Here is a 57,671-nt window from a genome sequence, read left to right as displayed (position 1 = left end):
GTCGCCCTTGGTGAACGTCCGCCCGAACTCCTGCTTCGCCGTGGCCGGTCCGGGCACGCCGCTCGTGGCACGGCTGATGACCTTCTTGCGGGCCGGGTCGAGGCCGTCCTCGGAGCCGTACGTCACCACCACGTACCCGGCGTTCGCCCGGCCGGAGACGGTGCCGCCGGGCGCGCCGACGACCAGGTCCGCGAACCCGTCGCCGTCGAAGTCGTCCGTCGCCCGCACCGCGGAGTCCGCGCGGGCACTGCCCTGCCCCAGCGTCAGGGCCGCAAGGCCGCTGCCCACCAACAGCGACGCGGCGATCAGGGGCATGGTGCGAAGGACTCTGCGGTGTGCGGGCGACATACGACTTCCTCTGTTCCTCGGACGTTCACGACCGATCAGTTGACCGGTGGCGAGCGCCCAAGGTTGTACGCGGCCCGGCGGCTGTTCGCGGGGTTACTGCGGCACGTTCAGGACGAAGTCGAAGTCCGCCTCCTTCGTGTTGCCGACGGTGCGTACGTTCATGAGGAGGCGCGGGTCGAAGATCGTGTCCGTGTTGTTGCGGGGCTCGCCGGGGAAGTACAGCTGTGTCGTGAGGATCGGACGCCCGGGGGCCTGCACCTTGACGTGCAGGTGCCGGGTGCGGCCGGGGTAGAGGCCGGGCACGATCGTGGTGAGCTTGAACGCGCCGTTGGCGTCGGTGAACTGGTGCCCGCGGAAGCGGTACCCGACGTTGTCGTACGTCCCGTACGTGTCCGCCTGCCAGAAGTCCAGCAGGGCCTGGGAGATCGGCTTGCAGGCGCGCCCGAAGACGTAGCCGGTGACCGTGAGCCGCACGCCGGGGGTGCCGGCCTGGATGAGCGAGGTGCGCTGCGGGGAGTTGCGCTTGAAGTACGGCCCCTCCATCTGCGGAATGGTCGGGTCGTCGCCGTCGTCGCAGGTGGGGGTGAGCTCCGGTGCCTCGCCCCGCTCGCCGGCGGTCCTGGCCAGTGCGGGTACGCCCATGAGGGACACCGGTACGGCCATGCCCAGCGCGGCCGCGGCCCGCAGGACGGTCTTGCGGCTGGGGCCCTTGTTGCCGTTCACGCCGTCGGCGGCGGGGGTGCCGCCCGTGCCCCGGGCGTCGTCCGCGCCTGGTATGCCGTCTCCGGGGCTGCCGGTCTCGTGGTCCATCGCTCCTCCTGAGCCTGTGGGGGTCGGTGGTTCCGGATCGGCTATGAAGTTATGCGGGGGAGGCAGGTCCGGCGATGGACTCGAGCCGGTGGTCGTGGTGAATATCTCCACCGCCGCGCCGGAAGTCCCCGGGGCTCGCGCCGGTCTCGCGGCGGAAGAAGCGGCAGAAGTACGCAGGGTCCTTGAAGCCGACCCGTCCGGCGACCTGGCGTACCGTCAACTCCGTGCGCAGCAGCAGCCGTTTGGCCTCGTGGACCCGGGTCTGCCGGATCAGCTCGCCGGGTGTCCTGCCGGTCTCCGCCTTCACCACCTCGCTGAGGTAGCTCACCGAGACGCCCAGGTGGTCCGCGCAGGACCGCACCGACTGCAGGGCCCCCTCCGGGGTGCCCATGAGCGTCACGAAGTCCGCGGCCACCGAGCCGGGACGTGAGTGGGGCGGGCCATCGGGCAGGGGCGGTGGGGTGGGTGCCTCGACCGGCGACCGGGGCGCGGGGAGCCGTGCCGCCCGCACCACCAGGACGTGCAGCAGCGCCCGCAGGACGCTGTGGAACCCGGTGGCCCCCGAGCGGTACTCGCCATCGAGCTCGGCGACCAGGCGTGCGGTCTCCTCCGCCGCCTCCCCGGACAGGTCGAGCCAGGAGCGGCGGGAGAGGGTGCGCAGGACGTGCCGGTCGGCCGGGTGGTCCACGAGGAAGTCGTCGGTGAAGAGGATGACCCGGCCCTCCAGGCCGGTCACGTCCTCCCAGTGATGGACCTGGCCGGGGGCGATGAAGCACAGGTTCGGCGGCCGCAGCGGGAACCGGCCCAGGTCGACGACGTGCAGGCCGGTGCCGCCGGTGACGTGGACGATCTCGTGGAAGGTGTGCCGGTGCGGGAACGGGGCGCGCGACATGGGGCCGATGCTGTCGAACGTGCCGATGGCGAAGGGCAGCGCGTTGGGCATCGGCACCTGCAGCCGGTGCATGGGCATGCCGTCCTCGCCCGGCTCTCCGTTGTTCCCCTCGCCGGGTAAGACCGTTGTGCCGCGCATGTGCACGCTCCTCGGGGCGTCGGTATCGACTCGATTGGTCCGTACCAATTGCCGGTCCGTCTTCACGATGGCACGAGCGGGCGTCCGTCGGCAGGAGTGCGAACAGGCCGACCGTCGCCTCGGGGTGGCGCGTCTCACCCTTGTCCCAAGGGGACAAGTGTCCCCTTGGGACACTTCGAGGCGTACAGTCGAAGCATGAGCAGCACACAGGGCCGCCGGACCCGCAAGGTCCAGGAGAGCCGGGCCGCCATGGCGAACGCCGCCGTGGACCTGGCCCTGACCCACGGCCTCGACCAGGTCACCGTCGAGACGATCAGCGACCGCGCCGACGTCTCCCGCCGCACCTTCTCCCGGTACTTCACGGGAAAGGAGGACGCCGTGGTCGACGCGCTCCGCGTCGACTACGCGCGCATCAACGCGGCGCTCGCCGCCCGCCCCGCGGGGGAGAACCCCCTCACGGCCTACCACCGGGCACTCCGGAACTGGCTGGACGACGAACCGACCGCCTGGCACCGCCTGCCCCGCTCCGCCGACCTGCTCCGGCTGCTCCACGAGGAGCCGTCGCTGCTGCCCGCCTACCTGCGGGTGCAGGACGAGGCGAAGGCCGCGTCGGTCTCGATCGTCGCCGAGCGGCTGGGACTCGACGCCGAGCGCGACCTGCGCCCGGCGCTGGCCGTCTCGCTGGCGGTCGGCGCGTTCGGCACCGCCGTGCGGTTCTGGATCGCCCCCGGCGAGAACGGCACCCTTCCGCACCTCATCGACGCGGCGTTCGCGGCCCTGGCCGACGAACCCGCACCCACCACCACGACCACCACGTGAAACCAGGCACCACCATGAGCACGAGCACCACCACGCACAGCACGACGCCCGGCACCGCCACCGCCCCGGATTTCGCCGGGAAGACCGCCCTCGTCACCGGCGCCGCGTCCGGCATCGGCCTGGCGGTCGCCCGCCGCCTCGCCGCGGCCGGAGCGGCCGTCGTCGTCGCCGACTTCAACGAACAGGGCGCCCACGACGTCGCCCGTTCGCTCACCGGGGGAGGCGCACGGGCCGCCGCCGTGCGCGTCGACGTCACCGACCCCGAATCGGTGCGCCACGCCGTCGACTTCACCGTCGAGACCTTCGGCGGCCTGCACCTCGCCGTCAACAACGCCGGGATCGCCGGCGCCACAGCCCCCACCGGCGAATACGGCGTCGAGGACTGGCAGCGCGTCATCGACACCAACCTCAACGGCGTCTTCTACTCCCTCCGGTACGAGCTGCCGCACCTCGTCGCCGCGGGCGGCGGCGCCGTCGTCAACATGTCGTCGATCCTCGGCACGAACGGCTTCGCGGGTTCCGCCGCGTACTCCGCCGCCAAGCACGCCGTCGTCGGCCTGACCAAGACCGCCGCCGTCGAGTACGCGGCCCGTGGCGTCCGCGTCAACGCCGTCGCACCCGGCTTCATCGACACCCCGCTGCTCCAGGGCGACGAGGACCAGCGCAACCGCCTCGTCGCCCTCCACCCGCAGGGCCGTCTCGGCACCGCCGAGGAGGTCGCCGACCTCACGCTGTTCCTGCTCTCGGACCACGCGTCGTTCATCAACGGCAGCTACCACCTGGTGGACGGCGGCTATGCGGCACGTTGAGACGATGCAGGCCCTCCAGTACCGCGCCGTCGGCGCCGCCCCCGAGGTGGTCACCGTCCCGCGCCCGGAGCCCGGCCCGGGCCAGGTGCTCCTGAAGGTCACCGCCGCCGGCGTCTGCCACTCCGACATCGCCGTGATGAGCCGCCCCGCCGAAGCCCTGGGCTTCCCGCTGCCGCTCACCCTCGGCCATGAGGGCGCGGGGACCGTCGCCGCGCTCGGCGACGGCGTGACCGGGCTCGCGCCCGGGGACTCCGTGGCCGTCTACGGGCCCTGGGGCTGCGGCACCTGTCTCATGTGCGCGCAGGGCAAGGAGAACTACTGCACCCGCGCCGCCGACCTCGGCATCCGCCCGCCGGGGCTCGGGGCGCCCGGCGCCATCGCCGAGTACATGATCGTGGACGACCCGCGCCACCTGGTGCCGCTGGACGGGCTCGACCCCGTGACGGCGGTGCCGCTCACCGACGCCGGCCTCACCCCGTACCACGCGGTCAAGACGTCGCTGCCCAAGCTGACGCCCGGCAGCACCGCCGTCGTCATCGGCACCGGCGGCCTCGGGCACGTCGCCATCCAGCTGCTGCGCGCGCTGACCCCGGCACGGGTGATCGCCCTCGACGTCACCGAGGAGAAGCTGACGCTGGCCCGCGAGGTCGGCGCCCACGAAACGGTCCTGTCCGACGCGGCGGCAGCGGGCCGGGTCCGCGAACTCACCGGCGGCCTGGGTGCCCAGGCGGTGTTCGACTTCGTCGGGGCGCCGCCCACCGCGGCGACGGCCGCCGCGTGCGCCGCCGTGGAGGCGGACGTCACCCTCGTCGGCATCGGCGGCGGCACCGCGTCCGTCGGCTTCGGCGCGACCCCCTTCGACGCCGCCTTCCGCGCCCCCTACTGGGGCAGCAGGCCGGAGCTGATCGAGGTCCTGGACCTGGCGAGGTCCGGCGTGCTCGACGTCCACGTGGAGACGTACGCGCTGGAGGACGCCCCGAAGGCGTACGAACTCCTCCACGCGGGCCGGGTGCACGGCCGGGCGGTCATCCTGCCGGGCGGCTAGAGGCCGCCCGCCGGGGCGGAGACGTCGGGGTTCTTGGTCCGGTCCAGTGCCGACCAGGCCGGACGAGCACGGGCCTCTTACCGGAAACACGCACCCGCCCTGGCACCATGACCGCCCATGAACAGTCACCACAGCCCCACCGCACAGGCCTCGCGGCTCGTCGCCGAGCGCTTTCCCGACGCGCTCGGCGCCGTCCTCGGCGGCTCGGCCGCCCAGGGGCGTGCCGCCGCGACGAGCGACCTCGATGTGGCCGTGCTCCTGCCGGACTCCGACGTCAGCCGCCGCGAAGTGATACGCCACGAAGGGCGTCCCGCCGAGTTGTTCCTCACCACGCTCGCGGATGTGCCGGAGTTCTTCGCGTGGGACCGCAACCGCCGCCGCGGCACGGTCCTGTTCGTCTACGCCGAGGGCCTGCCGCTGCTCGACCCGGACGGCCATCTCGCCCGCACGCGCGGCCGGGCCCGCGCCGTCCTCGCCGACGGGCCGCCGCCCCTCACACCCGGGGAACGGGAACGCGACCGCTACGCCCTCACCTGCTTCATGGACGACCTCGCCGACACCGCCCCGGACCAGCGGTACGAACAGCTCGCCGTCGCCGACCTCGCGCTCGGCAAGGCGGCGCACCTCCTGACCGCCCACCACAACGCCTGGACAGGCGTCGGCAAGTGGCTGCCCCGCAGGCTCCTCGGTGCCGACCCCGCGCGCGGAAAGGCTCTGCTCGACGGGCATCGGTGCGTGGCCGAGCGGGCCGACCCGGTGCCGCTCACCGCCGCCGTCGAAGACGTGCTCCACCTGTACGGCGGGCCCCTGCGGGAGGGATACGCGCAGCGGTGGCGGTCCTGAGGTCTACGCGGGGCGCAGCCACAGCGTGGCCAGTGGGGGGAGGGTCACGTGCAGGCGGGCGGGGAAGGTGCCCGTGGGCTCCGGCCGCGCGCGCAGCGGGGCCGTGTTGCGCACGTCGCCGCCGCCGTAGCACGCCGCGTCCGTGTTCAGCGTCTCCCGCCACGTGACCGGGGACTCCGGGACGCCCAGTGCGTAGTCGCGGCGGATGACCGGGGAGAAGTTGCTGACGGCGAGGAGCGGTGTTCCGTCGGCGGCGTGGCGGAGGAACGCGACCACGTTGTCCTGGGCGGCGTCCGCGTCGATCCAGGCGAACCCGGCGGGTTCCGTGTCCTGCTCCCACAGGGCTGGAGCGTCCCGGTACTGGTGGTTGAGGTCCCGCACCAGGCGCCGCGCCCCGTTGTGGTCCGGTTCCGCGGGGTACGCCGGGTCGAGCAGGCCCCAGTCGGGGCCGTGGTCCGGCGACCACTCCGCACCCTGCGCGAACTCCTGTCCCATGAAGAGCAGTTGCTTGCCGGGGTGGGCCCACATGTAGGCCAGGTAGGCGCGGTGGTTCGCGCGCTGCTGCCACCAGTCGCCGGGCATCTTCGACACCAGAGCCTGCTTGCCGTGGACGACCTCGTCGTGCGAGATCGGCAGGAGGTAGTTCTCGCTGTACGCGTACACCATCGAGAAGGTCAGCTCGTTGTGGTGGTACTGCCGGTGCACCGGCTCGTGCCGGATGTACTCCAGCGAGTCGTGCATCCAGCCCATGTTCCACTTCAGGCCGAAGCCGAGGCCGCCGAGCTCCCCGTAGCCCTTGTCGTGGGTGGCCCGCGTGACGCCGTCCCAGGCCGTGGACTCCTCGGCGATGGTGACGACGCCGGGGCAGCGGCGGTACACCGTCGCGTTCATCTCCTGGAGGAACGACACCGCGTCCAGGTTCTCCCTGCCGCCGTGCTCGTTGGGTCCCCACTGGCCGTCCTCGCGCGAGTAGTCGAGGTAGAGCATGGAGGCCACGGCGTCGACGCGCAGGCCGTCGATGTGGAACTCCTCGCACCAGTACACGGCGTTGGCGACGAGGAAGTTGCGGACCTCCGTGCGGCCGTAGTCGAAGGTGAGCGTGCCCCAGTCGGGGTGTTCGGCGCGCCGGTGGTCACCCGGCTCGTACAGCGGCCTGCCGTCGAACTCCGCGAGCGCCCAGTCGTCCTTCGGGAAGTGCGCGGGAACCCAGTCCACGATCACGCCGATGCCCGCCCGGTGCAGCGCGTCGACGAGGAACTTGAAGTCGTCGGGCGTGCCGAGGCGGGAGGTCGGCGCGTAGAGCCCGGTGACCTGGTATCCCCACGATCCGCCGAACGGGTGCTCGGCCACCGGCATGAACTCCACGTGCGTGAAGCCCGCGTCGGAGACGTACGCCGCGAGCTCGTCGGCGAGTTGGCGGTACGTCAGGCCCGGCCGCCAGGACGGGAGGTGGACCTCGTACACCGAGAAGGGCGACCGGTGGACGGGGCGGTCCGCACGGTGTTCCATCCACTCCGCGTCCGCCCACTCGTGCGTCGACCGCGTGACGACGGACGCCGTCGCCGGCGGCACCTCAGCCCGGCGTGCCATCGGGTCCGCGCGGACGGTGTGTGTGCCGTCGGGGCGGGTGATGTCGAACTTGTACAGGTCGCCCTCGCCGATGCCGGGCAGGAACAGCTCCCACACCCCGGACGAGCCGAGGGAGCGCATGGCGTGGGCGGTGCCGTCCCAGTGGCAGAACTCCCCGCACACCCGCACGCCCAGCGCGTTCGGCGCCCACACCGTGAAGCGGGTGCCCGTGACGCCCTCGTGCGTCATGGGGTGCGCACCCAGCGCCTTCCACAGCTCCTCGTGCCTGCCCTCGCGGATCAGGTGCAGGTCGAGTTCGCCGAGCGCGGGCAGGAAACGGTACGGGTCCTGGAGTTCGGTCTCCACGCCGTCGTACGTCACCCTCAGCTCGTACGCGGGGATCGAGCCGAGCGGCAGCAGACCGGAGAACAGCCCGTCGCCCACGTCATGGAGCGGAACCTCCTGCCCCTCGACGACGACCCGCACCGCCTCGGCGTACGGGCGCAGCACTGTGAAGGCCACACCGCCCGCGACCGCGTGGGCGCCGAGCACGGCGTGCGGGTCGTGGTGCGTGCCCGCGAGGAGACGGCCGCGGCTCTCGTCGTCGAGCGGCGCGTACGCGGCACGGAGGGCGGGCGCGGGGTCGGCGGTGGACGTGTCGATGATGGCCACGGGTGTCAGGTCTCCTCAGGGCGGGGCAGGGGCGGCGGGCGGGTGCGGTGGGTCAGCGGCCCTCCGCGAGACGGGCGATCGCCGCCATGGGCACGGGCAGCCAGTCCGGACGGTGCCTGGCCTCGTACAGCGCCTCGTACACGGCCCGGTCCGTCTCGTAGGCGCGCAGGAGTCCGGCCTCCGTCCGCGGGTCCCAGGACGCCTCCGCGGCGTACCCCGCGCAGTACGCCTCCCGGCACCGGCGGGCCCACCGGGGCTGCCAGGGGCGCCTGGCGTGGGCGGCGTAGTCGAAGGAGCGGAGCATGCCCGCCACGTCGCGCACGGTCGCCTGGGCGCGCCGCCGTTCGGCGATCGGGCGGGCCGGCTCGCCCTCGAAGTCGATGACGAACCACCGCTGCCCGGCCCGCAGGACCTGGCCGAGGTGCAGATCGCCGTGGATCCGCTGGGGCGGGCGCACCGGGCCGTGCGCGGCGACCGCGTCGTAGGCGGCCCGCAGCCGGGACACGTACGGAACGAGCGCGGGCACCTGCCGGGCGGTCGTGTCCAGGCGCGACATCATCCCCTCGGCGAGGTGTCGGCCGCCGTGCCGGTCAGGGATGTCCGGAACGAAGACCCGCGCCAGGGCCAGGTGCACCTCGGCGGTGGCGCGCCCCAGTTCGTACGACTCGTCGGTGAAGTCCCGGCCCGCGGCGAGGGACTTGAGGGCCAGCGTCCAGCCGTCGGTCGCGCCGCGCAGGAACGGCTGGAGCACGCCGAGCGTCGTCTTGCGCGGCTCGCTCGTCCAGAACCAGGCCACGGGGGACGGCACTCGGGCGCAGCCCTGACCGGCGAGCGCCCACGGCACTTCGAGGTCGGGGTTGACGCCGTACTGGATGCGGCGGAACAGCTTGAGGATGAAGGAATCGCCGTACACCAGTGAGGTGTTGGACTGCTCGCCGTCCAAAACGCGGGCGGTGAGGTTGGGGGGCACCACGGTCTGCACGTCGCGTTCGAAGCGCAGCGGACCCGCCGTGCCCGGGGTGCGCAGGCGCTCCAGGAGCAGCGTGGCGGAGCGGGGGTCGTGGAGGGCGTCGTACACGGTGAGGCCCGCGAGGGGGCCCTCGGTGGGGCGGCCGACCACGGCGTGGTGGAGGCGCGGCGGCAGGTCCCGGCGGACACCGAGGAGCAGCTGGTAGCAGTCGTCGCGGGACCCGGCGTGCCGGGAGCGGATCAGCAGGTGCAGGCAGCCCGGGTGCAGCTCGGTCATCGACACCACGGCGAGTTCCGTGACGGGCAGCCCCTTGCCGGCGAACCACCGCTGCTCGGGCAGCCACTTCTGCAGCACTCCGGCCAGCGACGCCAGCAGCAGCGGCGGGCTGAGGCTTTCGCGCGACTGCGTTGCGGTCTTGAGCATGCGACACGTCCCTTCAGAGGCGCACGGCGGGTTCCGCCGGACGGCGCGGGTGGAGGTCGTTGCACAGCCGGAACCAGTAGAAGCCGTGGCCCGCGAGTGTCAGGAGGTACGGGAGCTCGCCGATGGCGGGGAAGCGCACGCCGCCGATGAGCTCGACGGGGTGGCGTCCGTCGTAGGTCCGCAGGTCGAGTTCGGTGGGCTGGGCGAAGCGCGAGAAGTTGTGCACGCACAGCACCAGGTCGTCCTTGTACTCCCGCAGGAAGGCGAGCACCGCCGGGTTGGAGGAGGGCAGTTCGGTGTACGAGCCGATGCCCATGGCGGGGTTCTGCTTGCGGATCTCGATCATGCGGCGTGTCCAGTGGAGCAGGGAGGACGGTGAGGACATGGACGCTTCGACGTTGGTGACCTGGTAGCCGTAGACGGGGTCCATGATCGTGGGCAGGTAGAGCCGCCCGGGATCGGAGGACGAGAAGCCCGCGTTGCGGTCGGGGGTCCACTGCATGGGGGTGCGGACGGCGTCGCGGTCGCCGAGCCAGATGTTGTCGCCCATGCCGATCTCGTCGCCGTAGTAGAGGATCGGCGAGCCGGGCAGGGACAGCAGCAGGGCGGTGAAGAGTTCGATCTGGTTGCGGTCGTTGTCCAGGAGCGGTGCGAGGCGTCGGCGGATGCCGATGTTGGCGCGCATGCGCGGGTCCTTGGCGTACTCCGCGTACATGTAGTCGCGCTCTTCGTCGGTGACCATTTCCAGGGTCAGCTCGTCGTGGTTGCGCAGGAAGATGCCCCACTGGCAGCCGGAGGGAATGGCCGGGGTCTTGGCGAGGATTTCCGAGACGGGGTAGCGCGATTCACGGCGTACGGCCATGAAGATGCGGGGCATGACGGGGAAGTGGAACGCCATGTGGCATTCGTCCCCGCCTTTTTCGAAGTCACCGAAATAGTCGACGACGTCCTCGGGCCACTGATTGGCCTCGGCAAGGAGAACGGTGTCCGGGTAATGGGCATCGATGACCGCTCGTACATGCTTCAGCATTCCGTGGGAGCGGGGGAGGTTCTCGCAGTTGGTGCCTTCTTCGGCGAAGAGGTAGGGGACGGCGTCGAGGCGGAAGCCGTCGATGCCGAGGTCGAGCCAGAAGCGCAGGGCGGAGATGATCTCTTCCTGGACCGCGGGGTTCTCGTAGTTGAGGTCGGGTTGGTGGGAGAAGAAGCGGTGCCAGAAGTACTGCTTGCGGACGGGGTCGAAGGTCCAGTTGGAGGCTTCGGTGTCGACGAAGATGATGCGGGCGTCCTGGTACTGCTTGTCGTCGTCGGCCCAGACGTAGTAGTCGCCGTAGGGGCCTTCGGGGTCGGTGCGCGAGGCCTGGAACCACGGGTGCTGGTCGCTGGTGTGGTTCATGACGAAGTCGATGATGACGCGCATGCCGCGCTGGTGGGCGGAGTCGACGAATTCCACGAAGTCGGCGAGGTCGCCGAATTCGGGGAGGACGGCGGTGTAGTCGGAGACGTCGTAGCCGCCGTCGCGCAGGGGGGATTTGAAGAAGGGTGGCAGCCAGAGGCAGTCGACGCCGAGCCATTGGAGGTAGTCGAGTTTGGCGGTGATGCCTTTGAGGTCGCCGATGCCGTCGCCGTTGCTGTCCTGGAAGGAGCGGACGAGGACTTCGTAGAAGACGGCGCGTTTGAACCATTCGGGGTCGCGGTCCTTGGCCGGTGTGTCCTCGAAGGTGTCCTGGACGGGCTCGTTGACGATCATGGTGTGGGTGACCCTCCGATCAACGGTGAGGACGGTCGCAGGACCGTGAAGAGGTGCGCGGGCGCGCGGCCGGGTTCCAGGCGCACGTAGTTGGCCCTGCCCCAGTGGTAGGTCTCGCCGGTGAGCTCGTCGCGCACCGGCACCGACTCGTGCCAGTCGAGGCCGAGTTGCGGCATGTCCAGCGAGACCGTGGCCTCCTGGGTGTGGTGAGGGTCGAGGTTGACGACCACCAGGACCGTGTCCTGTCCGGCGCGCTTGCTGTAGACGATGACCGCGTCGTTGTCGGCCTCGTGGAAACGGAGGTTCCTGAGCAGCCGCAGCGCGGGATGCTCGCGCCGGACCCGGTTGAGGGTGGTGATCAGCGGTGCGAGGGAGTAGCCCGCCCGCTCCGCGTCCGCCCAGTCGCGCGGGCGCAGTTGGTACTTCTCCGAGTGCAGGTACTCCTCGCTGCCCGCACGCGCCGGGGTGTTCTCGCACAGCTCGAACCCGGCGTACATGCCCCAGCTCGGCGCGAGCGTCGCGGCGAGCACGGCCCGCACCTCGAAAGCGGCACGGCCGCCGTCCTGGAGATAGCCGGGCAGGATGTCGGGCGTGTTCACGAACAGGTTCGGACGCAGATACGCGGCGGTCTCCGCGGAGAGCTCGGTCAGATACTCGGTGAGCTCCTGCTTGGTGTTCCGCCAGGTGAAGTACGTGTAGGACTGCTGGAACCCGGCCTGGGCCAGGGCCCGCATGACGGGGGGCCGGGTGAAGGCCTCCGCGAGGAAGACGACGTCCGGGTCGCTCGCGTTGATCTCCGCGAGCACCCGCTCCCAGAACGCCACGGGCTTGGTGTGCGGATTGTCGACGCGGAAGACACGTACGCCGTGCCCCATCCAGAACCGCAGCAGCCGCACGGTCTCCGCGACGAGCCCCGGCAGGTCCTGGTCGAAGGCGATCGGGTAGATGTCCTGGTACTTCTTCGGCGGGTTCTCCGCGTACGCGATGGAACCGTCGGGCCGGTGGGTGAACCACTCGGGGTGCTTCTCCACCCACGGGTGGTCGGGGGAGCACTGCAACGCGAAGTCCAGCGCGACTTCGAGACCCAGTTCGGTGGCGCGGCGCACGAACGCGTCGAAGTCGTCGAGCGTTCCCAGGTCCGGGTGAACGGCGTCGTGACCGCCCTCCGGCGACCCGATCGCCCACGGCACACCGACATCGTCGGGACCGGCGGTGAGCGCGTTGTCCGGGCCCTTGCGGAAGGTGGTGCCGATGGGGTGGACCGGCGGCAGGTAGGCCACGTCGAAGCCCATCCCGGCGATGGCGGGCAATCGCTCGGCCGCGGTGCGGAACGTTCCCGGCACGGGCGGCGCGCCCTCTTCGACGACGGCGCCCTCCGAACGCGGGAAGAACTCGTACCAGGACCCGTAGAGAGCACGCTCCCGCTCGACGAGCAGGGGCATGGCCTGCGAACGGGAGACCCGCTCGCGCAACGGGTACCGGGCGAGGACGGCGTCCGCCTCCGGAGCGAGCGCGGCAGCCAGACGCGCGTCCGGTGACCGCTCCTCGTCCTGGAGTGCCGCGAGCACCGACAGGAGTGTCCGCCGCGCCGGGCCCTCAGGGGCGCCGCGCGCCGCCCGCTCGTACAGCAGCGCGCCCTCTTCGAGCATCAGCCCGGTGTCGATGCCGGCGGGCACCTTGATCTGTGCGGCGCGCCGCCACTCCGTCACGGGGTCCGTCCACGACTCCACGTGGAAGGTCCACCGTCCCTCGGCGTCCGGAGTGACCTCCGCGCCCCAGCGGTCGCTGCCGGGGGAGAGTTCGCGCATCGGGGTCCACGGCCCGCGGCGTCCACCGGGGCCGAGGAGCACGACATCGGCGCCGACCGCTCCGTGGCCCTCGGCGAAGACGGTCGCCGTGACCTCGAAGGTCTCACCGGGGACGGCTTTCGCCGGGCGGCGCCCGCCATCCACCGCGGGCTGCACATCGAGGACGGGCACGGGAACGAGCGCGGGCACGGCGGCAGCTGGGGGCGTTTCCGAAGCTGACGTCATCGGTCCCTCCTCCGCCGGGCGTGCGTGCAGGCGGCCCCCGTGGGAGCCGGGTGTCGCTATCGGACCGGGGCGCTCGGGGAGAGCTGAGGCCGACGGGTTGCCGCGTGTGGTGCTCGTGCTGTGCAGGACGGTCGTGCCTCTCGTGGACGCAGGTACTGCTCGGCCGCGTCGGCGGCCTCCCGTGCTTTGCACTCGCCCATCAGGACGCACAGCGTGTACGCGGTGTCCTCGAAGTGCATCCGCACGGATCGGTCGGCGGGGTGCGCGAGCAGCTGCCGCTCCCACGCCCGGTACTGACGCAGATGCCGTGCGACCTCGGATTTGGCGGGCAGCAGCCTCACGCTGGTCACCCCTTCGCTCGTCGATCCTTCTGACTCATCGTGCACGGATGAGCACCCAACGTCCTGTTGGATATTCAACTAAAGGGGTCGGTGCGGGAGCCGGTGGGCCGGGTGCCGGGGCGAACGCGCTCGCCTGCGCCTCGTGTTGCGCAAATGGAGTAGCGCTCGCACCCTGAGACTGACTCAGAAGCGATCAGTGCTCACGCTGCGTGTTCGGGGCTCGGTCGGTCAGGCCGAGGCGGAGCGGACAAGCTTCGCCGAGAGGAGCCAAGAGCAATGAAATCCGCGATCCCCTGCTACTACCACCTCGAAGTCGAGGTAAGCCCGGAGAGGATCGACCAGGTCAGGCGCATTCTGACCGCGCATCTCCGGCATTGGGGGCTGGGGGTTCTCAGCGAACCCGTCTGCCATTGCACCGGGGTTCTGCTCCACGAGATCGAGGAGCACGGAGCCGACAAGAACACCGTCGTGGAGATGTGGTGGAACGGCCAGCACCTCATCACGGCCGTGTCCGACGCCAATCGTGAACTGCCCGAGCGGCACTACGGACCGCAGGGCTGCCTGACGCAGATCGCCGCGCTCAGCGACGGCTGGGGCAGCTTCCCGGCGACCGACGGCAAGATCATCTGGTTCTCCCGCCGGGTCCGCGCTCCCGAACGCGCCCCGCTGGCCCCCGCGGCGCCCGCACCCAGCCTGCGCGAGGCTCTCGAGGTACCGCGCGAGACGCCCCTCGCCGCGCTCGCGGGTCCCGCGGAGGCGGAAGCCGCGGAAGCGGAACCGGCGTACGCCGAACCCGCGGCGGTGTGAAAGTCCGCCCCCGCGGCGGCGCGGCGCACCGGCCGCGGCCACCCCGAGCGGGCGGCCGCGGCCGGCGCACCGTTTACCGGCCCCCCCGAACTCCCCTCCCAGATCCCCTGATCCCCTGATCCCCCAGTACGGAGGCAGTCGCGTGCGCACCTGGACCGGCACCCCCTTCCCCCTCGGCGCCACCTACGACGGTGAAGGGACCAACTTCGCCCTGTTCAGCGAGGTCGCCGAACGCGTCGACCTCATCCTCATCGACGACGACGGCACGCACCGCAGCGTCACCCTCACCGAGGTCGACGGCTTCGTCTGGCACTGCTACCTGCCCGGGGTCGGGCCCGGCCGCCGCTACGGCTACCGGGTGCACGGCCCCTGGAACCCCGCCGAAGGCCACCGCTGCGACCCGGCCAAGCTGCTCCTCGACCCGTACGCCCGCGCCATCGAGGGCCAGATGGACAACGACGCCGCGCTCTTCGAGCGCGCGCCCGACGGGCCCGGACGGGCCGACAGCGCCGGGCACACCCCGCTCTCCGTGGTGACCGACCCGGCCTTCTCCTGGGAGGGCGACAGGCCGCCGCGCCGCCCCTACGCCGAGACGGTGATCTACGAGGCGCACGTCCGCGGACTGACCCGCACCCACCCCGGGGTGCCCGAGGCGTTGCGCGGCACGTACGCGGGCCTGGCGACCGAACCGGTCATCGAGCACCTCACGTCGCTGGGTGTGACCGCGATCGAACTCATGCCGGTCCACCAGTACGTCCAGGACGGCTTCCTGCGCGACCGCGGCCTGTCCAACTACTGGGGCTACACCTCCATCGGCTTCTTCGCCCCGCACAACGCCTACGCGGCGCACGGCTCGCGCGGCGAACAGGTCACCGAGTTCAAGTCCATGGTCAAGGCGCTGCACCAGGCCGGACTCGAAGTGATCCTCGACGTGGTCTACAACCACACCGCCGAGGGCAACGAGAACGGCCCGACCCTCGCCTTCCGCGGCATCGACAACGCGTCGTACTACCGTCTCGCCGAGGACGACCCCGCGCACTACTTCGACACCACCGGCACCGGCAACAGCCTGCTCATGCGCCACCCCAACGTCCTGCAGCTCGTCATGGACTCGCTGCGGTACTGGGTCACCGAGATGCACGTCGACGGGTTCCGCTTCGATCTCGCCGCCACGCTCGCCCGGCAGTTCCACGACGTCGACCGGCTCTCCGCCTTCTTCGACCTGGTCCAGCAGGACCCCGTCGTCAGCCGCGTCAAACTCATCGCCGAGCCCTGGGACGTCGGCGACGGGGGGTACCAGGTCGGCAACTTCCCGCCGCTGTGGTCGGAGTGGAACGGCAAGTACCGGGACTCCGTACGGGACTTCTGGCGCGGCGCCGACCACACCCTCGCCGAGTTCGCCTCCCGGCTGACCGGGTCGTCCGACCTCTACCAGCACGACCGTCGCCGCCCACGGGCCAGCGTCAACTTCGTCACCGCGCACGACGGCTTCACCCTGCGCGACCTGGTCTCGTACAACGACAAGCACAACGAGGCGAACGGCGAGAACAACCAGGACGGCGAGAGCGCCAACCGCTCCTGGAACAGCGGCGTCGAAGGACCCACCGACGACGAGGGGATCCTCGAACTCCGCGCGCGCAGGCAGCGCAACTTCCTCGCCACTCTCATGCTCTCGCAGGGCATTCCGATGCTCGCCCACGGCGACGAACTCGGCCGCACCCAGCAGGGCAACAACAACGCCTACTGCCAGGACAGCGAGCTCTCCTGGATCGACTGGGACCTCACCGACGAGCAGCGTGACCTCATCGCCTTCACCCGCCGCGCCATCGCGCTGCGCCTCGCCCACCCCGTGCTGCGCAGGCGCCGCTTCTTCCGCGGCGACACCGTCACGCACCGGGGCCAGCCGCTCCCCGACCTGGTGTGGCTGCGGCCCGACGCCCTGGAGATGACGGACCAGGACTGGCAGCGCGGCGACGCGCACGCCGTCGCCGTCTTCCTCAACGGCGACGCCATCGCGGAGCCCGACGCCCACGGCAGGCCGGTGGTCGACGACTCCTTCCTGCTCCTGCTCAACAGCTACCGGGAGCCGGTCGTCTTCGACCTGCCGGACGCCGCCTACGGCGAGCGCTGGACGACGCGGATCGACACCACCGACCCCACGGGGGTGGCGGACGAGACGGAACACAAGGCGGACAGCGAGGTCACCCTGGAGCCGCACAGCCTGCTCCTGCTGTCCCGTCCCGCCCGCACACCGGTCAGCGCACGGTCACGGTGAACGCGCCGGAAGCCGTCGAACCCTGGACGACGCGCAGCTCGTTCTTGCCCTTCATGCCGAGCTTGACGCCGAGGGAGTAGCTGCCGCCGCGGGTGACCGGAGCGGAGGCGGGCAGCGCGACCCAGTGGCCGCGCTGCTTCTGCTGCAGAGTCACCTTGCTGCCCGGCTTCAGGCCGGTCGTGGTGCCGGTGACACGGAACAGCTGCCACGCCTTGACGGACTTCACCGAGGGCTTCGCGGTGATGGCCTTGGCGGTGGTGGGCTTGGCCGCGCCGGCCTCCTGTGTGGCGGACACGGGGTGTGCGGCCGGGGTCGCGGCCATGGCGGCGCCGGCCGTGCCGAGGGCGACCGCGCCGATGATGCCTACGGCAGCCATGCGCAGGGAGTTCCGCTTGGTGACGATCATGAGGGTGCCTTCCGTGAGGACATGGGAGGAAAAGGTCTGCTGTCTCCCATTCGGGCTGTTCACGACTGTTGAGACGGACGGCCGACGGCGTACGTTGTGCCCGCTATGTCACCGTCCTGCAACAGCCGCCGCCGTACTGCGGGACCGCATGAGCCGTTGGCGCCGGACGTGGCGGGTATCGGCGGGTGAAAGTGGGCCAATGGTCCACCCTCGCGAGGCTGAGTTGAGCCAGATGGCTTTCAGATGGTCTGATGGTTCTGTCGATGGCGCTGCGGATCTCCGCGGCGCCTTTTTCATGCGAGCAGATCGAGATGTGCACGGAAGGGCGGGGAAGCTTTGCTGAAGAGGGTGTTCGTGGCGCCGGATCCGGGACGGATGCGGCTCCGCTTCGCTTCGCGGGCCGTACTCGGCATCTCCTTGGCGGTCGTCGTGTGCGGTCTGGCCGGGCATTCGCTCGTCGCGGCGATCACCGGGGGACTGGCCGCGCTCCTGGCCCTCTTCACCGTCACGGACACGACCGTGCGCGGGCAGGCGATCACCACGGCGCTGCTGCCCGCCGTCGGGTTCCCCGTCCTCGCGCTCGCGGCGTCACTCCACGACACCCCGGTCGCGCGGGACTGCGCGTTCCTCCTCGTCATGGGGCTCGGCGTGTACGCGCGACGGTGGGGTCCGCGGGGGCACTCCCTCGGCGTGTTCGCCTTCATGACCTTCTTCATCAGCCAGTTCCTCCACACGGAGCCGCACCAGCTCCCCCAGCTCTACGTCGCGGTGCTCCTGTCGCTGGCCGCCTCCTCGACCGTCCGCTTCGGCGCGTGGTGCTACGAGCGCAGGCTGCCGCCCGGCGTCCTGCCGCCCGCGCCGCCCGCCGCCCGGGGGCTGGCCAGGGCCACCACCCGGCAGGCCGTCCAGGCGGCCATCGGCGGGGCCTTCGCGCTCGCCGCGGGCCAGCTGCTCTCCGGTGAGCGCTGGTACTGGGCGGTCGGCGCCACGTGGTGGGTCTTCGTCAACACCACCTCGCGCGGCGAGACGGTCGTGCGGAGCTTCCGGCGCGTGCTCGGCACGCTGATCGGGATGGGCGCGGGCCTCGTCCTCGTCGTACCGCTGGAGGGCGCGCCCGTCCCCAGCGCCCTGCTCGTCGCCGTCGGTGTCTTCGGCATCTTCTACACGGCCGCGGTGTCGTACACGTGGATGATGCTCTCGGTGACCGTGCTCGCCGGATCGCTGTACGGCCTGCTCGGCGTGCTGGACGCGGGCCTGCTCGCGCTGCGGCTCGCCGAGACCGGCATCGGCGCGCTCGGCGCGGTCCTCGCGGTGCTGTTCGTCCTGCCGATCACGACGCACGCGACGACCGAGGCGTGGATCAAGCAGGCGCTGCACTGCGTGCACGACTGCACGAAGGAGGCGGCGGCGCTGCTCGCGGGCACGGAAGGCGCCGACCCCGCCCGCCGCATCGCCGAACTGGAGGCGATCCTCGGCCGGGTGCGCATGTCCCTCGCACCGCTCGTGCACCCGTTCAGCCCGCTGCGGACCCGGAAGGGGCGCGCGCTCCAGGTGGTCGCGCTGCTCGACAACTGTGCGCGTGAGATACGGGGACTCGCCGCCGTCGCCGCGGACCCGGAGGCTTCCCACGACGCCCGCCTGGCCGCCGCGTGCCGCCGCGTCGAGGCGGCCGTCGAGTCCCTGACTGCCCCGCACGGGACCCGGGCGGAGGTCGGCGCCGTCGCCGACCTGCCCCACGCCGTCGTCGAGCCCGCCCTGGCCCACCTGCACAGCCTGGAACGAGCCCTGATCGACCTGGCCCACCCGCTGCAGAGGTCGGGGCGTACGCCCCTGCTGGGCGCCTGAACCAGGGCGCCTGGACCAGGACACCTGAAACCGGGTGCCTGAACCGCCGAGGACGGCCCGGTGTCACGGCCCACGTGCCGCGCAGGCGGCCGGGCGTGTGTCGTCGCTCGGGGGTTGGGCCGGTTCGAAGGCCTGGCGCAGGCGGAGCAGGCCGCGGCGGGCGTGGCTCTTCACCGTGCCCAGGGGCCAACCCGTGACCACGGCGATCTGGGGCTGCGTCAGGTCGTCGTAGAACGCCAGACGCAGGACCTTGCGCTGAGGCGGGGGGAGGCGGGCCAGTTCGTGTGCCACGAGGACCCGGTCCAGCACGCCGTCCAGGGACGACGACTCCTGCGGGCGCACCGCGAGCGCCGCGCCCGCCGCGTCGACCAGCGCGGCCCGGCGGCTGCGCGCGGACAGCGCGTCCGCGACCTTGCGCCGGGTGATGCCGATGAGCCAGCCCGCGAGGGTGCCGCGCCCGGGGGAGTAGCCGGCCCGGCCGCGCCAGGCGGCGATGAACACCTGCTGCGTCACGTCCTCCGCCTCCCGCGCGTCCCCGAGCGAACGCCGGGCGACGCAGTGCACCAGCGCCGACCACCGCTGGTGGACGAGGGCGAGGCACGCCTCGTCCCCCGCCACGAAGCCGGTGACCAGCTCCTCGTCGTCCCCGCCCGCCGCGCGGCCCGGCGAGGGGACGGGGGCGCTCTCGGTGACCGGCTGGCTGGCGTTCATGTGCGGCTGCTCCTTCTGCCGAGCGGCCGCTTCTTCCGTCCCGGGGTGGTCCGTGGCGTGCGGGCGGCCTGGCGCCGATCCTTCGCGCGGGCGGGCGCACGAGCAACGTGCATCGATTCTGCGTCGTATTGCGTCGTACCGTAGGAGGCATGAACGATTCAGCGGCCGCGCTCACCTCGGGAGCCGTCGCCCGGCGCCTCGGCGTCTCACCGACCACCCTGCGCAGCTGGGACCGCCGCTACGGCCTGGGCCCCGCGGCCCGCACGCGGGGACGCCACCGCCGGTGGACGCCCGAGGACATCGCGGTGCTGGAACACATGTGCAGGCTCACGGCCAGTGGGATCCCTCCGGGTGAGGCGGCACGTCTGGCGGCGGACGGCTCCCGCGCGGCCTCCGAGAAGGCGACCGCGGAGGTGACCGGCGAGGCGACCGGGGAACCCGGCGCGCCGCCCGCGCGCCGGCCCCGCCGCGACGCCAGCACCGTCCTGCCCCTCGGCGACGTGCGCCAGGAATGCAGAGGCCTCGCCCGCGCCGCGGTCCGCCTCGACGCGCAGGAGATGCAGAGCAGGCTCGACACGCTGGTCGGCGAGCACGGCCTCGTACCCGTGTGGGACGAGGTCATGGTGCCCACGCTGCGCGCGGTGGGACGCAAGTGGGAGCTGTCCGACGACCGTTACGTGGAGGTCGAGCACCTGCTGTCCTGGCACATCTCGACCACCCTGCGCAGCACCCACCTGCTCCGCCCGCGCACCGCACCGCTCCTCGACACCTCACCGGTCCTGCTCGCCTGCATGCCGGACGAGCAGCACACCCTGCCCCTGGAAGCGCTCAACGCGGCCCTCAACGAGAAGGGTGTCCCCACCCTCATGCTGGGCGCCGCCGTCCCGCTGGAGGCGCTCGTCGCCGCAGTGCGGCGCACCGGGCCCTCCGCCGTCGTGCTGTGGGCGCAGGCCCGCGCCACGGTGGGCGAGGCGGTCGCCCGCCGTGTGGCGGGCATGGAGTGGGGTCCGGCCGGGGCTCGCCGCCGCGCGCTCGTGCTGCCGTCCGGACCGGGCTGGGGGCGGTCCGCGCCCTCCGGGTTCACCCGCTGCGGCAGCCTCCGGGACGCCGTCACCCTCTTGAGTGCGCCTCAGCCCCGTTAGAGAGCCACCGCCACACCGGTCGACCGGCGATTCGCGCGCGGTCGGTGCATCCAAGCGGCGATCCCGTGCGGAATGCTGGGCATGGGCATGGGCATGGGCGGACGACCGGCGAGGGGCCATATGCAGGACGCGGACATCGCCATCGTGGGGGCCGGTGCGGCGGGCCTGTCGCTCGCCCACCGGCTCGCCGTCGACCGCCCCGGCGGCCCCATGCCGTCGGTGGTCCTGATCGACGCCCCCGCAGGCCCCCTGAAGCCCGCCGAGCGCACCTGGTGCTTCTGGGAGGAGCCGCACGGTGAGTTCGACGCCGCCCTCACCGCCGTCTGGGACACCCTGCGCGTCCGCGCCCCGGACGGCACCGCCGTCGCCGCGTCGCCCGCACCGCTGCGCTACAAGATGCTGCGTTCCGGCGCCTTCGAGTCCCTCGTCGGCGACCGCCTCGCCGACGAGTCGAACATGGCGCGCCTGGAAGCGGTGGTCGAGGAGATCCACGACGTCGGCGACGGAGCCGAGGTCCGCACGCGCACACCCGGCGGACGCCCCCTGTCGCTGCGCGCCCGGTGGGTCTTCGACTCGCGCCCGGCACGGGTCCTGCCGCCGGGCCGCACCACCCTGCTGCAGCACTTTCACGGCTGGTTCGTCACGACCGACCGCCCCGCCTTCGATCCGCTGGTCGCAGACCTCATGGACTTCCGCACGCCCCAGCCCCCGCACGGCCTCTCCTTCGCCTACGTCCTGCCCACAAGCCCGCACCAGGCCCTCGTCGAGTACACCGAGTTCTCCCGCCAGGTCCTCGACGACCAGGCGTACGACCGCGCCCTGACGCGGTACCTGACCGACGAACTGGCCCTCGGCGCCCACGACGTCGTCCGCGTGGAGCACGGCGTCATCCCCATGACCGACGCCCGCTTCCCGCGCAGGGCGGGCCGCTCCGTCTTCCGCATCGGCACCGCGGGCGGAGCGACCCGTCCCTCGACCGGGTACACCTTCGCCGCCATCCAGCGACAGACACGCGCCATCGCCGCCGCCTACCACCAGGGGCGCACCCCGCAGCCGCCGCCCGCGCACTCGGCACGGTCCCGGGCGATGGACGCCGTACTGCTGCGCGCCCTGGACACCGGCCGGGTGAGCGGCGCGTCGTTCTTCACCCGCCTCTTCCGCGAGGTCCCCATGGAACGGCTGCTCCGCTTCCTCGACGGCCGCACCAGTGTCCGCGAGGACGTGACCATCGGCCTGCACACCCCCGTGGGCCCCATGCTGCGCACGGCGGCCGAACTGCCCCGCCTGCCCAGGTACCGGGCCCACGCCCCCGCTTCCGCCCCCACCCCCGCGCCCGCCCCGCGGCCCGTACACCCGGCCGAACGGAAAGAGAACTGAGATGACCGTGCTGCGCGACGACACCCTGTCCGCCGCGTTCGACCACGCCGCCCGCACCTACGACCGGCTCGTCGCGGCCAACCCCGGCTACCACGCGCACCTGCGCCGCTCCGCCCGGCGGCTGCGGCTGCCGGACGGCGGCGCGGGCCTGCGCCTGCTCGATCTCGGCTGCGGCACCGGCGCCTCCACCGCCGCGCTGCGCAGCGCCGCCCCGCTCGCCGAGATCGTCGCGGTCGACGCGTCGGCGGGCATGCTGGAGCGCGCGGCGGCCAAACCCTGGCCGCCCTCCGTGACGTTCGTGCACGCCCCGGCCGAGCGGCTCGAACAGGCGGGCGTGCGAGGGCCCTTCGACGCGGTCTTCGCCGCGTACCTCTTCCGCAACCTCGCCGACCCCGACGCCGTGCTCGCCGCGGTCCGCGCCCTGCTCGCCCCGCACGGCCGCCTCGCCGTGCACGAGTACACCCTCAGCGGACGCCTGACGGACCGTCTGGTGTGGACGGCCGTGTGCAAGGCGGTGGTGCAGCCCGCGGGCACCCTGTCCGGCGACGGAGCCCTCTACCGGCACCTGTTCCGGAGCGTCTCCGGCTTCGACACCGCCGACGCGTTCGCCGAACGCACCCGCAAAGCCGGCTTCCGTCACGTGCGCGTCCTGCCGATGCCCGGCTGGCAGACCGGCATCGTGCACACCGTGCTCGCCTCGGCCGACGGCTCGGGCGGAGCGGCCCGATGAACCTGAACGGCACGGAACAGCCGTACGCGACACCCCGCCGCGGCCGCGACCGCCGCGCCCGGGTGTGGCACGCGCCGACCGGCCTCGCGCGCGTACCGGACGGCGAGACACGCACGACGGCCGTCGTGGGCGGCGGCCTCGCCGGTCTCGCCGCCGCCACGGCCCTGGCGGAGCGCGGCGTCCAAGTGACCTTGTACGAACGCGAATACCAGCTCGGCGGCCGCCTGGCGGGCTGGCCCATCGAGCTCGCCGACGGCTCCACCGCGACCATGACCCGCGGCTTCCACGCGTTCTTCCGCCAGTACTACAACCTGCGCGGCCTGTTGCGCCGGACCGACCCGGGGCTGACCACACTGACCGGCCTGCCCGACTATCCGCTGTGGCACAGCGAGGGGTTCCGGGACAGCTTCGCGAAGGTGCCGCGCACCCCGCCGTGGAGCGCCGTCGGCTTCGCCGCGCTCAGCCCCACGTTCGGCGTGCGCGACCTGGCCCGGATGAACCCGCGCGCCGCCCTGCCCCTCATGGACGTCCGCGTCCCGGCGACCTACCGGCGGCTCGACGGCACCAGCGCGCACGAACTCCTCGAACGCATCCGGTTCCCCGAGGCCGCCCACCACCTGGCCTTCGAGGTGTTCTCCCGCAGCTTCTTCGCCGACCCGCGCCTGCTCTCGGCCGCCGAACTCGCCCTCATGTTCCACATCTACTTCCTCGGCTCCAGCGAGGGCCTGCTCTTCGACGTCCCGCAGGAACCCTTCCCCACGGCCCTCTGGGACCCCCTGGCCGCCTACCTCACCGGCCACGGCGTCGACATCCGCACCGGGCAGGCGGTGGAGAGCGTGCAGCCGGTGCCGGGCGGCGGATTCCGTGTCACCACCGAGGACGGCGGCGCACAGCACGACACCGTGGTGCTCGCCCTCGACACGACCGGCCTGCAGCACGTCGTCGCGCGCTCGCCCCGGCTCGCCGACCGCCGGTGGCGCGAGCGGATCATGCGGCTGCGCACCGCGCCGCCCTTCCTCGTCTCCCGCCTCTGGCTCGACCGCCCCGTGGCCGCCGACCGCCCGGGGTTCCTCGGCACCAGCGGATACGGGCCATTGGACAACGTGAGCGTCCTCGAACGCTGGGAGGGCGAGGCGCTCCGCCGGGTCGCGCGCACCGGCGGCTCGGTCGTCGAACTCCACGCGTACGCGGTGGATCCCGGCGCCGACCGGACCGCGGAACAGGAACGTCTGCGGACGCAACTGCAACGTGTCTACCCCGAGACGCGCGACGCCAAGATCGTGGACGAGCGGCACGAATGGCGCGCCGACTGCCCGCTGTTCGCGGTGGGCGGCTACGAGGACCGGCCCACCGTGCACACCGCGGACCCGGCCCTCACCGTCGCGGGCGACCTGGTCCGCACCGACCTGCCGGCCGCCCTGATGGAGCGCGCCGTGACCACGGGGTTCCTCGCCGCGAACGCGCTGCTCGCACGCTGGGGACTGCACGGGCAGACACTGTGGTCGGTCCCCGACCGGGGCAGGGTGCCGGCGCTGCGGGCACTCGACCGGCTGTTCGGGACATGAGCCGGGGCGCCGCGCGGCTCAGCCCGGGAAGCGGCCCGTGCTGCGCAGCGCCCACCGGCGTTCCGCGTACGCCAGGTCGTCGCGCCACAGCCGGGCCGCCGCCGCCCTCATGAGCGGCCGCAGCGCGGGCGCGGCGGCCCTGGCGGCGAGGAAACCCGGGCGCCCGGACGTGGCGATCACCGCCTCGACGACCGCCGTACGAGGATTCCCCGCCCGGTCCGCGCCCAGGGGCGTCGCGTGGGTCTCCACCACCGACCCCTCGCCCTCGCCTCGCGTGATGTGCATGACGACGGTACGGGGCTCCGGTGCGGTGAAGACCGCCCGCACGGGTACGACCGCGCGTCCCGCCACCTTGAACGACACGTCGACGGTGAACGCGTCCAGCCCCGGGTCGTCCCCGCCGCCGTCCGTGACGGGTGCCACCGTCAGATCCACGAAGGAGTACGGGTGGAACCACGCGCCGTGCCACGGGTCGAGCCGGTTGGCCACCACGTCCTCGGGCTCACAGCGCCCGGCCACCGTCAGCACGGCCGCCACGCTCTCCGCCGGGTCGGGACGCTCCGGCAACACCGGCCGCTCCAGGGGCTGTTCGCCGCCGACGTCGTCGAGTCTGACCCAGAGCAGGACACCGTCGTCGTAGGCCGGCCAGGGGCTCCAGCCCGCGAACGGCTGCCCGTCCAGGGACATGCCGTGCCAGTGACAGATCAGTGTCCCGCAGCGCACCGGACTGTCCTTGAGCGGGGCGCCCAGGTGCGGGCAGGCACCCGGTCCGGCCCGCAGCGTTCCCTCCGCGTCGCGCCACAGGACGATCTCCCGCCCCGCCACGGTGCGGCCCAGCGGACGGTCGTCCCTGAGCTGCCGGGTCGCGCCCACCACGTACCAGTTGCCGGACGGGCGGCCCTGGGCGCGCTTCAGCGCGTCGGCGATCACGGCGGGGCGTGCCTCGCGCCAGGTCGGCTGCTGGTCCTCCCACGCGAGGGGTTCGCGGCGCAGCCGCAGGGGGTAGCGGCTCATACCGGTTCCTTCCGGGTGTGCGGCGTGTACGTGCCGTCGTGCGAGGCCGGCTCTTCGGGCGGTGCGGGCGGCGGCAGCGCGGGGGAGTCGGTCAGCCGGTGCCTCAGGCGCGCGGCCGTCAGCCGGGCCAGGCCGTCGCAGGCGACCGCGGCACGGCGGCGGCGCGAGACGGCCGCCCGCCGGTGCAGGACGGCGTAGCCGCCGTCGGCGATCGCGTCCAGGATCGCGCCGTACAGCACGAACGCGGTGCGGATGCAGGGGCGTGCGACGGGGTCGAGCATGGCGAGGCCCGGGGCGGCGGTGGCGTAGACGCCGCGGGTGAACGCGGCGGCCTCCTTCAGCGCCTCGGTGATCCTGGGGTCCCCGCGCCCGGTGGTGCGGCTCCACCGCAGCAGCGCACGGTCGACGCCGTGCGCCGCGAGGAGTTCCTGGGGCAGATAGATCCGGCCGCGGTCCAGGTCCTCGCCGACGTCCCGCAGGAAGTTGGTGAGCTGGAAGGCGACCCCGAGGGCGGCGGCGTGCGGGGCGGCTTCGGCGCGGGGGACTACGGTGCCGAGCACGGGCAGCATCTGCAGGCCGATGACGGCGGCGGAGCCGTGCATGTACCGCTCCAGGTCGCCGTAGGTGGCGTACTCGGTCACCTCCAGGTCCTGACGCATGGACGTCATGAAGTCGCCGAAGTGCAGCGGGTCGATGGCGTACCGGCGGGCGGTGTCGGCCAGCGCCGTCACGACGGGTTCGCCGCTCTCCCCGGTCCGCAGCCCCCGGTCGAGCTGTGCCTGGAGCCGCCGCAGCGCCAGGGAGCGTTCGGCGGGCGCGGTGGTGATCTCCAGGTCGTCGACGATGTCGTCCGCCCACCGCGCGAAGCCGTACAGGGCGTGCACGGCGGGCCGCCGTTCGACCGGCAGCAGCCGGGTGGCCAGGAAGTACGTCTTGCCGTGGCGGGCGTTGAGGCGTCGGCAGTGGGCGTAGGCGGCGCGCAGCACGGGGTCGGTGATGCCCGCCGCGTCCAGCTCGCGGGCGGTCATCGGCTCTTCCCCGTGATGCGCGCGGCGGCCAGCTTGCCGGAGATCAGGACGGTGGGCACGCCCACGCCGGGCGTGGTGCCGCAGCCCGCGAGGACCGCGTTGTCGGTGCCCCGGACGAGGTTGCGGGGCCGGAAGGGGCCGGTCTGCGGGAACGTGTGGGCGGCGGAGAACGGGCCGCCCGCCGCGTGCCCTCGATCGGTCCAGTCCGCGGGGGTCACCATGCACTCCTCTTCGATGGCTGCCCCGATCCCGGCGAGTCCGCGTCGCTCCAGTTCGGTGAGGAGGCTGTCGCGGTAGCGGGGAGCGAGGTCGGTCCAGTCCTGGGCGGTGGGGCCGATGTCGGTGTTGGGGCAGGGGGCGAGCACGTAGTGCAGGTGGCGGCCGTCCGGTGCGAGGGAGGGGTCGGTGGCCGTCGGGCGGGTGATGAGCAGGGACGGGTCGGACATGAGCTTCCCGGTGCGGGTCAGTTCGTCGAAGGTCTGCTTCCAGGCCGACCCGAAGGAGATCGTGTGGTGGGCCAACTGGGGCCAGGTGCGGTCGGTGCCGAGGTGCAGGACCACCGCGGACGGCGAGTGCCGCAGCGGGCTCGGGCGGCGCGGGGCGCGGCCCAGGAGTGCGTACGCGACGGGGAGGTCCGGGGTGAGGACCACCGCGTCGCAGGGGATGCGCCCGTGGTCGGTGACGACGGCCGTGATCCGCGAGCCCGAACGTTCCAGGCGCTGGACCGTGTGCCCGTACCGGACGTCGGCGCCCGCGTGTTCGGCGGCGGCCGCCATGGCGCGCGGCAGGGCGTGCATGCCGCCGCGCGGGAAGTGGACGCCGGCGACGGTGTCCATGTAGGCGATGACCGCGTAGGCGGCGAGGGCGCGGGCCGGCGGCACGCCCGCGTACAGCGCCTGGAAGGAGAAGACCCGCCGCAGCCGCTCGTCGGAGATGAACGTGGCGATGCGCGCGTCGAGCCGCCCGAAGCCGCCGAGGGCGGCGAGCCGGGCCAGGTCGGGGGTGAGGAGTTCCAGCGGCGAGTCGAAGTTGGTGTCGATGAACCTGCGCATCTGGAGTTCGTAGAGCCGGGTGAGCCAGGTGCGCAGCCGCCGGTAGCCGACGGCCTGCCGGGCGCCGGCGAAGCGTTCGATCTCGGCCTCCATGGCGTCGGGGGCGGTGTGCACGTCGAGGGAGCTGCCGTCGGCGAACCGGGCCCGGTAGGCGGGGTGCAGCGCGACGAGGTCGAGGCGGTCGCGCAGGCTCTCACCGACCGCGGCGAAGGCGTCCTCGACGAGTTCGGGCATGGTCAGGACCGTGGGGCCGGTGTCGATCCGGTAGCCGCCGCGGTCCATGAGTCCGGCCCGGCCGCCCGGGTGGTCGTCCCGTTCGACGAGCGTGACCGTGCGGCCGGAACCCAGCAGGTGCAGTGCGGCGGACAGGCCCGCGAGCCCCGCGCCCACGATCACCACATGGTCGGTGCGGCCAGGAAGGGTCCTCATCGGCTCCCGCTCTCGATCAGGGGAAGGTGCGGGTCGGCGGTCGCGCCGGACACGGGCAGCCCCGCCACCCCGCGGAACAGTTCGTGCAGGCGCCGGTCCGCATGGGGGACCAGGGCGCCGGCGGCCAGGTGGCGGTGGGCCTGTCCGACCAGCTTGCGGATCTTGTCCTCGACGATCCCGCGGGCCCCGGTCGTCACGAACGCCTCCCGCACCTCGCGCACGTCGTCCTCGGAAAGATCGGCCCGGCCCACACAGCGGTCGAGCAGGGCCAGCACGTCGTGGTCCGCGGCGGCCTCGGCCCTGGCGGTCGCCACCGCCAGGAGGTAGGTGCCCTTGCCGTCGCGGATGTCGTCCCCCGAGGGTTTGCCGGTCTCCCCGGGATCGCCGAACGCGCCGAAGAGATCGTCCCGCAGCTGGAAGGCGATTCCCGCGCAGCGACCCGCCGAACAGAGCGCCCCGGTCGTCGCGTCGTCGGCGCCGGCGAGCGCGGCGCCGAGGGCCAGCGGGCGTTCCACCGAGTACAGGGCGGTCTTGAGGACGGCTGTCCGTACGGCCCCGGTCATCGACCGGGTCCCGGTGGCCTGCCCCCGGAGGTCCAGGTACTGGCCCGCGACCATCTCCGCCCGCATGGCCCGCCAGAGCCCGCGGACCCGGTGCGCCCGCGCCGGGTCGAGGACGGTCGCGGCGACCACGTCGTCGGCCCAGCTGAGCGCCAGGTCACCGGCGAGGATCGCGGCGGCCGTCCCGAAGTCCTGCTTCTCGGACGCGCCGTACTGGTTCTGGAGGTCGACGTGCACGGCGTCCCTGCCCCGGCGCAGCGGTGAGCCGTCCATGACGTCGTCGTGGACCAGGGCGCACGTCTGGATGAGTTCGAGCCCGGCGGCGAGCCGCAGGGCCGCGTCCACCTGACCGGGCCCGGCACCGCCCGCACAGGCCCGCAGGCCCCACCACAGGAACCGCGAACGGATGCGCTTGCCGCCGCGCAGGGTGAACCGGGCCACGCGGTCCGCGATGTCCCCGGCGAAGGCGGGGTCGATGGACCGGGCCTCCTCCAGCCGTCCATGGAGGATGCCCTCCAGCGTGCGGTGCACCGCGGCGGACACATCGGCGTCGATGTCGCACGCGCTCACACCGTCCAGGGCGTCCTGCCTGGTCCCCTCCGCGGGTCCCGAGAGCATGGCGCGTCCTCCCACCGTGACACTTGATCGATACGGGTCACAGAACGCTTCGGGCGCCGGAGGCCCGCCGGATGCACCCGGCTGCCGTCTACCGACCGTCACCGGGACGGCATGGGCGGCACCCGCGGGCGGGCGATGTTCGAACTTGTACCAACTCGTGCCCATGGCCATGGAATTGGCCATTCGGCCGCCGTTCCGGGGTCGAAATCGCGTCACGCATCGGAACCCCCGCCCGGTGGCCCCGACTCCGGATTGTCACCGCCGGGGCGGTCACGGGTTCCTATCGCCGCTGGTCACAGCGCGTGTCCTGACCGTTACAGAGCCGAGGGTGTTCACGGAATGGTTGATCCGGCCTCCAAGGTCGAGCACAAATTCCACACATCCCCTCTCCATACCCGTCCTCATGCTCTAGATTGTCCGTGCTTCAGCTGTTCGGGCGCGAGGCAGCCATAAATGATCAATAGTCCGGCGTTACGGACAGCGAGCGATCGCGTCCCGGCGCCGCACGTGGGGGTGATCAATTCCGGGGCCCGGTGCGGGCTTCGGGTGCGGGGAGCATCCGGGGTTTCCGACGGGTTTCGGCATCAGTTCGTGAGTCCGGCAGGACGAGTGTGTCCTTTTTGCCGCCGGGGTGGGTTGTTCACAAGGTTCACAAGCGCTGAATTGAGCGGAATGCCGTGCGCGAGGGGCGCGCGCTTTCCGCGGGGAGGAACAGCGCGGCACGGGAGGCGGGGGTCTCCCGGGGGAGGACCAGTGCGGGAGGCGGGGGCCTCCCGGGGGGAGGGGCAGTGCTGGGCGAACACGTCGAACCACTGGGGACCTGGGGGGTTCTGTGCGGCAGGGGGGATTAGTCAGCCCGTTTCCGTCGGCGCGCGGGCGTCTGGCGAACGGGGCGATCAGCGAGCCCGCAACCGAATGGGAGCAGCGGTACCGACGTACCGTGATCACCAGCGATACCGTGGCCACCGCATTCGTGGTGGCGGGGATCGGTATCTTCTTCGGGGCCCGGGACGCGGCCAACTGGCACGAAAAGTGGGGCATTCTCGCATTCGGCACCGAACTCCTGGTGCTGGGCGCATTGGCGGTCAGCCGTGCGTGGTCCCCGTCCGTACTCGGACAGGGCGCCGAGGAATTCCGGCGCCTCGGACGCTCACTGTTCACCGCTGTCGTGGTTCTCGCGCTCGGCGGAATCGCCCTCACCTCGCGCAACATCAAACTCTGGATCTTCGTGGCGATCCCCGCCATCGGGCTCGTCACCATGACCGCGCGGTACCTGCTGCGCCTGCGGCTGCACAGACAGCGGCAGGACGGGCGGTGCCTGCGGCCGGTGCTCGCCGCCGGCAGCCCGGAAACCGTGAGCGACCTGATCACCCGGGCCCGCAAGTTCCCGCACCTCGGCTGGCGTGTGGAGGCGGTGTGCACGGCGGACGGCCTCGGGCCCGACGGTGACCATCTCGACGGAGTGCCGATCGTCGGCGGCCTCGCGGACGTCGCCAACCACGTCCGCCGCGACGGCTACCGGGTCGTCGCGGTCACCCCTGACCCGCACTGGTCACCGGACCGGCTGCAGCGCCTCGCCTGGAACCTGGAGGGCAGCGACGCCGAAATGGTCGTCGCGCCCGTCCTGATGGAGGTGGCGGGACCGCGGCTGCACGTCGACGCGGTGCTCGGGATCCCGCTGCTGCGGGTGAGCATGCCCACCTTCACCGGGGGCCGCCGCGTGGTCAAAGGCATCGTCGACCGCCTCGGCGCGGCGTTCCTGCTGATCCTGTTCGCGCCGCTGATGGTGCTCGTCGGGCTGCTCGTCCTCGCGGACAGCCGGGGCGGGGCGCTCTACCGCCAGCGAAGAGTCGGCAAGGACGGCCGTGAGTTCACCATCTTCAAGTTCCGCACCATGGTCACCGGGGCGCACGACGCACGCGCCCAGCTGGCCGACCGCAACGAAGGCGCGGGGCTGCTCTTCAAGCTCCGCAGGGACCCGCGGGTCACCCGGGTGGGAGCGGTGCTGCGGCGGTACTCGATCGACGAACTCCCGCAGCTGTTCAACGTACTGACCGGATCGATGTCGCTCGTCGGGCCCCGGCCCCCGCTGCCCGAGGAGTCCGCCGCGTACGGCCCGGACATCAGGCGGCGACTGCTGGTCAAGCCGGGCCTGACCGGCCTGTGGCAGATCAGCGGACGCAGCGACCTGCCGTGGGAGGAGGCCGTCCGCCTCGACCTGCGGTACGTGGAGGACTGGTCGCTCGCCCTCGACACAGTGATCTTGTGGAAGACGCTGCGCGCGGTGATCCACGGCCAGGGGGCCTACTGATGCACGGGGACCGGCGTCCGCACAGGACGCGTACAGCAGGCCGGGACAGCCGGCCTGGGGGGAGTGGCCAGTCATGAAGGTCAGCGTTTTCGGGCTCGGCTACGTGGGCTGTGTGTCGGCCGCGTGCCTGGCCGGCAGGGGGCACGAGGTCGTCGGTGTCGACGTGAACCAGGTGAAGGTCGACCTGGTCAACGACGGCAAGGCCCCCGTGGTCGAGGAGCGGATCGGCGAGCTCACCGCCGACGTCGTACGGACCGGGGCGTTGCGCGCCACCACCGACGTCCGCGAAGCGATCATGGACAGCGAGGTGTCGCTGATCTGCGTGGGCACGCCGTCGGAGCCCAACGGCAGCCTGTGCACCACGTACTTGGAGCGCGTCACCGAGGAGATCGGCATCGCGCTCGCCGAGCGGGGCGGACGGCACACCGTCGTCTTCCGCAGCACCATGCTCCCCGGCACCTGCCTCAACCTGCTCGTGCCCATCCTGGAGAAGCACATCGGCGGCACGGCCGGGGTCGACTTCGGCGTCGCGGTCAACCCCGAGTTCCTGCGCGAGGGCACGAGCGTGCGGGACTTCTTCGACCCGCCCAAGACCGTCATCGGCGAACTCGACCCGGCCAGCGGCGACGCGGTCGCCGCGCTGTACGAGGGACTGCCCGGCGAGGTGTTCCGGGTGCCCGTCCCGACGGCGGAGGCGATCAAGTACGCGGACAACGCGTTCCACGGCCTCAAGATCGGCTTCGCCAACGAACTGGGCGCCGTGTGCCAGGCGCTCGGCGTCGACTCGCACCAGGTCATGGACGTGTTCATGGCCGACCGCAAACTGAACATCAGCCCCGCCTACCTGCGGCCCGGCTTCGCCTTCGGCGGCTCCTGCCTCCCCAAGGACCTGCGCAGCCTGGTCCACGCCGCGCAGCGCGCCGACGTCTCGGTGCCCATCCTGTCCCACGTCCTGCCCTCCAACGCCGACCACCTGCAGCGCGCGGTCGAACTGGTCGAGCGCACCGGCAGGCGCCGGGTGGGGATGTTCGGGCTCTCCTTCAAGCCCGGCACCGACGACCTCCGCGAGAGCCCGCTCGTCGAACTCGCGGAGAGACTCTTCGGCAAGGGGTACGACCTGCGGATCTACGACGCCAACGTCAGCCTCTCGCGGCTGATCGGCGCCAACCGCGAATACATCGAGACCCGGTTGCCGCACCTCGCGCAGCTGCTCGCCGACTCCGTCGACGACGTACTGGAGCACGCCGACGTGTGCCTGGTCGGGACCAAGGACCCGGCCGTGCTCGCGGCGCTGCCCCACGGCGAGTCGCCGGTGCTCATCGACCTCATCCACCTTCCCGACGCCGACGCGCGCCGGACCGAACCCGGGTACGTGGGCCTTGCTTGGTAATGCGGTACAAGACGACCGGCCCCGCCGGCGCGCGCTGATCCTGGTGGAGAACCTGTCGGTGCCGTTCGACCGGCGGGTGTGGCAGGAGTGCACGACGCTCCGCGACGCGGGGTGGACGGTGCACGTCATCTGCCCCCAGGGCACCAAACGGGACACCGAACCGGAGGCGGAGATCGACGGGGTGCGGATCCACCGCTACCCGTTGCGCGCCGCCACCTGGGGCCCCGCCGGCTATGTGCGGGAGTACGGATCGGCGCTGTGGCACACCGCACGGCTGATCCGCGAGGTCGGCCCGGTCCACGTGGTCCACGCCTGCAACCCGCCGGACCTGCTGTTCCTGCCGGTCCGGTGGCTGACCCGGCGCGGCGCACAGTTCGTCTTCGACCAGCACGACCTCGTGCCGGAGCTGTACCTCTCCCGGTTCGACCGCGGCGAGGACCTCCTCTACCGGGGCGTGCGCGCGCTGGAACGGATGACCTACCGGGCCGCCGACATCGTCCTCGCCACCAACGAGAGCTACCGGGACGTCGCGGTGAGCCGCGGCGGCAAACGGCCGGAGGACGTCTTCGTGGTGCGCAGCGCGCCCCAGGTGGAGCGGTTCCAACCGGTGGCTGCCGAACCGGAGTTGAAGAACGGCAAGCCCCATCTGCTCTGCTACCTCGGCGTCATGGGACCGCAGGACGGCGTCGACTACGCCCTGCGGGCCCTCGCGCGACTCCGCGACGAACTCGGCAGGACCGACTGGCACGCGGTGTTCGTCGGCGCGGGCGACGCCTTCGACGCGATGGTGGAACTGTCCGGGGAGCTCGGGCTCTCCGACCAGGTGGAGTTCACCGGGCGAATACCCGACGCCGACCTGGTGCGCTACCTGTCCACCGCCGACGTGTGCCTCTCGCCCGACCCGCACAACCCGCTCAACGACGTGTCGACCATGAACAAGGTCCTCGAGTACATGGCGATGGGCAAGCCGATCGTCTCGTTCGACCTGCGCGAGGCCCGCGTCTCCGCCGGTGACGCCGCCGTCTACGCGCCCGCCAACGACGAGGCGCAGTTCGCGAAGCTCGTCACGGAGCTGCTCGACGACCCGGAGAAGCGCGCCCGCATGGGCGCGATCGGCCAGGAGCGGATCACCGGCCCGCTCTCCTGGCAGAACTCCCAGAAGCAACTGCTCGCCGCCTACGACGCCGCCTGCCGCGGACGCACCGCGGCGCCGAGAGCCGCTCCGGGACGCCAGGGGAGGAGGCGGCTCCGTTGAGCGACGAAACGATACGACTGGCCACGGTCGGCCGGATACTCCGCCGCAGGTGGCGGCTGCTCGCGGTCCTCACCCTGGTGGGCGCACTCGTCGGGTACGGCGCCTCGGTGGTGCTCTTCCCGCCCCGGTACACGGCATCGGCGTCCGTACTCCTGCCGGGGCAGTGGGAGGAGCGCGAACTGCTCACCCAGGCACAGGTCGCGACCAGTTCGTCGGTCGTCGACCGCGCGGCCGCCGAGCTCGGATGGAAGGACGTCGACGCCACCGAACTCAAGGACAAGGTCGGCGCCAAGGCCACGGACGGGAACATCATCAAGATCTCGGGAACGGCAGAGAGCCCGGAGCGCGCACAGGAGCTCTCCGACCGGGTGGCACAGGAGTTCGTCAGCTTCTCCGCACGGCTCACGGGCGGCAGCACCGACGACGGAACGGAGACGGGCCCCGAGGCCCTGCGCAAGAAGGTGGAGGCGACCAACCGCCGCATCAGCGAACTCGCCGACTCGGCCGACCCGGGCCGGACCGTCGAAGGCGTACAGGCCCGCACGTCCCTGGAGAAGCTGCGGGCCTCGCTGGAGGAGGCCATGAAGAAGCTGGACCAGGCCGAGACCGTGTCCGGCAAGGCCGGCATGGTCGTCATGGGGAAGTCGCCCAAGCCGACCGGCGAGGCACCTCCGACGCGCACCCAGCTCATGGCCGGCGGGGCGCTCCTCTTCCTGGTGTCCGCCGTCATCGGCCACCTCGCCGCCGCCCGCACGAACCGCAGGCTGCGCACCGAACCCGAGATCGCCGCGGCGCTCCGCTCCGAACTGCTCGGCACCGTCGACGTACCCGACGAAGGACGCGCGCACCGGCCGGACGGCCCGCGAGCGATGGTGCGCCACTTCCTCGGCCTCGACACCCGCTGGGACACACCTGCCCCGCAGCGCTCCGCCGACGAGGCAGGACGGCGCATCCGCTACCGGCGCGTGTGCACCCGCCTCCGCAACAAGATGCCCGCCGCCCGGCGGCTCCTCGTCGTCGTGCCCGAGGGGGACGAGGTCGCCCACCGGGCCGCCGGGCAGCTCGTCGCCGAGTCCGCGAGCGATCCGTCCGTGAACGCCGCGAACAGGGGGTACCCCGCGCTGCGCGTCGTCGAGGTCCCGGTGTCACGGCCCGTCGTGCCGGACAGCGGCGCCGAGTCCGGCGCCCTGGTCGTGCTCAGCGCGGGCAACTGGACCGCCGCCGAGCTCGCCGGCATCGCCGAGGCGTGCGCGGACGGCGGGCACGAAATCGTCGGCGTCGTCGTCGCGGGCGCGGTCCGCGCCCGCGAGGACCGCCCCGCCGACCAGCCCCCGGAGAAGGCCACCCTGGCCCTCGCCGTGCGCGGCAACGCGACGGGAGGCCCGGCGTGACGACGAACGCGACCGCGGACGCCCCGGCGCCCACCCCGCTCTTCGACCTGCACTCCCTGGTGGTGTCGGTACGCAGGCGCCGCCGCCTCTGGTGCTCGCTCGCGCTCCTCGGATTCCTGATCGGCGCGGCCCTCGCGGTCCTCATGCCGCCCCCGCCGAGCGCGGTGACCAAGGTGCTCGTCGCCCACCAGGAGGACCAGCCCAACGACACCGGCACGCTGATCCGCACCGACGTCGAGATCCTGGGGACCACCCGCATCGCGGGCAAGGCCCTCCAGTCCCTCGAGTCCACCGAGAAGCCCGAGGACTTCCTCCAGGACTACCGGGGCACCGGCCTGACCAACAACCTCATGCAGATCGACGTGACGGGCAAGGACGACGCCGACGCGGTCGCGCGAGCGAAAGCGCTGGCGGACGCGTTCGTCGCCGACCACGTACGCCGGATGCAGGCGGCCGCGAAGGCCGAGGCCAAGGCGCTGCGCGACCAGCGCGACCGCATGCGGGACGAACTCAAGGAGGTCAACGAGTCGATCGGCGACAGGTCGCCGGAGACCGACCCGCAGGACTCCGCGAGCATCGAGTCCCTCTTCTCCCGCCGCGCCGAACTCACCTCGCGCATCGCCGACTACGACCAGCGCGCCGAGGAAGCCCAGATGGGCACGCCCAAGATCATCGCCGGTACGCAGATCGTGGACGCCCCACGCGCGGTGGAACAGTCGCTGCCCAAGTCGGCCGCCACGAAGGCCGCGATCGGGCTCGTCCTCGGGCTCGTCCTCGGTCTGGCGCTGGCCGCCGTCACCTCCCTGGTGGCCGACCGGCCCGTGCTGCGCCGGGAGATGGCGGCGCACCTGGGCGCCTCGGTCATCGCCGAGCTGCCCCGGGTTCCGCGCCGCCCGGCAGGGCGCTGGCAGCTCAAGCGCACCCGGGTGGCACGCGAACGGCTCGCCGCCTCCCTCGCCCGCACCGCGCGCGGCTCCAAGGAACCGGTGTCCCTGCTGGAACTGGGGTGCGCGCGCAGCACGAGCGCGCTCGCCCTGGACGTCGCGGGGGTGCTCGCGGCGGAGGGGCCCGTCGTCGTCATCGACGGCCTGCCCGGCTCGGAACTCTCCGACAGCCGCCGCATACCCGGGGACGTCACGATCGTCGGCGGCGAGCGTGCCGCGACCGTGTCGCACCAGGTGCGCCGCATCGGCGTCGGCTCCGTCGCGCCCGGCACGGCGTGGACCGACCTCCAGTACCTGGGCGGCCAGGCCGTGCTCGTCGTACGGGCCGGACACGGCAGCGCCGCCTGGTTGCACACCGTCGCACGCCAACTCGCCGACCAGCGCATCCCGGTGATCGGCGTCGTGCTGATCGACCCCGACCCCCGCGACCGGACCGACGGCACGCTGTGGGACGGACTGCACACCGCGCTGCGAGGCCCTCATGAGCGGCTGCCCCGGCAGAACGGGACTGGGCAGCCGCGGACGGAAAGGCCGTCGGTGCCGGCCGCACGGGTCCCGTACAGCGACCAGGAGGCCAGGTAGAACATGTGCGGCATCGCAGGAACGTACCGTTGGCCCGACGGCAAGGCGGTGACCGACCGGCTCACCGACGTCCTCGCCCACCGCGGCCCCGACGGGTCGGGCAGGTACAGCCACCCGGCCGGTGACGGCGAAGTGCACCTCGGGCACCGTCGCCTGGCCATCATCGATCTCTCCGAGACCGGCGCCCAGCCGATGGTCTCGGACGGCCTCTCCCTCACCTACAACGGCGAGCTGTACAACGCGCCCGAACTCCGTGCCGAACTGACCGGCGCCGGGGTGCGCTTCCGCGGCACCTCCGACACCGAGGTGCTCCTGGAGGCCTGGCGGCGCTGGGGCACGGACTGCCTGCCCCGGCTGCGCGGCATGTTCGCGTTCGCCGTCTTCGACGAGCGCACCGGCGAACTCGTGCTCGCCCGCGACCAGCTCGGCATCAAGCCGCTGTTCCTGCTGCGGCGCGGCGGGGGCATGGTGTTCGCCTCCGAGCTGAAGGCGCTCGCCGCCGTCACCGGCGGATCCCTCGACGTCGACCACGCGGCCCTGGTGGCCTCGCTCCTCTACTACTGGGTCCCCGACTCGCGGTGCGCGTTCCGCGAGGCGGAGAAGCTGCCGCCGGGAAGCTGGCTGCGGATCCGGCCCGACGGCCGGGAGGAGCGCGGCACGTACTGGAACCTGAAGGACGTCGCCGCCGAGGGCCGGGAGCGGGCCCGCAGCGGCGAACGGCCGGACCTGGCCGCCATCGTCGAGGAGTCGACCCGGCAGCACCTGCTCTCCGACGTGCCCGTGGCGACCTTCCTCTCCGGCGGCCTCGACTCCAGCTACCTGACCGCGCTCGCGGCCCGCCACCAGCCGGGGATCTCCGCCTACACCATCGGATTCCGCGCCGCCGACGCCAAGTTCGAGGCGATGCCCGACGACCTGCGCTACGCCCGGCAGGTCGCCCGGCGGTACGGGGTAGACCTGCACGAGATCGAGATCGCCCCGAACGTCCTCGACCTGCTCCCGCAGATGACGTACTCCCTGGACGAGCCGATCGGCGACCCCGCGGCGATCAACACATTCCTGATCTGCTCGGCCGCCCGCGAGGCCGGCGTCAAGGTGATGCTCTCCGGGATGGGCGCCGACGAACTGTTCGCCGGGTACCGCAAGCACCTGGCCAACCTGCTCGCCCTGCGCTACCAGCGCGTCCCCGGGCCGCTGCGGCGAGGGGTGTCCGGTGTGGTGGACCGGCTGCCGGTCGCGACGGCCCGCCGGGGCTACCGCTCGGTGCGGTTCGCCAAGCGGTTCCTCTCCTTCGCGGGACTGCCGGAGGAGACCGCGTTCCGCCGCAGCTACACCATGTACGACCAGGACGAACTGCTCGCCCTCGTCGACCCGGACCTGGCGGGGACCGTCGACGACGTGCTGACGGAGCACGCGGACGTCTACCGGGACAACGAACTCGACGACCACGTCAACCGCATGTGCCTGACCGACGCCCGGATGTTCCTGCCGGGCCTCAACCTCGCCTACACGGACCGCTCCAGCATGGCCGCATCGACCGAGGTGCGCGTGCCGTACGTCGACGTCGACGTGGTCAGGGCGGCGTTCACCGTGCCGGGCGACCGCAAGATCGTGGGGCGGCAGGGCAAGGCCGTCCTCAAGGAGGCCGCCACCTCGATCCTGCCCAAGGAGATCGTGTACCGGCCCAAGGGCCTGTTCAGCGCGCCGCTGCGGGCCTGGATGAGCCGGGACCTGGCGCCGCTGGTGCGCGAGGTCGTCAACGACGGCGTGCTCGTGAACTCCGGGATCCTGCGCCGCGACGCGCTGGCCCGCATGGTCGCCGAGGACGCCGCCGGTCAGCGGGACTTCTCCAAGCATCTGTGGCATGTGCTGACCCTCGAGTACTGGTACCGCGGCGCTGTCTCCGGCTCCGGCCGGAGCCAGGCGGCCTGAAACACGTGAAACAAGAGGAGCTCGGGTGAAACAGGTTGTGCAGAACTACAAGAGCGGCGAACTGGCGCTGCTCGACGTACCGGCACCGGGGTGCAAGCCCGGCGGTGTCCTGGTGCGCAGCGCCTACTCGCTGATCTCCACCGGAACCGAGCTCATGAAGGTGTCCGAGGCCGGCATGTCGATGGTGGGCAAGGCCCGCTCCCGGCCGGACCAGGTGGCCAAGGTCATGCAGAGCGTCGCCACCAACGGGGTGCCCGCGACGTACCGCAAGGTGATGGGCAAGCTCGACTCCTACACGCCGCTCGGCTACTCGCTGTGCGGCGTCGTCGAGCAGGTCGGCGACGGGATCGACGACGTGGCCGTCGGCGACCTCGTGGCCTGCGCGGGCAACGAGCACGCCCTGCACGCCGAAGTGAACTGGGTGCCCGAGAACCTCTACACCCCGGTGCCGGACGGCCTCGCGCCGCGGCACGCGGCCTTCGGCACCGTCGGCTCGATCGCCATGCAGGGCGTCCGCCAGGGCGAACCGCAGCTCGGTGAGGTGGCGCTGGTCATCGGCCTCGGCCTGATCGGGCAGCTCGTCGTGCAACTCCTCGTCGCGTCGGGCGTCCGCGTCGTCGGCGCCGACCCCGACCCGTCGCGCTGCGCGCTCGCCGAGCGGCTCGGCGCCGCGGCCTGCGGCGACCCCGCGTCCGCCGCCGTGGAGGCCGCCGTCGCCGACCTCACCGGCGGCCACGGCGTCGACCAGGTGTACCTGGCCGCGGGCGGCGGCAGCAACCAGCCCGTCGAGCTCGCCGCCCACCTGAGCCGCGACCGGGGCCGGGTCGTCGACATCGGCAAGTGCAGCCTGGACCTGCCCTGGAACGCGTACTACGAGAAAGAACTCGACGTCCGCTTCTCCCGCAGTTACGGCCCCGGTCGCTACGACCCGGCGTACGAACTGGAGGGCCGCGACTACCCGATCGGCTACGTGCGCTGGACCGAGCGCCGCAACCTGGCGTGCTTCCTCGACCTCGCCGCCCGCGGCAGCGTCGACGTGGAGCCCCTGATCTCCCACATCGCCGACTTCGACGACGCCGTGGAGACGTACCGGAGCCTGAAGGACGGCGAACTCAAGGCCGTCGCCGTGCTGTTCCGCTACCCCGAACACACGGCGGAGACCGGCGAGGCGGCGGCTCCGTCGGTGACCGTGCCCGCGGTGAAGCTGAGCGGTTCCGCGGCGGCGGCCCCCGTCCGCGCCCACAAGTCGCCGGTGCGCCTCGCGTTCGTCGGTGCCGGGAACTACGCGACGTCGATGCTGCTGCCCCACCTGACCGGCCGCGACGGCGTCGAGCTGTCGACCGTCGTCACCACGACCGCGCTCTCCGCCGCCAACGCGAAGCGGAAGTTCGGCTTCGCCGAGGCGACCACCGACCTCGACGCCGTGCTCGGCGACAAGTCCATCGACGCGGTCTTCGTCGTCACCCGCCACAGCTCCCACGCCGAGCTGACGAAGCAGGCGCTCCATGCGGGCAAGGCGGTCTTCGTCGAGAAGCCCCTGGCCCTCGGCGAGGACGAACTGGCCGATGTACTGAAGGCTGTGGAGGAGTCCGGCAACGACCGGCTCCAGGTGGGCTTCAACCGCCGGTTCTCGCCGCTGCTGCGCGAGGCCAAGAAGCGGTTCGGCGCCCGCACGGGACCGGCCAGCGTCCGCTACCTCGTCAACGCGGGCAAACTGCAGCACGGCAGCTGGTACCTGCGCCAGGGCAGCGAAGGCACCCGGTTCGCCGGTGAGGGCGGGCACTTCATCGACACGGTGAGCTGGCTGCTCGACGCCGACCCGATCTCGGTGTACGCGCTCGCCACCCCCGGCAACGACGACCTCCAGGTCGTCCTGCGCTACCCCGACGGCTCCATCGCCACCATCAGCTACGTCACCTCAGGTCCCGCCGGCCTCCCCAAGGAGACGCTGGACCTGGTCGCCGACGGCAAGGCGCTGCGGCTCGACGACTTCGTCCGCGCCTCCGTGTACGGGAACAAGCGGTGGGTCAGCTCCCGGCTGCCCAAGGCCAGGGACAAGGGCCAGGAAGCCGAACTGGCCGCGTTCGTCAGGGCCGTGCGCACCGGCGGTCCGATGCCGGTGCCGCTGACGTCCCTGGCGGCCACCACCGCGGCCACCCTCGCCGTGCGGACCGGCCTGGCCGGTGGCGCGCCGGTGACGCTGGCGGGCGCCGAATGAGCATGAGCGCGGGCTGGTACCTGCGGCGGCTCTCCCGGATGGGGCCGCTGGAGATCGGCGGCCGGGCCGGCGACGTCGTGCGCAGGCGGCGCTGGCGGTCCGCGCCGCCCGCCTGCCCGCGCCCGGCCGACGCCCGGTTCACCGCGGTCCTGCCCGCCGGGACGCTCGACGCCGTGCCGCCGCAGGCCGCGAAACGGCTCGTCGCCGAGGCGGACCGGCTGATGGCCGGGCACGCCGAGTTCTTCGGCGTGGTCCGCGACGACCTGGTGGACCCGGACTGGTGGTACGACCCGAAGACCGGGCGGCGCGCCCCGTGGGGCTACGCCTTCGACGTGCCGTACCGCGACGAGGACGCGGTCGGCGACATCAAGCAGATCTGGGAGCCGTCCCGGCACCAGTACCTCACCGTGCTCGCCGCCGCCCACGCGGTCACCGGGGACGAGCGGTACGCCGAGCGGGTCGCCGAGCACCTGCGGTCCTGGTGGGCGGCGAACGCGCCGCTGCGCGGGGTCCACTGGACCAGCGGCATCGAGCTGGGCATCCGCCTCCTGTCGTGGGTGTGGATCCGCAGGCTGCTGGACGGCTGGCAGGGCGCGGCCGACCTGTTCGAGAACAACCCGGTGGCGGTCGACCAGATCTGGCACCACCAGCGCTGGCTCGCCGCCTTCCCCAGCCGCGGCTCCTCGGCGAACAACCACGTCATCGCCGAGGCCGCGGGCCAGCTCGCGGCCTCCTGCGCGTTCGCCTGGTTCCCCACCTCCGCGCGCTGGCGCGACGACGCGCTGCGGTCCCTTGAGCGGAACCTGCGCGGCAACACCTTCCCCTCCGGCCTCAACCGCGAACTGGCGAGCGAATACCACGGACTCGTCCTCGAACTCGGCCTCGCCGCCGTGGCCGAGGCGGACGCCGCGGGTGTCGCCGTCCCCGCGACCGTGCGCCTCGTGCTGCTGCGCATGACCGACGCGCTCGCCGCCGTCGTCGACAACCGGCTGCGGCCGCCCCGCCAGGGGGACGCGGACGACGGGCACGGACTCGTCGTGGACGGCCCCGGCACCGACCGCTGGGCCTCGCTCCTCGCCACCGGCGACGCCGTGTTCGGCCGCCTCGACTGGTGGCCCGAGGTGCCGGAAGGCGGCGTGCGCACCCCGCTCCTCGCCGCGCTCATCCGCCCGTACGCGAAGAACGACAGCCCCCGGCGCGTGACCCGCCCGAGGAGCCGTCCCGCCCACTTCGCCGACGCGGGCATGACCATCCTGCGCGGCCCGGAGAAGATCTGGTGCCGCTGCGACGGCGGCCCGCACGGCTTCCTCTCCATCGCCGCGCACGCCCACGCCGACGCGCTGTCCGTGGAGGTCAGGCACGACGGGGTCGACGTGCTCGCCGACCCGGGGACGTACTGCTACCACGGGCAGCCCCACTGGCGGCAGTACTTCCGCTCCACCCTGGCTCACAACACCCTGCAACTGGACGGCGCCGACCAGTCCGTGTCCGGCGGCCCGTTCCTGTGGACCAGGCACGCCCGCACCCGCGTCCTGGTCGCCGACACCGCGGGGCGGAACGTGGCCCGCTGGTGCGCCGAACACGACGGCTACCAGCCCTCCGTGCACCGCCGCCGCGTCGAAGTGGCGGCGGCCGAGCAGGAGGTGCGGATCACCGACGAGGTGCTCGGCCCGCACCGGACCGTGCGCCTGGCCTTCCACCTCGGACCGGCGATCACCGCGGACCTCGACGGGCACCGGGCCACGCTCACCTGGACCCGGGACGGCGAGGCGCGTTCCGCGGTGCTCGAACTGCCCGAGGAGCTGCGCTGGCGGGCACACCGCGGCGAGAGCGACCCTCCGCTCGGCTGGTACTCCGCCGGGTTCGGGCGCAAGGAGCCCGCCACCACGCTGGTCGGCACCGGCGGGTCCGCCGACGGCGTGCGAAGTTTCGCCTCCGTACTCAGGTTCCAGGGCTAGGGGGCCTCATGGGGATCAAGTGGCGGCACGGGGCGCTGCCGGCGGCAACGCTGGCACTCGCCCTGCTCGCGGTGACCGGCTGTGACAGCTCGTCGGACGAGCCGGGCACGCCGGGCACGTCGGACGCGCGGTCGAAGCCGACCGCCGCGCCGGCCGCCCCCGTGGCACGGGTGTGCGCCAAGCCCGCCGCCGGTCCCGAGAAGGCGCCGGCGGGTGCGGTGACGGTCGACCCCAAGGTCGTCGGTGACCTGGCCGAGAAGACGAAGAGCAACCCGCCGAACACCACGTTCTGGCTCAAGCAGGGCAGGCACCGGCTCGAATCGGACCGGTACGCGCAGGTCATGACGAAGAAGGGCAACCGCTACCTCGGCGCGCCCGGCGCGGTCCTCGACGGCCGCAAGAAGAACCAGTACGCGTTCAGCGGCACCGCCGACGACGTCACCATCAGCCACCTCACCGTGCAGCGCTTCGTCGCGCCGCACAACGAGGGCGTCGTCAACCACGACATGGCCGACGGCTGGGTCATCGAGCACACGAGGATCCAGAACAACTCGGGCGCCGGGATGATGGCCGGGGCCCGGCAGCAGGTCCGCGACAACTGCCTGCGCGACAACGGGCAGTACGGAATGAACGCGTACAAGACCGGCGACTCCATCAAGGGCCTGGTGGTCGAGGGCAACGAGGTCGTCGGCAACAACACCGGCAACTGGGAGCGGCGTCGCCCGGGTTGCGGCTGCACCGGAGGCATCAAGTTCTGGGCCGTCGACGGCGCCGACATCCGCGGCAACTGGGTCCACGACAACCGGGGCGCCGGGCTGTGGGCCGACAACAACAACAACGACTTCCGCATCGAGGGCAACGTCATCGAAGCCAATGACGGCGCCGCGCTCATGTACGAGACCAGCTACAACGCGGTCATCCGCAACAACACGTTCCGCAGGAACAACTGGGTCGAGGGCCGCAGGAACGCCGACCGCGGGGACGACTTCCCGTACGCGACGATCTACGTCTCCGAGTCCGGCGGCGAACCCCGGGTCCGCGCCCGCACCGACAAGATCGAGATCTACCGGAACGTGCTGGAGGACAACTGGAACGGCATCACCCTCTGGGAGAACGCCGACCGGTTCTGCAACAGCCCCGCCAACACCTCGACCGGCTACTGCACACTGCTGGTGAAGGACACCGACAGCTGCAGGCGCCCCGCCATCACCAAGGCCCCGCTGTACGCCGACTGCCGCTGGAAGACCCAACGCGTCGACATCCACGACAACCGGTTCGACCTGGACCCCTCCGTCGTCGACTGCGGGGACGACTGCGGACGCATGGCGATCATCTCCAACTACGGCACCTACCCCAAGTGGTCGCCGTACAAGGGCAGGCGGGTCTCCGAGGCGATCACCGAGAAGCAGCGCAACCGCTGGCACGACAACGACTACCGCGGCCCCTGGAACTTCGTCGCGGGCGACCAGACACGCAAGCTCGACTCGGGACAGTGGCAGGACACGCCGCCCCGGCAGGACGCGGGCAGCACCTTCGTCCGGCAGGGCGGTGGCTGACATGAGCACGGACGCCGCGATACGCCCGACCGGCACGCCCAAGGCCGTCGGCGTCGTCTGGGCGCTGCTCGGCCTCAACACGCTGGGCTCCGCCGGGGCGAAGACCATCGTCACGATTCCCCGCTCCCTCATCCAGATGGCGACCATGGGCGCGCTCGTCACCGCGTTCGCCCTGGCCCTCGCGCTCAACCCGCGGCTGCGCATCCGGCCCAGCGCCTTCGTCCTCCTGCTCACCCTGCTCCTCATTCCGAGCGTGATCTCCAGCGCCAACCTGGAGGTCGGGTACGGCGCACTGTTCCGTTGCTTCAGGCTCGCGCTCTTCGTCGGCACGCTGTGGCTGCTCACCCGCTGGTGGGACGGCAGCCTGACGTTCGTGCGCCACCACATCCGGATGTACTTCGCGGCGCTCTGCACGGTCGCCGTCGGCCTCGCCATCGCGCCGGGCACGGCCATGCCCGAGTACTACGGCGGCCGCCTCGTCGGCGCCCTGTGGCCGCTCACCCCGCCGCAGATAGGCCAGTACGCCGCCGTGATCATCGGGCTCACCGTGCTGCTCCTCATCGGCCGCAGGACCACCAGGGGCAGTGGGGCGTTCGTCATCGTGCCCTCGCTCGTCCTGCTCGCCCTGACCCACACCCGCACGGCCACCGTCGGCATGCTCGTCGGGCTGACGCTCGCGATCTGCTCGCTCGTCATGACCAGCGCCGCCGCCCGCCGCTTCTTCGCCTGGACGGTGGTGTGCGTCACGGTCGGCGCGGTCGTCTTCTACTCCGCGATCCAGGCCTGGTTCCTGCGCGGCCAGAGCCAGGAGAACTTCTCCAACCTCACCGGGCGCGCCAAGGTCTGGGACGCGCTCCTCTCGGCGCCCCGGACGAGCGGGGAGAAGGTGTTCGGCACGGGCCTCGGCGACAAGTCGTTCAACGGGCTGCCGATCGACAACAGCTGGCTGGCCGTCTACAACGAACAGGGGCTGACCGGCGTCACCATCGTGGCGTCGATGCTCCTCGTCCTCGGCGGCGTCGCACTCCTGCGGCCACCGTCCCTGTCGCGGGCCTGCGCGATCTTCCTCATCAGCTACGTCGGGATCTCCTCGTACACCGAGGCCGGACTCGGCGACGCCTCGCCCTACCTGCTCCACCTGGGCCTGGCCGCGGCTCTCCTCGCGACGCCCGCCACGCCTCCGCCCCTCTCGACGCCCGCAGTTCCCCGACGACACGTCCCGCGATGGGCCAGGAGGTGACCTCAAGCATGCACGCAGGAAACGATCCGCACGAAGCGCGCGCCTTGCGCGTTCTCGTCGTGCACAACCGCTACTCATCGGCCCAGCCGAGCGGCGAGAACAGAGTCGTCGACGAGGAGGTGGCGCTGCTGCGCGCGGCAGGACACCACGTCGACGTCTTCGAGCGGCGCAGCGACGACATCGCCGCACGCTCCCTCCTGAGCAAGGCCACCGTGCCGCTGCTCGTGCCGTGGAACCCGGCCGTCCGCACCGAGCTCGCCGCCCGGCTCCGCGCCGAGCGGCCCGACGTCGTGCACGTCCACAACGTCTTCCCGCTCCTGTCGCCCGCGGTCCTCGCCGCCTGCGCCGACGCCGGTGTGCCCGCCGTCGCCACGCTGCACAACTACACGCAGGTCTGCCCGCCCGGCACCCTGCACCGGGACGGCCGGGCGTGCACCGAATGCGTCGGCTCGTCGATGTCGCTGCCCGCCGTACGGCACGGCTGCTACCGCGACTCCCGCCTCGCGACGGTGCCGCTCGCCGTCAGTCTCGCGGTCAACCGGCGGCGGTGGTGGTCCGGCGTGGAGCGGTTCTTCTGCATCTCCGCGGCGCAGCGCGACACCCTGGTCAGGTCCGGCATGCCCGCCGAACGGCTCACCGTCAAGCACAACTTCGTGCCCGACCCGGACGCCCGCAGGACGGGCGACGGCGAGCACGTGCTCTACCTCGGACGCCTCGCGGAGGCCAAGGGCATACGGCTGCTCATGGCCGCGTGGGACGAGGTCGCGGCGGGCGGCGGGATCGGCGTGCCGCTGGTGCTCGCGGGGGCGGGGCCGCTGCAGCGGGAGGTGACCGCCTGGGCGAAGGGCCGGGACGACGTGCGGTACGTCGGCCTGTGGGACCCGCAGCGGTGCCGCGAGGGCGTCGCGAAGTCGGTCGCCGTGGTGGCCCCCTCGATGGCCATGGAGACGTTCGGCCTGGTCGTCGCGGAGGGCATGGGGGCCGGGGTGCCGGCCGTCGCCGCCGCCCACGGCGCCTTCGTCGAACTCATCGACGACGGCGTGACCGGGCTGCTGCACCGGCCGGGCGACGCCACGTCGCTCGCCTCGTGCCTGCGCCGCGTCGCCACCGACCCGGCCGCCAACCGGGACATGGGACGGGCGGCCAGACGCCGCTACGAACAGGGGTTCAGCCCGGCCGTGGGCCTGGAGCGCCTGGAGGAGGGGTACCGCTCCGCGATCGCGGGACGGTCCGGCGACGGGGAAAGCCCGTCGCCGACAGGAAGAGCAAGCACTGGCTCGCGGTGGGGGACACGCGCGAGCAGATATGGGGGGACCCGATGACAGCCTGCCGACTCTGCGGCTCGGCGACGCTATCGAGCGTCGTCGACCTGGGGGCGACACCGCCGTGCGAGAGCTTCCTCGCCGCGGACCAACTGGACCTGGCCGAGCCCGCGTACCCACTGCACCTGCGGGTCTGCACGGAGTGCTGGCTCGCGCAGATCCCACCGCTGATCAAGCCGGAGGAGACGTTCACGGAGTACGCCTACTTCTCCTCCTTCTCGACCTCCTGGGTGGAGCACGCCCGCACGTTCGTCGCCGACGCGGTGGAAAGGGCGGGGCTCGGCGAGGACGCGTTCGTCGTCGAGGTCGCCAGCAACGACGGGTACCTCCTGAAGCACGTCGTGAAGCGCGGGATCCGCTGCCTCGGCGTCGAGCCGTCGGTGAACGTCGGCGCCGCGGCACGCGAGGCGGGCGTCCCCACGCTCACCGCGTTCCTCTCCCCGGACACCGGCGCGGCCGTCCGCGCCGAACACGGCCCGGCGAACCTCGTCGTCGCCAACAACGTGTACGCGCACATCCCCGACGTCGTCGGCTTCACCCAGGGACTGCGCGCCCTGGTCGCCGACGACGGCTGGGTCTCCATCGAGGTGCAGCACCTGCTGACCCTCATCGAGGAGAACCAGTACGACACGATCTACCACGAGCACTTCCAGTACTACACGGTCGCGTCCGCGATCCGCGCCCTCGCCAGCGGCGGCCTCGCCCTCGTCGACGTGGAGCTGCTGCCCACGCACGGCGGCTCCATCCGGCTGTGGGCCCGCCCCGCCGAGGTGGCCGGGGAGCCCAGCGCGCGGGTGGCCGACGTACTGGCCCGCGAGAAGGCCGCGGGGCTCCAGGAGCTGTCCGGGTACACCGAGTTCTCCGCCCGCGTGGCGAAGGTCCGCCGCGACCTCCTCAAGTTCCTCGTCGAGGCGGCCGAGCGCGGCGAGACCGTCGTCGGCTACGGCGCCCCCGGCAAGGGCAACACCCTGCTCAACCACTGCGGGATCCGCCCTGACCTGCTCGCCTACACGGTCGACCGCAACCCCTACAAGCACGGCAGGTTCACCCCGGGCACCCGTATCCCGATCCTGGCGCCCGAACAGATCGCCGCCGACAAGCCGGACTACGTCCTCGTCCTGCCGTGGAACCTGCGGGCCGAACTGACCGAGCAGCTCGCGTACGTGCACGAGTGGGGCGGCCGCCTCGTCTTCCCCATCCCCGAACTGAGCATCGTCGAGGCCGCGTCCTCGAAGGAGGTCACAGCATGAAGGTCGTTCTCTTCTGCGGCGGCTACGGCATGCGGATGCGCAGCGGTGCCGCGGACGACGTGCCCAAGCCCATGGCGATGGTCGGCCCGCGCCCGCTGATCTGGCACGTCATGCGCTACTACGCGCACTTCGGGCACAAGGAGTTCATCCTCTGCCTCGGCTACGGCGCCCACCACATCAAGAACTTCTTCCTCACCTATGAGGAGACGACGTCCAACGACTTCGTGCTGCGCGGCGGGCAGACCGAACTGCTCTCCACCGACATAGCCGACTGGACGATCACGTTCGCCCAGACCGGCATCGAGTCGCCGATCGGTGAACGTCTCCGCCGGGTCCGCCACCACCTCGGCGGCGACGAGATGTTCCTCGCCAACTACGCCGACGTCCTCACCGACGCCCCGCTCCCGGAGATGATCGACAAGTTCTCCCGGCGCGACGCCGGCGCGTCGATGATGGTCGTGCCGCCGCAGTCCTCCTTCCACTGCGTGGAGCTCGGCGACGACGGCCTGGTGGGCGGCATCACGCCGGTCAGCGAGCTGCCCATGTGGGAGAACGGCGGCTACTTCGTGCTCCGCCAGGAGGTCTTCGACCACATACCGGAGAACGGCGACCTCGTCGCCGACGGCTGCGCCCAGCTCGCCAAGAGCGGCCGCCTCGTGGCGCACCAGCACCGCGGCTTCTGGAAGCCGACCGACACCGTCAAGGAACGGGCCGCGCTCGACGACGCCTACGCCCGCGGCGACCGCCCGTGGGCCGTGTGGGAACGGGACGACGCCAAGGTGGGCGCGTGATCAGGCTCGGGGCGGGACCCCTCGACCGGATCGTCGCGGTGGGCGCGCACTGCGACGACATCGCCATCGGCGCCGGCGGCACACTCCTCACGATGTGCACGGCACGGCCGGGCCTGCGGGTCGACGCGCTGGTGCTCTCCGGTGGCGGCGGCGAACGCGAGCAGGAGGAGCTGGCGGCGCTCGCCGCCTTCTGCCCCGGCGCCGAACTCGGCGTCACCGTCCTCAAACTGCCCGACGGACGGATGCCCGTGCACTGGGACGAGGCCAAGGCCGCGGTCGAGGAGCTCCGCGCACGCACCGAACCGGACCTCGTCCTCGCCCCGCGCACCGACGACGCGCACCAGGACCACCGCGGCCTCGCACGGCTGATCCCCACCGCGTTCCGCGACCACCTCGTCCTCGGCTACGAGATCGTCAAGTGGGACGGCGACCTCGGCCGCCCCAACGCGTACCAGCCGCTGACCCCGGAGACCGCCGAGGAGAAGGTACGGCTCCTCCAGGAGCACTACCCCTCCCAACGGCACCGGCCCTGGTACGACCGCGAGGCCTTCCTCGGCCTCGCCCGGATCCGCGGAATCGAATGCCACGCGCGCTACGCCGAGGCGTTCGCCGTCACCAAACTCGCACTCAAGCTGGGGGATTGAACCTTGCGCGTACTGCTCACCGGACACCAGGGCTACCTGGGCACCGTGATGGCCCCGGTGCTCACCGCCGCCGGACACGACGTCGTCGGCCTGGACTCCGGTCTGTTCGCCGACTGCGTCCTCGGCCCGCGCCCCGAGGACCCGCCGGGCCCGCGCGTCGACCTGCGCGACGTCACACCCGACCACCTGACCGGCATCGACGCCGTGATCCACCTGGCCGCGCTCTCCAACGACCCGCTGGGCGCGCTGGCACCCGACCTCACGTACGACATCAACCACCACGCCTCCGTACGCCTCGCCCGGCTGGCCCGCGAGGCCGGAGTGCGACGCTTCCTGTACGCCTCCACCTGCTCCGTCTACGGCGCCGCGGGAGGCGGCGAACTCGTCGCCGAGGACGCCCCGCTCCGCCCCGTGACGCCGTACGCGGAGTCCAAGGTGCGCGTCGAGGACGACCTGCACGCGCTCGCCGACGACGACTTCAGCCCGGTGTACATGCGCAACGCCACCGCCTTCGGCTACTCGCCCCGGCTGCGCGCCGACATCGTCCTGAACAACTTGGTCGGCCACGCCCTGCTGTCCGGCGAGGTCCTCGTCCTCTCCGACGGCACGCCCTGGCGCCCGCTCGTGCACGCCGCCGACATCGCGCGTGCCTTCACCGCCGCGCTCACCGCACCCCGCGACGCTGTGCACGACCTGGCGTTCAACATCGGAAGCGAGACCAACAACGTCACCGTCGCCGAGATCGCCGAGCAGGTCGCCGACGCGGTGCCCGGCGCGAGGGTGCGGATCACCGGTGAGAACGGCGCCGACCCCCGCTCCTACCGCGTCGACTTCTCCCGGTTCCGCGCCGCGGTCCCCGGCTTCGACTGCGAGTGGACGGTCAAGCGCGGCGCCCTCGAACTCGCCGACGCCTACCGCGAGCACGGCCTGACCCGCGAGGACTTCGAGCAGCGCTTCACCCGCCTCGCCGTCCTTCGCGCCGCGTCCGACGCCGGCACCGTCGACGAGACCCTGCGGTGGCGCCGATGACCGAGGCGGGCAGGCAGATGCACGCGCTGGTGGAGCGTCTTCACCCGCTCTGCCGGAGCATCACGGGCGACGGCGTCCGCGCCACCCTGAAGATCGTCGACGAGTACGTCCCGCTCACCGTGCACGAGGTGCCGACCGGGACGCAGGTGCTCGACTGGACGGTCCCGCAGGAGTGGAACATCCGCGACGCGTATGTCGCCGACTCCACGGGCCGCCGGGTCGTCGACTTCGCCGCGTCCAGCCTGCACGTGCTCGGCTACAGCGTGCCGGTCGCCAGGACCATGCCGCTGTCCGAGCTGCGCGAGCATCTGCACACCCTGCCGGACCACCCGGGCTGGGTGCCGTACCGCACCAGCTACTACAAGCCGGAGTGGGGGTTCTGCCTGTCCCAGGACACCCTGGACGCGCTGCCGGACGGCGACTACGAGGTCCGCATCGACTCCACGCTCGCCGACGGCCACCTCACCTACGCCGAGCACGTCGTCCCCGGCCTGGTCGCCGACGAGGTCATCGTCTCCTGCCACGTCTGCCACCCCTCGCTGGCCAACGACAACCTGGCCGGCATCGCGGTGGCGACGTTCCTGGCCCGGGAGCTGGCCGAGCGGAACCCGTACTACACGTACCGGTTCATCTACGCGCCCGGCACCATCGGCGCGATCACGTGGCTCGCCCGCAACGCCGAGCGCATCGACCAGGTCAAGCACGGGCTCGTGCTGGCCTGCGCCGGTGACTCGGGGCAGCTCACGTACAAGCAGAGCAGGCGCGGCGACGCGGAGATCGACCGCGTGCTCCGGCACGTCCTGACCGTCTCCGAACGCCCGCACCGGATCGCCGGGTTCACGCCGTACGGCTACGACGAGCGCCAGTACTGCTCGCCGGGGTTCGACCTCGGCGTGGGCTCCCTCAGCCGCACCCCGTACGCCGGTTACCCCGAGTACCACACCTCGGCGGACAACCCCGACTTCGTCCTTCCGGAGGCGATGGCGGACACCCTCGCCGTCTGCCGCGAGGCGTTCGGCGTCCTCGACCGCAACCGGAGGTACCAGAACCTCAGCCCTTATGGAGAACCGCAGTTGGGCCGCCGTGGGCTCTACGACGCGCTCGGCGGGCGCAGCGACACCAAGGACGCCCAGATGGCCATGCTCTGGGTGCTCAACCTCTCCGACGGCGACCACAGCCTGCTGGACATCGCCGAACGGTCGGGGCTGCCGTTCGACGCCGTCGCCGTCGCGGCCGACGCCCTGCACGGCGCAGGGCTGCTCAAGGCATGACGCCGATGACCACCGAGGGGGAGAAGACGACACCGGCGGAGCCCGCCGAGCCGAGCGCCAGGCGGGGCGTCATCGGCAGGCTGTCCTGGGGCCTCGCCGACCAGGCTGCCTCCAGCATCAGCAACTTCGCCGTGGGCGTCTACGTGGCCCGTTCCCTCGGAGTGACCGCGTTCGGCGTCTTCAGCCTCGCCTGGGTGACCTACGGCGTGGTGCTGAACGTCTCCCGCGGCCTGGCCACCGACCCGCTCGTGGTCCGCTTCAGCGGCGTACCGGAGAAGTCGTGGCGCGAGGCCGCCGGCCGGGCGTCGGGCACCGCGCTCGGCACCGGCCTCGCCCTCGGCGCGGCGTCCGCGGTGATCGGCCTCGCCGTCGGCGGCCGCATCGGTTCCGCGTTCGCCTGCCTCGGCGTGGTCCTGCCGGGGCTGCTCCTCCAGGACGCGTGGCGGTTCGCGTTCTTCGCCGCGGGCAACGGCCGCAAGGCGTTCGTCAACGACCTCGTGTGGGGCGTCGCCCTCATCCCGGCCCTGCTGGTCGCGGCGCGCGTCGGCAGCGTGGGGGCGTTCGTCCTGGCCTGGGGCGGCTCCGCCGCGGTGGCCGGTGCGTACGGCTGCTTCCAGTCCGGTATCAGGCCCCGGGTCACCGGTGCGCGCGCATGGCTCCGCACGCACCGCGACCTCGGCACCCGGTACCTGGTCGAGAACGTCAGCAACAGCGGCGCGAGCCAACTCCGGGCGTACGGCCTCGGCGTCATCGTCGGCGTCGGCGCGGTCGGCGTCATCCGGGGCGCCGAACTCCTGCTCGGCCCCTTCATGGCCGTCCTGATGGGGCTCTCCCTCGTCACCGTCGCCGAGGCGGCACGGGTCCTGCGCAGGGCACCGCACCGCCTCGGCAAGTTCTGCCTCGTCCTCGGCGGCGGGCAGGCCGTCGCCGCCCTGCTCTGGGGCGGGGCGCTGCTCCTGATCCCCGACCGGGCCGGTGAGCTCGTCCTCGGCGACGTCTGGGACGCCGCCTCCGAACTCATCGTGCCGGTCACGCTCGGCGTCGTCGGCGCGGGACTCGGCACCGGCGCCGCGGCCGGACTCCGCGCGCTCGGCGCCGCCCGGCGCAGCCTGCGCAGCCAACTGTTCGCCTCCGCCTGCTACGTCGCGGGCGGACTCGGCGGCGCGGCCGTCGGCGGCACGGTCGGTTCGGCCTGGGGCGTCGCCGCCGCGACCGTCTGCGGCTCGGCCGTGTGGTGGCTGCACCTGCGGTGGGCCCTGCGCGAGCACCACCAGAACACCCTTCGTGAAGTGAGGACCACATGACTGCACCTCGGGGCAACCCCCGGCTGAGCATCGGCCTGCCCGTCTACAACGGCGAGGAGTACCTCGCCGAATCCCTCGACGCCCTGCTCGGCCAGACCTACGAGGACTTCGAGCTGGTCATCTCCGACAACGCGTCGACCGACGGCACCCAGGACATCTGCCGCAAGTACGCCGCGCAGGATCCCCGCATCCGCTACATCCGCCTCACGCGCAACATCGGCGCCGCACCGAACCACAACTACGTGTTCACCGAGTGCCGCGGCGAACTCTTCAAGTGGGCCTCGCACGACGACCTGTACGCAAGGGACCTCCTGCGGCGCTGCGTGGAGGCCCTCGACGAACGGCCCCACGTCATCCTCGCCCACGCCGACCAGGCGGTCATCGACGGCGTGGGCAAGGTCAAGGTCCCCTACGAGTACACGCTCGCCACCGACTCGCCGCGCGCGCCCGAGCGGTTCCGCAGCATGCTGTTCGAGCCCGGCGGCGACGACTTCTACGGCGTGATGCGCGCCGACGTGCTGCGCCGCGTGAAGCCGCACGACAGCTACCACCACGCGGACCGCACCTTCGTCGCCGAGATCGGCCTGCACGGCCCCTTCCACCAGGTGCCCGAACTCCTCTACTTCCGCCGCGACCACCCCACACGCGCCGAACGCGCCAACCCCTCCAAGCGCTCCCGGTGCGTCAACCTGGACCCGCGCCGCGCGGGGCTGCTGCACCCCACGCCCCGTCTGCTCGCCGAGTACGTCGCCGGATTCGTCTCGGCGATCCGGCGGGCACCGCTCTCCGCGGCCGACCGCAGCGCCTGCTACGGCCACCTGGCCGCCTGGATGACCAGCCGGGCCCGCCCCGGCGCCGGTGAACGCGTCGAGGACCGCGCCCCGGTCGACCCCGCCAAGCTCGACGTCTCCGTCGACGCACTCGTGGCCGGACGTGAGGGGCGCGGGGCATGAACACCGCTCCACGAGTGGGCGTGTTCGGCCTGCTCGGCTCCGGCAACCTCGGCAACGACGGATCGCTCGAAGCCGTACTCGGATACCTGCGCGCCGAGCACCCCGACGCGGCCGTGGACGCGCTGTGCGGCGGACCCGGGACCGTCACGGCCCGGTACGGGATCCCCGCCACGCGGCTGCACTGGAACCGCGGCGAGTACCGGACCGCGTCCCGCGTGGGCGCCGTCGCCGCGAAGGGCGTCGGCAAGCTCGTCGACATCGTCCGCACCGCCGCCTGGGTGCGCAGGCACGACGTGGTGATCGTGCCGGGCATGGGCGTCCTGGAGGCCACCCTGCCGCTGCGGCCCTGGGGCTTCCCGTACTCGCTGTTCCTGCTCTGCGCGAGCGGCAAAATCCTCCGCACCCGGGTCGCGCTCGTCGGTGTCGGCGCCGCCCCCATCCGCGACCGCCCGACCCGGGCCCTGGTGCGCCTGTCCGCGCGGCTCGCCGCATACCGCTCGTACCGCGACGACCTGTCCCGCGACGCGATGCGGGCCATGGGTGTGGACACGGCACGCGACGAGGTCTACCCGGACCTCGCCTTCGCCCTGCCGACACCGCCGCCGGGCACCCCGAACGGCACGGTCTGCGTCGGCGTCATGGACTTCCACGGCGGCAACGACGACCGTGCGCGCGCCGAGGAGATCCACCGGCGCTATGTGGAGGGGACGACCCGGTTCGTCCGCGCGCTCGTCGAGGAGGGCAGGCCGGTCCGGCTGCTCACCGGCGACGCGTGCGACACGTCGGTGGTCGAGGCGATCATCGACGCGGTGGACTCGCCGCTGGTCACCGCCGCCGGGACCGGCTCGCTCACCGACCTGATGCGGGAGCTGGCCGCCGCCGACTCCGCGGTGGCGACCAGATACCACAACCTGGTCTGCGCGCTGAAGGCCGGCACGCCGACGCTCGCGCTCAGCTACGCGGCCAAGAGCGACGCGCTCATGGACCGCATGGGCCTCGGCTCCTACTGCCACCCGGCCCGCGAGGTCGACCCCGGCCGGCTCCTGGAACAGTTCCGGGCGCTGGAGAAACAGTCCGCGGAACTACGCCGCACCCTCACCGAGCGCAACCGGCTCGCCGCCCGCCAACTGCGGGACCAGTTCGCCGAGTTGAACGCCGTCCTGTTCCCGAAGACCCAAGACGCCCACGCCCTGCGGGAGACATCATGAAAGCCACCCGAGTCCCGGAGATCGACGGCGCGTACCTCTTCGAGCCGACGCCGTACGCCGACGAACGCGGCTTCTTCTGCCGCACCTTCGACGCCGACGTGGTCCGCTCCGTGGGCCTCGACCCGGACGCCTTCGTCCAGGACAGCCTGTCCCGCTCCGCCCGCGGCGTGCTCCGCGGCATGCACCTGCGCTCCGGCGCCGGCGAGGCCAAACTCGTGCGGTGCTCGTACGGGAAGATCTTCGACGTCGTCGTGGACCTGCGGAAGGACTCGCCGACGTACCTGGGCCGGGCCTTCTTCGAACTGTCCGGCGAGACACAGCTGACCCTGTACATCCCGGCCGGGTGCGCGCACGGCTTCCAGGCGCTGACCGAGACCGCCGACACCTCGTACCGGATCGACCGCCCGCACGACCCGGCCGAGGATGTCACGATCGCCTTCGACGACCCCGAGCTGGCCATCCCGTGGCCGCTGCCGCCCGCGAAACTGTCCCAGCGGGACCGCGAGGCGCCGACCCTCGCCGAGGTCCTGAAGCAGAAAGAGAGCTGAACGCCCCGTGGACGAACGCAACGTGGCCGACGAAGAGTTCTCGCTGCCCCGGTCGCGGGCCGCGAACGAGCGACTGCACGCCATGATCCCCGGCGGCGCGCACACGTACGCCAAGGGCGACGACCAGTACCCCGAGCGCCTGGCCCCGGTCATCAGCCACGGCCGGGGCGCCCACGTGTGGGACGTCGACGGCAACCGCTACATCGAGTACGGCTCCGGCCTGCGCTCCGTCAGCCTCGGCCACGCCCACCCCCGGGTCACCGAGGCGGTGCGGCGCGAGATCGACCGCGGCAGCAACTTCGTCCGGCCGTCCATCGTCGAGGCCGACGCCGCCGAACGCTTCCTCGCGACCGTACCGACCGCCGAGATGGTCAAGTTCGCGAAGAACGGTTCCGACGCCACCACCGCCGCCGTCCGCCTCGCCCGTGCCGTCACCGGGCGGCAGCGGGTGGCGATCTGCGGCGACCACCCGTTCTTCTCCGTCGACGACTGGTTCATCGGCACCACACCGATGTCCGCGGGCATCCCGGAGTCGACCAACGCGCTCACGGTGTCGTTCCCCTACGGGGACCTGGCCGCCACCGACGACCTGCTCACCCGGTACCGGGATGAGGTCGCCTGCCTGATCCTCGAACCCGCCTCGCACACCGAGCCCCCGCCCGGCTACCTCGCGGGCCTGCGCGAACTGGCCGACCGGCACGGGTGTGTCCTCGTCTTCGACGAGATGATCACCGGCTTCCGCTGGTCCGAGGCGGGCGCCCAGGGCCTGTACGACGTCACCCCCGACCTGTCCACGTTCGGCAAGGCGCTGGGCAACGGGTTCGCCGTCTCCGCGCTCGCCGGGCGCCGCGCGCTCATGGAGCGGGGCGGGCTCCGGCACTCGGCGGAGCGGGTGTTCCTGCTGTCCACCACGCACGGCGCGGAGACGCACTCCCTCGCGGCGGCCATGGCGGTGCAGACCGTGTACGTGGAGGAGGGCGTCACCGCCCGGCTGCACGCGCTCGGCGAACGGCTCGCGGCCGGGGTGCGGGACGCCGCGGCGAGCATGGGTGTCGGCGACCACGTCGTCGTCCGGGGCCGGGCCAGCAACCTGGTCTTCGGCACGCTCGACGTGGACGGGCAGCCGTCGCAGCGGTACCGCACGCTGTTCCTGCGCCGCCTCCTCGCGGGAGGGGTGCTCGCCCCGTCGTTCGTGGTGAGCAGCGCGCTCGACGACGCGGACATCGACCGCACCGTGGACGTGGTGGCCCAGGCCTGCGCCGTCTACCGCAAGGCGCTGGACGCGGGCGACCCCACGCCCTGGCTGGCGGGACGGCCGGTGAAGCCGGTCTTCCGACGCCTGGTCTGAGGTCAGCGCGCGAACTGATCGGGCGTCAGGTTCCGTCGTTCGGCCGGGAGTCGGCCACCCGGTCGACCAGCCACGCGGTCATCGGCACCACCGCGAGGGCGGTGCACCAGCCGCCCAGCACGTCGGTCGGGTAGTGCGCGCTCAGCGCCACCTGGGCCCAGCCCATGGCGGCGCCCGCCACCAGTGCCGCACCGAGCACGAGCGACAG

At 72.2% G+C, this 57,671-nt stretch carries 46 protein-coding genes and 1 pseudogene (2 of these 47 running past the window's edge); 32 read left to right on the top strand and 15 right to left on the bottom strand.

The genetic code is table 11. The annotated features are described in order from the left end of the window. The 3 genes and pseudogenes from DEJ47_RS03975 to DEJ47_RS03965 form a co-directional block, all read right to left on the bottom strand. Positions 1-348: the 5' portion of an FG-GAP and VCBS repeat-containing protein gene (locus DEJ47_RS03975; protein WP_150164974.1), read on the bottom strand. The gene continues 1,140 nt to the left of window position 1, outside the view; only the first 348 of its 1,488 coding nucleotides appear in the window; it begins with the start codon at positions 346-348; the stop codon falls past the left edge of the window. Positions 349-444: 96 nt separating this feature from the next. Continuing rightward, positions 445-1,158: pseudogene (locus tag DEJ47_RS03970) on the bottom strand (dioxygenase); the annotation flags it as partial. Positions 1,159-1,207: 49 nt separating this feature from the next. Beyond that, positions 1,208-2,188, bottom strand: a complete 981-nt coding sequence (locus tag DEJ47_RS03965) for a helix-turn-helix transcriptional regulator (protein ID WP_161235749.1) — start codon at positions 2,186-2,188, stop codon at positions 1,208-1,210. 195 nt (positions 2,189-2,383) lie between these two features. Here DEJ47_RS03965 and DEJ47_RS03960 point away from each other — a divergent pair, with 195 nt between their 5' ends. The 4 genes from DEJ47_RS03960 to DEJ47_RS03945 all read left to right on the top strand — a co-directional run bounded on the left by DEJ47_RS03960 (position 2,384) and on the right by DEJ47_RS03945 (position 5,704). Beyond that, the gene (locus DEJ47_RS03960) at positions 2,384-3,007 is read left to right on the top strand and encodes a TetR family transcriptional regulator (protein ID WP_150164970.1); all 624 of its coding nucleotides are present in this window, start codon (positions 2,384-2,386) and stop codon (positions 3,005-3,007) included. A gap of 14 nt (positions 3,008-3,021) precedes the next feature. After that, positions 3,022-3,816 carry an SDR family NAD(P)-dependent oxidoreductase gene (locus DEJ47_RS03955; RefSeq protein WP_150164968.1) on the top strand — a complete coding sequence of 265 codons (795 nt, stop codon included), beginning with the start codon at positions 3,022-3,024 and terminating at the stop codon, positions 3,814-3,816. Positions 3,817-3,820: 4 nt separating this feature from the next. Continuing rightward, on the top strand, positions 3,821-4,861 hold the full coding sequence (locus DEJ47_RS03950; protein WP_150164966.1) for an NAD(P)-dependent alcohol dehydrogenase: 1,041 nt from the start codon (positions 3,821-3,823) through the stop codon (positions 4,859-4,861). 117 nt (positions 4,862-4,978) lie between these two features. After that, positions 4,979-5,704: a nucleotidyltransferase domain-containing protein gene (locus tag DEJ47_RS03945; RefSeq protein WP_150164964.1), complete on the top strand. Its 726-nt coding sequence runs from the start codon at positions 4,979-4,981 to the stop codon at positions 5,702-5,704. Positions 5,705-5,707: 3 nt separating this feature from the next. On the opposite strand, the gene glgB is transcribed toward DEJ47_RS03945, so the two are convergent. From glgB to DEJ47_RS03920, 5 genes are read right to left on the bottom strand one after another with little or no spacing between them, the layout of a single operon-like run. Beyond that, a complete protein-coding gene (gene glgB, locus DEJ47_RS03940; protein ID WP_150164962.1) occupies positions 5,708-7,945 on the bottom strand; it encodes a 1,4-alpha-glucan branching enzyme in 2,238 nt (745 codons plus the stop codon). A gap of 52 nt (positions 7,946-7,997) precedes the next feature. Further along, complete coding sequence (locus DEJ47_RS03935; protein WP_150164960.1) at positions 7,998-9,338, bottom strand: maltokinase N-terminal cap-like domain-containing protein; 1,341 nt, start codon at positions 9,336-9,338, stop codon at positions 7,998-8,000. Positions 9,339-9,351: 13 nt separating this feature from the next. Continuing rightward, the gene (gene treS, locus DEJ47_RS03930; protein ID WP_150164958.1) at positions 9,352-11,085 is read right to left on the bottom strand and encodes a maltose alpha-D-glucosyltransferase; all 1,734 of its coding nucleotides are present in this window, start codon (positions 11,083-11,085) and stop codon (positions 9,352-9,354) included. Next, the gene (locus DEJ47_RS03925; protein ID WP_150164956.1) at positions 11,082-13,118 is read right to left on the bottom strand and encodes an alpha-1,4-glucan--maltose-1-phosphate maltosyltransferase; all 2,037 of its coding nucleotides are present in this window, start codon (positions 13,116-13,118) and stop codon (positions 11,082-11,084) included. Before DEJ47_RS03925 ends, treS begins: the two co-directional genes overlap by 4 nt. 56 nt (positions 13,119-13,174) lie before the next feature. Further along, positions 13,175-13,459 carry a DUF5133 domain-containing protein gene (locus DEJ47_RS03920; protein ID WP_223828221.1) on the bottom strand — a complete coding sequence of 95 codons (285 nt, stop codon included), beginning with the start codon at positions 13,457-13,459 and terminating at the stop codon, positions 13,175-13,177. 276 nt (positions 13,460-13,735) lie between these two features. On the opposite strand from DEJ47_RS03920, the gene DEJ47_RS03915 reads away from it, so the two are divergent. Both DEJ47_RS03915 and glgX read left to right on the top strand, forming a co-directional pair. Continuing rightward, positions 13,736-14,266, top strand: coding sequence for a pep a2 (locus tag DEJ47_RS03915; RefSeq protein WP_150164954.1), 531 nt, complete (start codon positions 13,736-13,738; stop codon positions 14,264-14,266). 142 nt (positions 14,267-14,408) lie between these two features. Continuing rightward, on the top strand, positions 14,409-16,541 hold the full coding sequence (gene glgX / locus DEJ47_RS03910; RefSeq protein ID WP_161271426.1) for a glycogen debranching protein GlgX: 2,133 nt from the start codon (positions 14,409-14,411) through the stop codon (positions 16,539-16,541). Here the strand turns inward: glgX and DEJ47_RS36250 are convergent. Next, positions 16,522-16,947, bottom strand: coding sequence for a hypothetical protein (locus DEJ47_RS36250; RefSeq protein ID WP_161271427.1), 426 nt, complete (start codon positions 16,945-16,947; stop codon positions 16,522-16,524). The two genes, glgX and DEJ47_RS36250, sit on opposite strands and share 20 nt — an antisense overlap. 336 nt (positions 16,948-17,283) lie before the next feature. Here DEJ47_RS36250 and DEJ47_RS03900 point away from each other — a divergent pair, with 336 nt between their 5' ends. Beyond that, positions 17,284-18,792 (top strand): FUSC family protein, encoded by a 1,509-nt coding sequence (locus DEJ47_RS03900; RefSeq protein ID WP_150164950.1) that lies wholly within the window; start codon positions 17,284-17,286, stop codon positions 18,790-18,792. A 63-nt stretch (positions 18,793-18,855) separates the two neighbouring features. On the opposite strand, the gene DEJ47_RS03895 is transcribed toward DEJ47_RS03900, so the two are convergent. Beyond that, positions 18,856-19,503 (bottom strand): sigma-70 family RNA polymerase sigma factor, encoded by a 648-nt coding sequence (locus DEJ47_RS03895; protein ID WP_150164948.1) that lies wholly within the window; start codon positions 19,501-19,503, stop codon positions 18,856-18,858. Between the two features lie 149 nt (positions 19,504-19,652). Here DEJ47_RS03895 and DEJ47_RS03890 point away from each other — a divergent pair, with 149 nt between their 5' ends. The 4 genes from DEJ47_RS03890 to DEJ47_RS03875 all read left to right on the top strand — a co-directional run bounded on the left by DEJ47_RS03890 (position 19,653) and on the right by DEJ47_RS03875 (position 24,317). Further along, complete coding sequence (locus tag DEJ47_RS03890; protein ID WP_150164946.1) at positions 19,653-20,645, top strand: MerR family transcriptional regulator; 993 nt, start codon at positions 19,653-19,655, stop codon at positions 20,643-20,645. Positions 20,646-20,765: 120 nt separating this feature from the next. Continuing rightward, complete coding sequence (locus DEJ47_RS03885; protein ID WP_150164944.1) at positions 20,766-22,022, top strand: lycopene cyclase family protein; 1,257 nt, start codon at positions 20,766-20,768, stop codon at positions 22,020-22,022. Between the two features lies 1 nt (position 22,023). Further along, complete coding sequence (locus DEJ47_RS03880) at positions 22,024-22,752, top strand: class I SAM-dependent methyltransferase (protein ID WP_150164942.1); 729 nt, start codon at positions 22,024-22,026, stop codon at positions 22,750-22,752. Next, the gene (locus tag DEJ47_RS03875; protein ID WP_150164939.1) at positions 22,749-24,317 is read left to right on the top strand and encodes an FAD-dependent oxidoreductase; all 1,569 of its coding nucleotides are present in this window, start codon (positions 22,749-22,751) and stop codon (positions 24,315-24,317) included. The genes DEJ47_RS03880 and DEJ47_RS03875 overlap by 4 nt, the downstream gene beginning before the upstream one ends. Positions 24,318-24,335: 18 nt before the next feature. Here DEJ47_RS03875 and DEJ47_RS03870 read toward each other — a convergent pair whose 3' ends face one another. The 4 genes from DEJ47_RS03870 to DEJ47_RS03855 are packed head-to-tail and all read right to left on the bottom strand — an operon-like array spanning position 24,336 to position 29,018. Further along, positions 24,336-25,331 (bottom strand): DUF5914 domain-containing protein, encoded by a 996-nt coding sequence (locus DEJ47_RS03870; RefSeq protein WP_150164937.1) that lies wholly within the window; start codon positions 25,329-25,331, stop codon positions 24,336-24,338. Continuing rightward, positions 25,328-26,359, bottom strand: coding sequence for a phytoene/squalene synthase family protein (locus DEJ47_RS03865; protein WP_150164935.1), 1,032 nt, complete (start codon positions 26,357-26,359; stop codon positions 25,328-25,330). Before DEJ47_RS03865 ends, DEJ47_RS03870 begins: the two co-directional genes overlap by 4 nt. Continuing rightward, positions 26,356-27,840 carry a phytoene desaturase gene (locus DEJ47_RS03860; RefSeq protein WP_150164933.1) on the bottom strand — a complete coding sequence of 495 codons (1,485 nt, stop codon included), beginning with the start codon at positions 27,838-27,840 and terminating at the stop codon, positions 26,356-26,358. Before DEJ47_RS03860 ends, DEJ47_RS03865 begins: the two co-directional genes overlap by 4 nt. Next, positions 27,837-29,018 (bottom strand): polyprenyl synthetase family protein, encoded by a 1,182-nt coding sequence (locus DEJ47_RS03855; protein ID WP_150164931.1) that lies wholly within the window; start codon positions 29,016-29,018, stop codon positions 27,837-27,839. The genes DEJ47_RS03860 and DEJ47_RS03855 overlap by 4 nt, the downstream gene beginning before the upstream one ends. Before the next feature lie 832 nt (positions 29,019-29,850). On the opposite strand from DEJ47_RS03855, the gene DEJ47_RS03850 reads away from it, so the two are divergent. The 21 genes from DEJ47_RS03850 (at position 29,851) to DEJ47_RS03750 (ending at position 57,463) form a co-directional block, all read left to right on the top strand. Continuing rightward, positions 29,851-31,329, top strand: a complete 1,479-nt coding sequence (locus tag DEJ47_RS03850; RefSeq protein ID WP_150164929.1) for a sugar transferase — start codon at positions 29,851-29,853, stop codon at positions 31,327-31,329. Positions 31,330-31,402: 73 nt separating this feature from the next. After that, positions 31,403-32,719, top strand: coding sequence for a nucleotide sugar dehydrogenase (locus DEJ47_RS03845; RefSeq protein ID WP_150164927.1), 1,317 nt, complete (start codon positions 31,403-31,405; stop codon positions 32,717-32,719). Beyond that, positions 32,709-33,974, top strand: a complete 1,266-nt coding sequence (locus tag DEJ47_RS03840) for a glycosyltransferase family 4 protein (RefSeq protein ID WP_150164925.1) — start codon at positions 32,709-32,711, stop codon at positions 33,972-33,974. The genes DEJ47_RS03845 and DEJ47_RS03840 overlap by 11 nt, the downstream gene beginning before the upstream one ends. Further along, positions 33,971-35,365, top strand: coding sequence for a Wzz/FepE/Etk N-terminal domain-containing protein (locus DEJ47_RS03835; RefSeq protein ID WP_150164924.1), 1,395 nt, complete (start codon positions 33,971-33,973; stop codon positions 35,363-35,365). Before DEJ47_RS03840 ends, DEJ47_RS03835 begins: the two co-directional genes overlap by 4 nt. Beyond that, positions 35,362-36,891 carry a Wzz/FepE/Etk N-terminal domain-containing protein gene (locus DEJ47_RS03830; RefSeq protein ID WP_150164922.1) on the top strand — a complete coding sequence of 510 codons (1,530 nt, stop codon included), beginning with the start codon at positions 35,362-35,364 and terminating at the stop codon, positions 36,889-36,891. The genes DEJ47_RS03835 and DEJ47_RS03830 overlap by 4 nt, the downstream gene beginning before the upstream one ends. 3 nt (positions 36,892-36,894) lie before the next feature. Continuing rightward, the gene (gene asnB, locus DEJ47_RS03825) at positions 36,895-38,823 is read left to right on the top strand and encodes an asparagine synthase (glutamine-hydrolyzing) (RefSeq protein ID WP_150164920.1); all 1,929 of its coding nucleotides are present in this window, start codon (positions 36,895-36,897) and stop codon (positions 38,821-38,823) included. A gap of 25 nt (positions 38,824-38,848) precedes the next feature. Further along, positions 38,849-41,041 carry a bi-domain-containing oxidoreductase gene (locus DEJ47_RS03820; protein WP_150164918.1) on the top strand — a complete coding sequence of 731 codons (2,193 nt, stop codon included), beginning with the start codon at positions 38,849-38,851 and terminating at the stop codon, positions 41,039-41,041. Next, on the top strand, positions 41,038-42,999 hold the full coding sequence (locus DEJ47_RS03815; RefSeq protein ID WP_150164916.1) for a heparinase II/III family protein: 1,962 nt from the start codon (positions 41,038-41,040) through the stop codon (positions 42,997-42,999). The genes DEJ47_RS03820 and DEJ47_RS03815 overlap by 4 nt, the downstream gene beginning before the upstream one ends. A gap of 8 nt (positions 43,000-43,007) precedes the next feature. After that, entirely contained in the window at positions 43,008-44,555 is a 1,548-nt protein-coding gene (locus DEJ47_RS03810; protein ID WP_150164914.1) for a right-handed parallel beta-helix repeat-containing protein, read from the top strand. A gap of 1 nt (position 44,556) precedes the next feature. Further along, on the top strand, positions 44,557-45,795 hold the full coding sequence (locus tag DEJ47_RS03805; protein ID WP_150164912.1) for an O-antigen ligase domain-containing protein: 1,239 nt from the start codon (positions 44,557-44,559) through the stop codon (positions 45,793-45,795). A 44-nt stretch (positions 45,796-45,839) separates the two neighbouring features. Next, positions 45,840-47,117 (top strand): glycosyltransferase, encoded by a 1,278-nt coding sequence (locus DEJ47_RS03800; protein ID WP_150175420.1) that lies wholly within the window; start codon positions 45,840-45,842, stop codon positions 47,115-47,117. Then, positions 47,114-48,367 carry a class I SAM-dependent methyltransferase gene (locus tag DEJ47_RS03795; protein ID WP_150164910.1) on the top strand — a complete coding sequence of 418 codons (1,254 nt, stop codon included), beginning with the start codon at positions 47,114-47,116 and terminating at the stop codon, positions 48,365-48,367. The genes DEJ47_RS03800 and DEJ47_RS03795 overlap by 4 nt, the downstream gene beginning before the upstream one ends. Next, positions 48,364-49,158 (top strand): glucose-1-phosphate cytidylyltransferase, encoded by a 795-nt coding sequence (locus DEJ47_RS03790; protein WP_150164908.1) that lies wholly within the window; start codon positions 48,364-48,366, stop codon positions 49,156-49,158. The genes DEJ47_RS03795 and DEJ47_RS03790 overlap by 4 nt, the downstream gene beginning before the upstream one ends. Further along, on the top strand, positions 49,155-49,802 hold the full coding sequence (locus DEJ47_RS03785; RefSeq protein ID WP_150164906.1) for a PIG-L deacetylase family protein: 648 nt from the start codon (positions 49,155-49,157) through the stop codon (positions 49,800-49,802). The genes DEJ47_RS03790 and DEJ47_RS03785 overlap by 4 nt, the downstream gene beginning before the upstream one ends. Positions 49,803-49,805: 3 nt before the next feature. Next, on the top strand, positions 49,806-50,831 hold the full coding sequence (locus DEJ47_RS03780; RefSeq protein ID WP_150164904.1) for an NAD-dependent epimerase/dehydratase family protein: 1,026 nt from the start codon (positions 49,806-49,808) through the stop codon (positions 50,829-50,831). Beyond that, complete coding sequence (locus tag DEJ47_RS03775) at positions 50,828-52,102, top strand: DUF4910 domain-containing protein (RefSeq protein ID WP_150164902.1); 1,275 nt, start codon at positions 50,828-50,830, stop codon at positions 52,100-52,102. The genes DEJ47_RS03780 and DEJ47_RS03775 overlap by 4 nt, the downstream gene beginning before the upstream one ends. After that, entirely contained in the window at positions 52,099-53,406 is a 1,308-nt protein-coding gene (locus DEJ47_RS03770; RefSeq protein WP_150164900.1) for a hypothetical protein, read from the top strand. Before DEJ47_RS03775 ends, DEJ47_RS03770 begins: the two co-directional genes overlap by 4 nt. Beyond that, a complete protein-coding gene (locus DEJ47_RS03765; RefSeq protein ID WP_150164898.1) occupies positions 53,403-54,359 on the top strand; it encodes a glycosyltransferase family 2 protein in 957 nt (318 codons plus the stop codon). Before DEJ47_RS03770 ends, DEJ47_RS03765 begins: the two co-directional genes overlap by 4 nt. Beyond that, the gene (locus tag DEJ47_RS03760; RefSeq protein ID WP_150164896.1) at positions 54,356-55,567 is read left to right on the top strand and encodes a polysaccharide pyruvyl transferase family protein; all 1,212 of its coding nucleotides are present in this window, start codon (positions 54,356-54,358) and stop codon (positions 55,565-55,567) included. Before DEJ47_RS03765 ends, DEJ47_RS03760 begins: the two co-directional genes overlap by 4 nt. Continuing rightward, positions 55,564-56,115, top strand: a complete 552-nt coding sequence (gene rfbC, locus DEJ47_RS03755; RefSeq protein WP_150164894.1) for a dTDP-4-dehydrorhamnose 3,5-epimerase — start codon at positions 55,564-55,566, stop codon at positions 56,113-56,115. Before DEJ47_RS03760 ends, rfbC begins: the two co-directional genes overlap by 4 nt. Before the next feature lie 22 nt (positions 56,116-56,137). Next, positions 56,138-57,463, top strand: a complete 1,326-nt coding sequence (locus DEJ47_RS03750; RefSeq protein WP_150175419.1) for a glutamate-1-semialdehyde 2,1-aminomutase — start codon at positions 56,138-56,140, stop codon at positions 57,461-57,463. Positions 57,464-57,488: 25 nt separating this feature from the next. Here the strand turns inward: DEJ47_RS03750 and DEJ47_RS03745 are convergent, their stop codons facing one another. Next, positions 57,489-57,671: the end of a phosphatase PAP2 family protein gene (locus DEJ47_RS03745; protein WP_150164892.1), read on the bottom strand. Its footprint extends 483 nt past the window's final position; 183 of the gene's 666 nt are visible here — the last part of the coding sequence; the start codon falls outside the window, past its right edge; it ends in the stop codon at positions 57,489-57,491.

Source organism: Streptomyces venezuelae (assembly GCF_008642355.1).
In the GTDB taxonomy this organism is placed as follows: Bacteria; Actinomycetota; Actinomycetes; order Streptomycetales; family Streptomycetaceae; genus Streptomyces; species Streptomyces venezuelae_B.
The sequence above is the reverse complement of the archived record's forward strand: the minus strand, read 5'-3'. Positions and strand labels throughout refer to the sequence as shown.

Bases quoted from the DNA above. Each gene is read 5' to 3' on its own strand.
- DEJ47_RS03865 (WP_150164935.1), bottom strand. From the start codon at position 26,359: ATGACCGCCCGCGAGCTGGACGCGGCGGGCATCACCGACCCCGTGCTG.
- DEJ47_RS03915 (WP_150164954.1), top strand. From the start codon at position 13,736: ATGAAATCCGCGATCCCCTGCTACTACCACCTCGAAGTCGAGGTAAGC.
- DEJ47_RS03790 (WP_150164908.1), top strand. From the start codon at position 48,364: ATGAAGGTCGTTCTCTTCTGCGGCGGCTACGGCATGCGGATGCGCAGC.
- DEJ47_RS03950 (WP_150164966.1), top strand. From the start codon at position 3,821: ATGCAGGCCCTCCAGTACCGCGCCGTCGGCGCCGCCCCCGAGGTGGTC.
- DEJ47_RS03870 (WP_150164937.1), bottom strand. From the start codon at position 25,331: ATGAGCCGCTACCCCCTGCGGCTGCGCCGCGAACCCCTCGCGTGGGAG.
- DEJ47_RS03860 (WP_150164933.1), bottom strand. From the start codon at position 27,840: ATGAGGACCCTTCCTGGCCGCACCGACCATGTGGTGATCGTGGGCGCG.
- DEJ47_RS03805 (WP_150164912.1), top strand. From the start codon at position 44,557: ATGAGCACGGACGCCGCGATACGCCCGACCGGCACGCCCAAGGCCGTC.
- DEJ47_RS03795 (WP_150164910.1), top strand. From the start codon at position 47,114: ATGACAGCCTGCCGACTCTGCGGCTCGGCGACGCTATCGAGCGTCGTC.
- DEJ47_RS03815 (WP_150164916.1), top strand. From the start codon at position 41,038: ATGAGCATGAGCGCGGGCTGGTACCTGCGGCGGCTCTCCCGGATGGGG.
- DEJ47_RS03925 (WP_150164956.1), bottom strand. From the start codon at position 13,118: ATGACGTCAGCTTCGGAAACGCCCCCAGCTGCCGCCGTGCCCGCGCTC.
- DEJ47_RS03965 (WP_161235749.1), bottom strand. From the start codon at position 2,188: ATGCGCGGCACAACGGTCTTACCCGGCGAGGGGAACAACGGAGAGCCG.
- DEJ47_RS03765 (WP_150164898.1), top strand. From the start codon at position 53,403: ATGACTGCACCTCGGGGCAACCCCCGGCTGAGCATCGGCCTGCCCGTC.
- DEJ47_RS03895 (WP_150164948.1), bottom strand. From the start codon at position 19,503: ATGAACGCCAGCCAGCCGGTCACCGAGAGCGCCCCCGTCCCCTCGCCG.
- DEJ47_RS03885 (WP_150164944.1), top strand. From the start codon at position 20,766: ATGCAGGACGCGGACATCGCCATCGTGGGGGCCGGTGCGGCGGGCCTG.
- DEJ47_RS03960 (WP_150164970.1), top strand. From the start codon at position 2,384: ATGAGCAGCACACAGGGCCGCCGGACCCGCAAGGTCCAGGAGAGCCGG.
- DEJ47_RS03810 (WP_150164914.1), top strand. From the start codon at position 43,008: ATGGGGATCAAGTGGCGGCACGGGGCGCTGCCGGCGGCAACGCTGGCA.
- DEJ47_RS03880 (WP_150164942.1), top strand. From the start codon at position 22,024: ATGACCGTGCTGCGCGACGACACCCTGTCCGCCGCGTTCGACCACGCC.
- DEJ47_RS03955 (WP_150164968.1), top strand. From the start codon at position 3,022: ATGAGCACGAGCACCACCACGCACAGCACGACGCCCGGCACCGCCACC.
- DEJ47_RS03770 (WP_150164900.1), top strand. From the start codon at position 52,099: ATGACGCCGATGACCACCGAGGGGGAGAAGACGACACCGGCGGAGCCC.
- DEJ47_RS03760 (WP_150164896.1), top strand. From the start codon at position 54,356: ATGAACACCGCTCCACGAGTGGGCGTGTTCGGCCTGCTCGGCTCCGGC.
- DEJ47_RS03845 (WP_150164927.1), top strand. From the start codon at position 31,403: ATGAAGGTCAGCGTTTTCGGGCTCGGCTACGTGGGCTGTGTGTCGGCC.
- DEJ47_RS36250 (WP_161271427.1), bottom strand. From the start codon at position 16,947: ATGATCGTCACCAAGCGGAACTCCCTGCGCATGGCTGCCGTAGGCATC.
- rfbC (WP_150164894.1), top strand. From the start codon at position 55,564: ATGAAAGCCACCCGAGTCCCGGAGATCGACGGCGCGTACCTCTTCGAG.
- DEJ47_RS03775 (WP_150164902.1), top strand. From the start codon at position 50,828: ATGACCGAGGCGGGCAGGCAGATGCACGCGCTGGTGGAGCGTCTTCAC.
- DEJ47_RS03875 (WP_150164939.1), top strand. From the start codon at position 22,749: ATGAACCTGAACGGCACGGAACAGCCGTACGCGACACCCCGCCGCGGC.
- DEJ47_RS03945 (WP_150164964.1), top strand. From the start codon at position 4,979: ATGAACAGTCACCACAGCCCCACCGCACAGGCCTCGCGGCTCGTCGCC.
- DEJ47_RS03855 (WP_150164931.1), bottom strand. From the start codon at position 29,018: ATGCTCTCGGGACCCGCGGAGGGGACCAGGCAGGACGCCCTGGACGGT.
- DEJ47_RS03890 (WP_150164946.1), top strand. From the start codon at position 19,653: ATGAACGATTCAGCGGCCGCGCTCACCTCGGGAGCCGTCGCCCGGCGC.
- treS (WP_150164958.1), bottom strand. From the start codon at position 11,085: ATGATCGTCAACGAGCCCGTCCAGGACACCTTCGAGGACACACCGGCC.
- DEJ47_RS03935 (WP_150164960.1), bottom strand. From the start codon at position 9,338: ATGCTCAAGACCGCAACGCAGTCGCGCGAAAGCCTCAGCCCGCCGCTG.
- asnB (WP_150164920.1), top strand. From the start codon at position 36,895: ATGTGCGGCATCGCAGGAACGTACCGTTGGCCCGACGGCAAGGCGGTG.